Raw genomic sequence first — 57,671 nt, 5'->3', positions numbered from 1 at the left:
GTGCCCTGGTATGATTAGTACAACCTTTCACGATACTTTTACCAAAAATGAAGCACGCACAAATGTTGCCGGCGCGACACCTTTGCGTCGCGAAGGTGCCCCAGATGAAGTGGCAGACGTTGTTGCTTATTTGGCCTCGGATGAAGCTTCGTTCCTGACCGGGTTGAATATGGATGTTAATGGCGGCTTGTTGTTTTCTTAATCGTCCGCTTATTAGACCCGAGTAACGCTCGGGTCTTTTTTTTATTAAAGAGGTAGTTTGTGAACATTGCAGCTATTGGCGAATGCATGCTGGAGATTTCCAGTGGTAGCTTGTCCAGCGATATCGAAAAAATATCGGCGGTTATGGGCTATGGAGGGGATACTCTAAATACATCCATTTATTTGGCTAGGCTTGGCAGTAAAGCCAGCTTTGTGACTGCAATGGGTGACGATCAAGTAAGTCGTTGGATGATTGCTCAGTGGCAAAAAAATGGCGTAGATACTCGCTTAGTGCAAGTTGATACAAGCAAGCGACCAGGTATCTATCATATCAGTAACGATGGGTCTGGCGAGCGCCATTTTATTTACTGGCGCAACGATTCTGCAGCAAAATACATTTTAGACAGTGATGTTAAGCAGCAACAGCTTATGACGAAACTGTCTGACTTTGATTTTATTTATTTGTCGGGAATTAGCTTGGCTGTACTTGATGAGCCATCTCGCGAAAGACTTTTTGCACTGTTAGAAAGCTTGCAGTCGACGGGCAAGAAAATTGTCTTTGACGGGAACTATCGTCCGGTTTTATGGTGCAACACCGATGATGCGCAACAGGCGTTTAACAGAGCTTATGCCATTAGTGATATAGCTTTGCCGACCATCGATGATGAGTCGATGCTTTATGGCGACGCCGATAAAGATGCAGTGATTGACAGAATACGTCAATGCGGTGCCCGAGAAATCATCCTCAAAATGGGTGCGGACGGCTGCTGTGTTGACGATGGTGAAACCCGAGCAATGGTGACAGGGCGCCGAGTTGAAGTGGTTGATACCACTTCGGCAGGGGACTCGTTTAATGCAGCTTATCTGCACTTTCGCTCACGAGGCGAAAGTCAGCAAAGTGCTGCGATGAAAGGCCATATCCTGGCCTCAACGGTGATACAGCATAAGGGCGCAATTATAGCTGAAAGTGAAATGCCCAGCTTTTAGTGAATTTAGCTCTAGTATCCAACAATCCACAAGAGAGTTGTCCATGATTAATAAATTAACCCTACCTGAAAATGTTATTCTCGGCGACGCAGTCGCTGAGACTTTTTCTTACGCCAAAGCGCAACGGATGGCATTGCCCGCCGTAAATATTACCAGTTCAAGCACGGCTAATAGCGTTATGGCTGTTGCGGCGGAGCTGAGTGCTCCGATTATTATTCAGCTGTCTCATGGCGGTGCCGCTTTCTATGGTGGCAAGTCAGTTAGCAATTCGAATCACCAAGGTTCGATTAAAGGCGCTGTTTCGGCGGCACTACATGTTCACTCTATGGCGCCTAGTTATGGCGCTCATGTAATGCTTCACACTGATCATGCCGCACGTAAGCTTCTGCCGTGGATTGACGGGATGCTGGATGCGGGAGAGCAGTACTTTAAGCAATATGGAAAGCCATTATTTTCATCGCATATGATCGATTTGTCGGAAGAGTCATTAGAGGACAATATTGCAACATGCTGCGAGTACCTTAAGCGTATGAGTGCAATAGGAATGACTCTGGAGATTGAGCTCGGGGTAACCGGCGGCGAAGAAGATGGGGTTGATAATACAGATATAGATTCATCGCGTTTGTACACTCAACCTTCTGAGGTTGCTTATGCCCATGAAAAACTCAGTCAAATTAGTGACAAGTTCACTATTGCGGCTTCATTTGGTAACGTTCACGGAGTTTATTCTCCTGGCAATGTCATTCTTCGGCCTGAAATTTTAAGAGAATCTCAGGATTATGTAAGCAAAAAATTTGCTTTGGGCCACAACCCGATAGACTTTGTATTTCACGGCGGTTCCGGTTCATCTGCTGAAGATATCGCACTGGGGATTGAGTACGGTGTTATTAAGGTGAATGTCGATACTGATTTACAGTGGGCGTACTGGTCTGGTGTGCGTGAGTTTTATGAGGACCGCAAGGATTATCTCTGTGCTCAAATTGGCAATCCAGAGGGCTCCGATGTTCCGAATAAAAAGTTCTATGACCCTCGAGTTTGGCTGCGTAAAGCCGAGGAAGGGTTCTCGTCAAAATTGACTGATATCTGCCGTCAGCTTAATTGTGAAAGTGTTTTTTAATTTATTCAGTGAGTGGCGCATAGATGTCAACAACGCCCTATAAAGTTTTTATATCTGACTTGCATGGCCAGGGGGATATGTTTGAATCCTTGGTGCGGCAGCGTTTTGCTGTGGTCGAAACGCTGATTGATGAGTATGTTGCTCGCAACCCCAAGGCTCCGTTAGAGGCTTTGCGTCATTATTTGCTGGGTGAAAGCTTGCCTTCTGCGGATAATCTTGAACATTTTAATAACCTAACTGCCATGATGGAGATCCTGCTTAACTTTAAGCAGGATCGTCGTTTTTGGCCGGTCGGAGTTGAGACGTTTTCTAGTTGTAGCTGGTTTTTAAATATATTAGATGAATACGCTATAACGGGTGAACTTGATGAGCAGCGCCGGGAGGCGATTGCTTTGCTTGACGATCAAGATCGTGAGCAGCTGTGTCGTTATATCGCCAAAGCGATTACCGCTTTAATCCGCTATCGTTTGTATGTGGTTGGTGATATATACGATAGAGGACCAGATGCTGCGAAAATATTAGAACAGTTAGAGGCACTGCCGTCAGTGAGTATCCAGTGGGGTAATCATGATGTGTTGTGGATGGGGGCGGCATCTGGTTCATTAGAGTGCATTGCGACGGTAGTGCGCTTATGCCTTAAGTATGGCGATGTCAGCACTTTGACCGAAGACTATGGTATTTGTTTAAACCGCTTGGCCGATCTGGCTGAAGAATATTACTCTGATGATCCCTGTTTAAATTTTGTCTCTAGTTGTAATGCTGATGCATTCTCTAGCCGCTCTTACTCGATGATGCATAAAGCTATTGCGATTGTGCAATTTAAGCTGGAGCAGCAAATCATCGAACGCAACCCCCATTTTTCTCTTGCTGATCGGGCCATGCTTAGCAAAGTTGACTTCACCTCAGGGGCTATTAACCTTCAGGGTAATACAGTTGTCTTGTCTGATACGCGATTCCCTACGGTTAATCCAGAGTCTACCTCCTCATTGACCGAACAGGAATGGCAGCTAATAGAATATTTAAAACTGCAATTTATTGGCTCGGAGCGGTTGCAAAAACATATAAATTTCTTGTTTGCCAATGGCGGCTTGTTAGAGACGGACGATGGCTACACTATGTGCCACGGCTGCCTTCCTGTTGATGAAAACCTTGAGCCGATTCCGTTTTGTGTGAATGATCGAGAGCTTAAAGGACGTGCGTTATTTGATGCCTTAGAGTTACAGCTTAGAAAAGCTTACTCGCGGCGCAATACTAATAGCTGTAAGTACTTGTCGGATATTGCTTGGTATTTATGGTGCGGCCCTAGTTCGCCGTTGTTTGGTCGCGATAAAATGACAACGTTTGAACGCTATTTTATTGAGGATAAGCACTACCACCGGGAAGGAAAAAACCCATATTTTGATGCTCGAAACAACCAAGATTTTGTTGCAAAAGTAGCTAAAGAGCTTAGTGGCGATGAAAGAAGTGTGTTAATTAATGGTCATGTTCCAGTGAAACTGAAAGATGCTGAATCGCCAATATATGCACAGGGACAGTTAATCTGTATTGATGGTGGCTTTGCTAAAGCTTACCGGTCATTAACTGGTGCGGCCGGTATGGTGTTGGTTGTTGATAGTAGAAAACCTCATTTGTTTATTGTGGAAGATCTCGATTTGAGGTTGTGTTTTCATAAACTATAAAGTTTTTAAAATCTATAAGTAGTGTCGTTAACGGGAGTGAAAAATGATAATAAACTTTAAAAAGTCAGTGTCTACTATACCGATTGCCGCTTGTGCAATAGTGTCCTCTTTTATACTTCTGACTGCATGCCAAGGGCCGATGGAGAAAGAAGCCTTTAAGTCTGAGGATCTTATTGGAAAAAAAATACCTGGTTCAGTTATGGATTTGTCCCATTGGAAAATCACCCTGCCAATGGACAGCAATCGCGATGGTAAAATCGATGAGGTCGCGCCACCCCATATTGGCCGGTTACTCGAACCGCGGTTTTTTTATGCTAACGATGGGGGAGTGGTATTTACCGCGCCGAATAAGGCCATAACCACATCAGGCTCCACTAATACTCGCAGTGAACTGCGGCAAATGATTGACCCTGCAGGCTCTAAAACTAAAGCCCCAGGAAATAACTTTGCTTTAGCGGCGCATTCTAAGGCGTCTCGTTATGGATCAATTGGTGGACGCTTGTCGGCAACCTTAGCGGTTAATCATGTTGCCGTAGAAGCTAAAAACCCCAATAAAAAACCTGCTTACTCTGTGGTTGTGGGGCAAATACATGCGGGTAAAGATGACAAAATGGCTCGAGGTTTTGGCTACGGTAATGAGCCATTAAAGATATATTATAAAAAATTCCCCAATCATGATTATGGCTCTGTATTTTGGACTTATGAGCGTAATCTAGCGAAAGATGATCCCAATCGCACGGATATTGCGTACCCCGTGTGGGGTAACCTTTGGGATTCTGCGGACGACCCGAAAGAGCAGGGTGTTCAGCTTAATCAACCCTTTAGTTATACCGTTGATGTGGTGGGTAATGTGATGCATTTGACCTTCGAGGCGGAGGGCCGCCCTAAAGTTGAGTACTCGGTAGATCTGTCAAACAATGTAGATCCTAACGGTAACGTGGATGAGCTAGATAACCCGCGTGGTTACAGCGGTGATTGGTTTTACTTTAAGGCCGGTGCTTACAACCAATGCAGCAGTAAAGACCAGGACGGCATGTGGTACGCAGGCTGTGCAGGTTCGGGAGTTTGGGCAGAAGATTCGCAAGCGGGTCACTATGCGCAGGCGACCTTCTCGTCCATTACCTTAGACTGATAACACACAGACCTTAGTTTCCTGAATAAGCGCCGTTTACCTAGCAAGGTGGGCGGTGCTAGCGTCCCCTTTCTGAGGGATTCTTTCTTGCGAATCTCTGGTGAAGCTTCAGCTTGCTTTGCCTCATTAAGCTTTTTCGGCGGTTTATGTCTTGCCGTGCGATGCCGCAGAATTTTATCGTATCTAATCCCTCGTTGATAAGTCCTTGATACTTAAGGATATCTCCTAGTGTCATAAGTTTTCCCTATATTGGTTTATTTTGTGTATTCCAAATCGGTTGACAATGCTGTCGTCAATTCGGTAGTGTCGTTGTCTGGTGAGCGGGGCTGACCGCTGACAAATGGCTTTATAGCAACAGCAGGCTTTGGTTTAACGTCTAGTTGATACCCTGAGTGTGTTGCTCTATTCGTTAAGATGACGGAATGATTGGCTGGCTGGGTGCAGTTTTTTAGCTGATCAATAAGCAGTTGAGAACAAGGAAAGCATGAACGGTTTAGCTGTTTGTGCTTGTCGTTGTAATAACAATAATAGTTAAAATTGTGGGTTGTTTATGCGAGTTGTAAGAAGCTTTTTAATGCTATCAACCATGATGGTTGCCGCTTGCGGTGGCTCTGGTGGGGGAGATTCGTCTAATGGCGGCAATTCTAGTTCGTCATTACCATCGTCTTCTGCGGGTACCTCATCCAGTTCTTCTTCGCTAGCGTCGTCTGATGTTAGTTCCAGCAGCCAACAAAGTAGCAGCTCCTCAATGCAGTCGAGCGTCCCCTCTCACGCCGATGATGTGCCGGTTGCCGGTGAATTTACCGATGCTGACACTGTTCCGAGTATTGAGTGTTCACAAGTGGTTAATTCTGTCTCGGCGCTAAAAAGTGCGGCGAGCACAGCTATGACAGCGGGTACGACCCTGTGTCTGGCGGATGGTGAATACACCGACTTCGAGCTGTCGTTTGGTGGTAATGGCTCGGCAGATAATCCTATTACCATTGCCGCCGAGAACCCCGGTCAAGTAATCATCGGTGGTGAAGTGCAAGTGCAGATGGGCGGCTCTTATTTGGTGTTGCAAGGTTTTGTTTTTAAAGGCGGCGAAACCGCTAACAGTAATATGATTGCAACGCGCTTAGGTGGCGGTACGGTATGCAGCCATTGTCGTATAACGGAAATCGCGATTGTCGACATGGATTCCGGTAGTGGTAACAACACTAAGTGGATCTACGATTACGGTGAGTACACCCGTATAGATCATAACTGGTTTGCGGGGAAAACCTCGCGTGGTGCACTGTTGGTGGTGGATCGTTGGATTGATGACGATACCGATCCGGCAACCACTCAAATAGATTACGCAAAAATTGACCACAATTATTTTGGTGATAGAGCTCCGGCTGCGGGTAAAGCGTACGCATCTAGTGACGACAATGAATATGAAGCCGTACGGATAGGCTTAAGCACTAGCCATAGCGCAGACTCTTATTCTGTGGTGGCACATAATTATTTTGAAAGAATAGATGCCGAGGCTGAGGTGATTTCCAATAAAGCCGGCAATAACAGCATTGTTCACAATACCATTCGTGACAGCTATGGCTCTATTACTACTCGCCATGGTGCGGATGCCATCATCGCCAATAATTTTATTATTGGCGATGATCACCCTTATGCGGGGGGGATACGCCTTATCGACGACGGTCATTTAGTTGTTAACAATTATATCGAAGGCGTGCGCTATAAAAATACCACTCATCACGGCGGCATTGTTCTGATGGGGGCGGACTCCAGTCCCAGCGATAGTGGTTATCAGCAGCTAGAAAACGTATATGTTGGTTTTAATACGATTGTTGATAGTGTTAATAGTTTAAATGTTGATGGTGGTAAAAAATCTAAAAACCCTAAAGATGTATACCTAGTTAATAATCTCATTGCCAATGCGATTGGACCCGTTTTGACTCAGGCGAGTGACGGGATGCCAGGCGGTGATACAGAAATAGCTGGGAATATTGTTTACGGGCAGAGCTTTTCGGACAGTGACGACTTAAGTGCGGTGGAGGGTATTCACTTTATTGATGCCGTACTTGCTAAAGCCGAGGATGGTTTATGGCGGCCAAGTGTAAATAGCCCTAACTTGGGGGCGGTAGTGGCCAGCACAGGTGATTTTGATCATGTGGATAAAGACATGGATGGTCAGTCTCGTGAATCCAATACCTATGTTGGTGCCGATCACCCTGCATTAAGCCCAGTGAGTCGTTTTCCGCTCACTGCTACCCAGGTTGGCCCTAAAAGTTATACGCCCCCCTATAGTCAAGGCTATGTGATTCGTTATCCGATAAACAATCACGATTTTGATGACGGTGCCGATGGCTGGATATTTTCTGGCACGACAGAGGTTTCCAGCGACAGTGATCAGGTGTTTTCGCGAGGCTTTTCGGCAGTGGTTTCCGGCACTGGCAACTTAACTCAAAACATATCGTTACAGGAAAATACTATTTACACCCTGTCGGCTTTTGTCAAAGGTGCGGGCGAGTTTGGCGTAGTGTTGGACGATGGAAGTGAGCACATGGCAACGGATAGCTCGAATGATTTTGAGTTTCGTTCGGTTACCTTTAACTCCGGTGATAACACTGAGGCAAAGATTATCGCTCGTATGCCTATGGCGCTGCGTAAATCTGTGGCTATTGTAAATGCTAATTTTGATGAGGATCTGTCTACTGGTTGGACAACCCTGGAAAATTCGGGCGATGGGAAGGAAACCCAAGGGCTGGGTGACGTAGGCAACTCCAGCAATACAGCATTTGATGATTCATCAAGCGGCTCGGCTAAGTTAGGTTATCGTTACGCGGCCGATGAAAGCAGCACTCCGAGCCTGTACCAGGTGGTCGATGGAATTCTTCCCAATACCGAATATACGTTAAGTATGTATTTGCTCGTAAAGTCTGTTGCAAGCTCGACAGCCAGTATTGGCGTGAAAGATTCTGGTGGTACACAAGTGTTGCATGAAGTGTCGGTCAACTATGACGATTTAAAAAACAACGGCGCTGCTGAATCTTCAAGTGATAGTTATTATCAAGCTACAACCACTTTTAATAGTGGCAATCGTACCTCCATGATGGTGTTCGCGAAATTTAATCCAGAACTAATTGCTAATAATCCAGGTTCTCCTGCTGAGCTAGATAGCGATGCTCGGAAACAATACGAGTTACGCATAGACAATATCGAGTTGACCCATGAAACCGCTCCAACTTTAGAGGATGAGGCGATTTTTGATAGTTTTAGATTGGTGAGTCATGCGTCGGGCGACTGATCTTTTTAAAAGTAAGATTAAATTTTATATATTCAGACGTTTTTACATAAAATCTTTAACAAATAATAAGGGTGTAAACTTATGAAGATGAAGCTTTTAACTGTGTCTATATTGGCCGCAACATTGGCAGCTTGTGGGGGCGATGGCGATGATGTTTTTGATGTCCCAGATGTCTCCAACAGTAGCAGCAGCTCAAGTTCAACTCCGGCCGTTAATACTCCGGCCACTTTTGGAAACTTGACGGCGACTATTACCAATAGCACCGAAGATGATTTGGCCGGAACCGTGTCAGTGTCTGACTCTGACTCAGGTGAAGCTACGATTCAGCCGCTGACCGATGAAAGCACTATGTATGGCACCTTCTCGATCAGTGCTGACGGTTCTTGGCTCTACTCTCTTGACACGTCCGATACCACAGTTGCTTCCTTGTCCGGCGCGGAAGATTCGATCGTGGATACGGTAGAGCTTCAGTCTGCCGATGGTACGGCTGCGACTTTAGAGATCACCATTACTGGTGCTGATACGGTTGTGAGTACCACTCAAGCGGCAAGAATTACCGATAACATGATCGACGATGCCGGTGAGCTACGCTATAAGTTTGGTGAAGCAATATCTCAGGGTAAATTGACTTTATCTTTCTTGAAAGATGATAAAGCGGAAACCGAAGATGGCACAGCTAAAGACGCCTATATAGGTCTGTACGGCTCGTCAACTAGCACCAGTCAAGCGATGGTTGATTTGCGTATCCAGGCTGACAAATATGTCATTCGCGATCAAGACGGTATCGATGTGGATATTCCGTTTGTTCCCGGTGAGTGGACCGATGTGGAAATGACCTGGGATGCTTCTGGCGCCTCCGACTCAGTCACTCCGCTTGTCACCATTACGATTAATGGTGTCAGTGTAACTACCGAGCCGTTCTCGTCGGCGTCATCTATTCCGACCACCGTTCAAGGTGGTGTTGAGACGCTAGTGTTTAAATTGGGTGATAACGGCTCAACGATTCCTCATGCGGCTTTCTATGTTGATAACGTTAAAGTTTACTCTGATAAAGACGGGGCGACGTTGGCGTTTGAAGATGATTTTGAAAGCTACACGGTAGGCGCTTCACTTGATCCAGAAGAAGACGCGGCCTCGGTCTATCACAACAATACCGCTGAAGTGGTCGTGGCAAGTGTGTCGGTCACGGAAGAGCAAGGTTCAGGTGGTGGCACTGGTGGCGGGACAGGTCCGGGCAATGCCGGAAATAAAATAGCAAAAATCACCGACAACATGATCGATGATGCTGGTGAGTTGCGCTATAAATTCGACTCAGCTATTGAGAAAGGTAAGTTGTCAGTCGCTTTCTTAAAAGATGACAATGCTGAAACCGCCGATGGCAGCGCTAAAGATGCTTATATTGGCTTGTTTGGCTCATCTACCAGCACCAGTAAAGCTATTGTTGATTTGCGGATTCAAGCGGATAAATACGCTATTCGCGATCAAGACGGTATTGATGTGGCGGTTCCTTACGCCCCAGATGTGTGGAACAACGTGGAAGTAACTTGGGATGCATCCGCTGCCGATGCCAGCACCACGCCCATGCTTACCATTACCATTAATGGTGTAAGCGTGACCGTTGACCCATTTGCATCGGCATCATCTTCGCCATCTGAGGTTATGGAAGGTGTTGAATATATTATCTTTAAGTTTGGTGATAATGGTTCAACGATTCCTACGGCGGTTTATAGCGTTGATGATGTCAAAGTGTTCTCTGACCTTGCGGGTACAGCGGTAGTGTTTGAGGATGACTTTGAAGCTTACGGCGTTGGTGATTCATTGGACCCAGACGTGAACGCTGATTCGATCTACCACAGCAACAGCGCTGAAGTAGTCGTCGGACAAGAGTAAGTTCTTTAAAGTTTTATGGTGGTTATATCTGCCCTCGCTCTGCGGGGGCAGATTTTATTTTCCTCTCAAAATCCCCCTTGATACTCCCTCCGTGTTGACCAGCCTTCCTTGTCGGCGATACAAATTATTGGCGATACTGCGCGGTTTTACTCGAGTTTTACGGTTCCGGGCCATTTTCTCCTATTTTGTCAATCGTGGTTTTCAAATTGGTAAACCGTACATCCTTGTTATCCCCTGTCGTAATGGTGATTTCGACCATATTGATTGCTGGCTCTGACTTTTCGGGGTCTCTTTTAGCGTAATTATATAAGTTTTCCGCGACTCTTTGCGGCGCTTTAACCTATTGATATATATAGATTTTAAAATAATTCCGGAATGGTGCCATATTGGTTGTAACCATATGTATTCAAAATGGTTGACAATGTGGTGGTGTTTTGGGTAATGTTTCCATGGCGAAAGAAGTTGTCCTGCCTAAAAACATAATTATGGAGAATGAGAAGTGAGCGACTATAAAAAAACTAATTTATCTAAAGCTATTGCGGCTATCAGTGGCGCAATGATGACCGCGTCAGCACTGACGTTTGCCCAAGTTGCTGTTGCACAAGAATCAGCGGTAATAGAAGAGGTGGTGGTAACAGGTATTCGCGCCTCTCTTGAAAGCGCTATCCAAGAAAAACGTGCATCAGATAACCTTATCGAAGTTATTAAATCGGAAGATATTGGTAAATTGCCCGACCAAAACCTAGCCGAAGTACTCGAAAACGTTCCTGGTGTTCAGATCACTCGTACCGGTGGTGTAGGTACTGGCGTTCAGATTCGTGGTACTAACGCTAACCGCACTGAAATCAACGGCGTATCTACTGTGGGTTCTGGTGGTGGTCGTGGCGGTATCGACTTTGAAGATGTTTCTGCTGCAATTATTGCGGCTGTTGAAGTAACCAAAGCACCAGATGCCAAGACCATTGAAGGCTCGGTTGGCGGTACTATCAACCTAAGAACAATTCGACCACTTGAGCTTAAAGAGATGCTCGGTTCGGTCCGCGTCCAAGGTGAAAACAGCAGCCTGGCGACTGACAGTACGCTTACGCCACGAATTTCTGGCACCTTTGGTAACAACTGGGAAACCAGTGCCGGTGATATGGGCTTTGTGATTAGTGCGAGCTACGCCGAACAAGATGTTTCTAACTTCCGCCCACGCGTTGATTTGGATAACTTGGTTGCCTCCGATAGCGGCTACCCTAGCGCCCAATCGTTTGACTTTCTTCCGGTGCAGTTCTTAATTCAACAAGCTGAAAGCTTTGAATACGAAACCACTAACTTTTCTGGTGCGTTTGAGTGGGCACCTAATGACAGCGTAAAAATCTACGCCGATGCAATTTTAAACGATCAAGATGTTAAAGAAGAAAGCTACCGCGCCCAGGCTTCTGGTGTTAGTGCGATGTTGCAAACCTCTACGCCTACTCACTTCCAGGATATCGATTTTGGTGTGCTCCCTGGTGAAAACGGTTCTCAAGACTTAGGTTCCATTAAGGCGGCACAAGTAGGTGTTATTGGCGTTAATATTGCCCACGACGATGACGATCCAAACTTGCGTATCTCAACAGACACTGACTCTCGCAATACCGAAAGTGAAATTCTTCGCTTGGGAACCGACTGGGAAGCTGGTCGATTGTCCGGTACTGTAGAGGTTGCTCGCTCTAAGTCGACGACCGTTAACCCACGCATCAACACCACGCTTAACTTTATTAACCCTAACGCACCTTTGGATGCGGGTGGCGGTAATGATAACGCTGTACCTTTTGAGTACGATCTGCGTGATGGTTTGGCTTTCGGTATTGCTTATGGCACTGCTAATGCACCAACCCGTGAAGATATGTTGAATGCAGACAACTATGTGTTGGATGCATTTGAAGTTGCTAACGACTTTGCCGAAAACAAAGAAGACGCTTTCCGTGCGGACTTTACCTTCGACGTAAGTGCTGGCGGCATCACTACTGTTGATTTCGGCTACCGTTATAGCGAAGCATCTAGCTTGAACGAAGATGCCGGCGTGAACGTTGGTTACAGCAGCATGATTCACTCGGCACGCGCTAGCAGTTTTTCTGAGTTGATGACTGCAGGTCCTGATAACTTTGGTGATGGCGACGGTCGCGATCTTTATATTGCCGACTTCCTGATGGTTAACCCAGAGCTGATTGCTTCAGATTTTGAAGGCACTATGCAGACTCTTATCGACGCTACTGCCGCGCATCAGGCCGGTTTAGCGGAAGACGATAAGAAGCTTTTAAGCACGCCTTCTTCAGAAACTAATAGCTTCTTCGATATTTCAGAAGAAACTCACGCGCTTTATGCTCAAGCAAACTTTGAGTACGGTATCTTCCGTGGTAATGCTGGTTTCCGTTACGTCGAATCAGAAGTGGCTTCAACTGGTATTTCTTCTTTGGATGGTGAAGAGCAGTTGGTTACCTACAAAGGTGATTATGACTTCTTGTTGCCACGTATTAACGTGGTGGCCAACATTACCGATGACTTAGTTCTTCGTGCAGGCTATAGCCAAGATATTAACCGTGCGGGCTTCACCGCTCTGTCTACCTCTACTAGCTACAGCACCAGTCCAAACCCTGCGGTAACTATTGGTAACCCAGGCTTACAGCCAGAAGAGGTAGAGTCATTTGATATCTCGGCGGAATACTACTTTGCACCTTCTGCCGTAGCCAGCATTGGTTACTTTGAGAAGAAGCGTACTAACTTGCACCGTGCGCAAACCGAAGATGCTCCATTGGATGCCAACGGTTATCGTGAAATCAACGATCAGACTTGTGCCAGTGGCGGTATTTGGAACCCAATTGCTGACCGCAACGTATTGGCGTCAGATGCTAACCAAGGTTCTGGCATCTGTGTACCAAGATCAACCACCATCAATGATGATGCCGAAACTACTCAGAAAGGTATCGAGCTTGCCTTTCAGTACGATTTAGCTGACTTCGAAGATGTGTTGGGTTGGGGTTCTGGTTTTGGTTTTATGGCTAACTACACTTGGCAGGAGTTCTCTGGTGGCGATACTGTAAACGACGCTACTAGCCGAGCATCTGATGTGTTTGAGGCGACTTCTGGCCTTACTGATGTGACCTTTAAGCAGGCGCTATTGGACTTGTCTGAAAACGCTTACAACATTACCACTTACTACGAGAAGCACGGTATCTCTGCACGTCTTCGTTACACTTGGCGTGAAGCGTATCGCTCGGAAGACTTTGGTAGTACTTCAAGCTACCCATGGGGCTTCCCAGTGGTTCAGGGCGACCGTGGTCAGCTTAATGCAAGTATCTCTTACGATGTTACCGATCAGTTAAACATCGGCATCGAAGGTGTTAACTTGACCAAGTCTGAGGTTAACCAATACTGCGTGAATGATGGTGCTATGCTTTGTTATCAAGGCCTCACCGATCGTCGTATCACTGTTGGCGCCAGCTATAAGTTTTAATTAACATTTAAAACTTAATGTAACGCCAGAGAGTGTTTCTGGCTTAACGCAAAAAACCCCGGTTTATCCGGGGTTTTTTGCGTTTGGGTTTTAAATTGGCTTTTTGTCTACCTTGTTTAAAGCTTGCCGTTGTCAGTGGTGCATGTGTGTTGCGCTATTACGAGCCGTAATGTGTAAGCTAATGTTTCGCTCTCGGTTAACTGTTGAGCTTTTTGTTCTGGTTATGATTTAAGTCTGTGGGCGATAGAGTAACGCGGACAAGTTGATGCTTGGCCAGTTATCAGTGTGCGCCTTCAGGGCGTTTAAGCGGAAAGGTGGCTGATAGGTTGACTTGTCATTGATGCGGTTAAGTTGCATGTGCGTTATTTTGTTGTTACGCGATAAAAATTATTAAGAGTAACAGCGTTGATGTAGATACAAGATCTAAGCAGAAGTGTTTAAGTGCAAGAGTGATGATGGGGAGGGTAGTTTTTAGTGTGGTGGTGGTTAATTTAAGGGTAAAAAAAGGCCCGCTAATGCGGGCCAAAGTCGTTGCCGTCTGATTTAAGACGGCGAGGAACAGGGATTAAAGGAACTTAGCTTTTACGCCAAAGAAGACGCGAGGGCCGTAGCTGTTAACTTCACCCAAATTGTCGTTGGAGTAAAAGTATTGCTGTTTGGGTTCATCAAACAGGTTAATACCTTCTAAGCTCAAGCGAATATTATCGGTGATGTAGTAAGACATGCGCGCTTCCCACACACCGGTGTCACCTACGTAGCGTAAGCGGGTGCCATTGCTGGTGTAAGGCTGGAAGTATTCACTGCGATACTTGTAGATCAAGTTAGCATCAAAGTCGCCTACCGAGTAATACAGCTGGCTTGAGAATACGTGGTTAGAAAAGCCAGGAACGTTAGCGGGCGCGACGATTCCTTCGGATTGCGAGACAACATTTCCGTCTTCGTCGCGAACAGTGATGTCGCCGTAATTACTGTCTTCAAATTCAAAGTCAGAGTCAGCGTAGTTATAGCTCGCTTTAACACCAAAGCCGCTTAAAAAACCTGGTAGGTAAGAGAGGTTGTGAGTCGCGGTAACTTCAAAACCCGTCAGATTGCTGGTTTCGTCGTTAGTTTGAGTTAGGTCAAACTGGGCGGGTACGGTTACCCCATCAATATTGAACTGTTCGGTCACGCGAGTTGTATCAAATCCACCTTGGAACTTCTTGTGGTAAATGCCAAGTGCCAACAGGGTGTCTTGATTTGGGTACCACTCGATGGCGGTGTCAAAGCTCCAAGAGGTTAACGGTTGCAGGTTCGGGTTGCCGTCGCCACTCACGTTTTGAATCAGCTCATCCAGTTGGGTGATGTCTTCTTCACTGCTGACGGTAAAGCCGCGCTGATAGCTCATGTCGGCCGGCTCGGGGCGCGACAGGCCACGGTAAATCGCACCGCGTAACATAAGGTCATCGGTTAGGTCGACGATCAGGTTAAAACTTGGCAGAACTTCAGTGTAGTCACCGCCGGCTTCTACGCGTTCAAGGTCGGCGCCGTCAACGGGCACTAAAGAGAGGATGTCAGAATCAGAGGTGGCGATGGTGTAAGGCGTGCGGTAGCCAATGGACTCTACGTCGGTTTGTACCACGCGAAGACCAAAATTACCTCTAACCGTTTTGTTCATTAGCTGGCTGTCGAAGTCGGCCATAATGTAGGCCGCCTTGGTCGTCTCAGTGACGTCGGTAACACCGGCCAATGACTCCGGCATTTCTGGGAATTCCATTGATTCCCCAGTGAAGTCGGCTAACATCGACACAGCGCAGGCGGTGTCGAATGTGGCCCAGCTGTTCACCGCTTTGGTGACATTGCCTTGCTCATCAACGATGGTGAACAATGCGCCGTCGCGCTCAGAGGACATAAAGTTGCTTTCGGGAAAGTCGATAGCACAGGTTTGGTTTACTTCGGCTAAAAACTCGTGCTCGCCGATGGTAACTTCAAATTCATTACGAGCGGTTGGTCCCATGTCGAGATATTCAAGCTCGGAGACCCGAACACCACCTTTAATCCCTGTAATAGCGCCACCATCTAAACGTAAATCAAAGTCTGCACGGAAGGCTTCGATGGTGTTAGTACGATCGACATCGCTATCGATACGTGCACGGTAGCGATCCGAGAATAGAGTATGATCGGTAATGTCGAAATCGGTGATTTGGTACTGACGAATGCCTGAGTCGGTATCCCATTGCACCATGGGGCGATACTGCGAGTTAAGCTCGGCGAAAACATTGCGGTCATCAGACTGGGTGCGAAGCAACAGCTGGTGCTCGACGCGTTCGGTTTCAGAAAAAGAGTAATCGGCAGAAACGGTTAAATTATCGCTAACGTCATATGCGATGTTTAAACCGTAACCGGTATAGTCTTCGTTGCGACGGTATAGCTCGCTGTTCGACTCAATGGCTGTTTCGCCCATCCAGTTGGTAATGGCGCCGGTATCGGTTACGACTAAATTCTCCGCCGTAACGCCTGGAGTTACGCGCTTCATATTGGCGAAGTTTAAGTCGTGACGCTTTTCTGCCTGAATACGCTCGGATTGCTGGTAATCAAGGTTAATGTCTATTTTGTCATTGGGCTGGAACTGTACGGCGGCAAAAAATGCTTCACGCTCATCCGATGTGTCGTTTTGGCGGTAGCCGTTAGAGCTTGGGGCAAATGCGTAAGGACTGCCGTCACTGTAGGCTTTGCCGGTCTCGGGGTTAATTTCGGTGTTATAGCCACCAGAATTGGATGGGCCGCTAGTTGGATCTTCGCAATCGCCGGCGGAGCTGAGGTAGTAGCCTCGGTCGGTGACATTAGGATCGTTAATGCAAGCAAACAGTGAGGTACCGCTGGGGCTGGAGGCGCGCATCTCGGATTCTGGCTGAGCAATATCGCTTTGCTCATAGCCCAATGAAATGCCTAATGCCGAGCCGTTATCAAACTCAAACTGATCAACGTAGCTAACACTGCCGCGAAAGCCGATATCACCGGACATAGAATCGCTGATATTTTGTTGGTTAGGCTGAATGCCGGCTTTCGCCTCGATTTGCAGGCGGCGCTTATTAAAATCAAGCGGCTTAACGGTTTCTATCGCAATTAACCCTGCCACACCGCCTTCGATCAGGCTGGCATCTTGGGTCTTATAAATAGCAACTTTGTTAACCAGCTCGGACGGAAACTGCGAGAAGTTAACTGAGCGGTCACCGCTACCGTTAGTGGCGTTGCGCCCATTAAAGGTGGTTGCGCTTAGGTAGGGGCCAAGGCCACGAATAGAAATCTCGGTCGCGCCGCCGTTTTCACGATGCGATGATGCGCCGGTAATGGACTCAAGTGCTTCACCAATCGATAGCGCAGGCATGTCACCGATATCGTTAGCGGACATACCGTCGACGATGGTGGTGGAGCTGCGTTTAATGTCGATGGTGGTTTGGATCGTGGCACGAGTGCCTTGTACGATAACCTCTTCCACTATTGGCGTTTCATTGGCCGAGTTTTGTGTTTGCTCTTCCTGTGCTTGGGCTGCGCTTACGCATGAAGCGGCGGCAATAGCGCTGACCAAAACAGATCGTTTAAAGCTGTGCTTTTTAACTATTTCATTCGCGAGTTTATTGTTATTTCGCATGTCTTCCTCCAGGGGGAACCATTATTGTTGATATTAACGTAAGCGCTCTTTGGCGCCCAATTTGGCTATACGTGGTAATAGCCATTGTCAACCAAAATGACTTCAGGATGCAAGGGCGGTGCTGAACAATATCTAAAAACAGTTTGTTTCTAGGTTTTTATTCATATTCTTCGAGAAGTTCAGTTATTAGTCGTTTGTGAAATTAGTATAAAAGGTAATAACGGTAATATATTCTGCTCTTGGTGTTGATTATTTTCTGAGGCTCTTCGCCCGCCTGCGTGTCAAAATTGGTTGACCAAATGAGATTGTGAGTCATCTATGATACTAGTCTGTTTTGGGGTTTTATGATCGTCAGGCTCGATTGCTTGGTGCTTTTTTATTTCGACTGCGACAGGGTGGCCAAGTGATGACGGCTATTACTATAAAATGCTGAGGTTTATAGGTTGCACGTTCTTTGGTGTACAGTTTTATTGAACTCGGGCGGAGCAAAGACGCTCTGCCCGTGTTTAAATTTGGGTTAATTGTGCGAGTGCTCCAGAGCGTAGAAGGTTACCTGGGTATAGTCATCATCGCCGCCACTGTTGTTTTGGTTGTACGCGCCGGCTTTAAAGTACATGTACTGACCGCCCTCGTCATAACCGCTGCTGCTCATATCAACGGTTTTGCTGACGGTAGGTTTGCCCTCGCGATAAATAAACACGGTTAGGGTGTGACCTTGCACGTCTATCTCGTAGCTAAACTTCTCATTCAGCGCAATGCCGTCGGTTGGGTTTGATGCGCTGTCGCTGCGACTGCCGATCATTTCATGCCAGGTGTCATCGCCCCCTTTTATCTCGTGGGCAAAATAAATAGAACCTTTGCTGTTGCCTGGTAGTTTGCGGTAGTAAAGACGAATCGGCTCGTCATCGTTGGCGTGGATCTGCCCGACAATTACCCGGCCGATTTGGTAGGTTTCTCCGGTGGTGGATACTCGGTTCACCGCCAAGGTCGCTCGCATATTGCCGTCTACACCGCCGGCGGCCGCACGTTCAGCGGCTGGTGCGCTGCCAAATACCCAGTTGTTGGCATTAACCCCTTGGGTCTTAATATTGGTGTTGCCGGCGCGCAGCATCTCCCGTAGCTCAACGCGGGTGTAGCTGGTGTTGGTCGAGGTTTTGAATCCTGACGGGAAGACTCGGAACACCATGCCGCCGTCGGCAGCGGTAAAGAAATACTCTGGTAGTTGGTAGCCGTTATCCAAAGTGCTTTCTTTAATGCTGTCGGCTCGTCCGTCCTTGTCATCGTCGGTCGGTACGCTCACATACCAGCGTGATAAATCGAAGTTGCCAGAGGGGGGTAGGCTTGAGTCTAGCTCGGCTATAGGTGGTGCTCCACTTGGCTTGATGGTTGGGGTGTCCAGTCCGCCACAGCCGTGTACCTCTACTTCTATTAAGCTGTTCCAGAGATTTTCTGAGTTGCCGTGACCGATAATCCGCACATACCGCGCGGCTATCCGGGTAAAGGAATCTGTTACAAAGACATCAGAGCTCTGAGCTTGGCCATTGGCAACTAAGGTGCTCCAATTACTGTTGTCGGTAGAGGCTTCAATCTCATAAAGCGAGGTGCGTGTATCAGCATTGAGCCAGGCTGTTTTAATCTCGGCAATGCTCGCGGTGACCCCCAAATCTAACAGTAATATCTTGCCATCTCCCAGAGAAGACCAGCGTGATTCACTGTCAAGGCTGGCATCAATAGCGTTGCTGGGGCCGTGACCGTCATGGCTGCCGTCGTCACTGGCGGCGTCAATGATCAGGGCCGCAGTGTCGGTGCATGTATTGCTGCTTGCAACCGATGAGCTTGAAGATGAGCTGGCGACAGTAGGAGTGGGGGAGGAGCCCGATGACCCGCCGCAGCCGGTACATATTGCGACAGCCAAAGGCAGTATTAGGGTAAGAGGGGTGATGCGGGGCATAGGTTTGCTCCTAAAAGGGTAGGTCCAGGTCGTCAGTGCTCTGCTCTTTTATGGCTGCAGTACTGGTATGTGAGGTAACTGTTATTTTTGAGCCCTCGCTTGGCGAGAAGCTTTTATGGTCAGTTGAGTTTACGTTTGCCGGCCTAATTGTCAATCAATAGTTAGACCAATTGGCGGGGCTGTATTGTATGCCGACTTTAACGTGAGTGGTTTTCGTGCATGGCTACGCCAAGTTGAAGCTATTAGTCGATGAATTGAGTGTTTTCGATAGTGTCGTCGGATGGCTGAGATTGCTTCCCTGTTTGCCAAATTTTGAATGGTATGTAGATATAGCTGCCAAATGTTACATATTATTCTGTTTTGTGTGTGTGGTCGTAATAATTGGCAGAATAATAGGTATACATATTGGTTCTCAATGCGGTAATGTCTGTGCCTTGTTTGGCAAGCGGCGGTGCGCAGGCACTTAACGTTAGCTTGTTAAACAATGTGCCAGAGTGGCGGCCCCATGCTGAGTCAGCTTGGTGTTTCGTCTGAGGTCTTTGGTAACGCCATGCGAACAATAAGATGCTAAATACGCAGGTGCTCACAGTTAATCAAACTCGGTTGGCGGTGAGAGTTGATAGGTATTTCTTGTGTTCATACAGCTCTCTTATCGTTCGTTATCCACTGCGCTTAGACGCACCGTTCAGATTTAAGTGCACGTGGATGTGATTTGAAAAATGGATAAATCAAACTCATGCAACATTGATACGGACAGCTTCGATTCAGCTTACCGATTCACGATGATTAAGCGGCTCGCTTGATTAGTAGTACGTGCTTTAGCTGATGGAGCTTTCATCGGAGAACAACTATGAAATTTTTTTCTAAAAGCTCAATACTATTTTTAAGTATGACGGCGGCATCAGCCAGTGCCGTTAGCATTAATAATCCCGGTTTTGAAAACAGCTTTACGGGCTGGAATGATGACGACCCGTCAGCGATATCGAGCGATGCTTACTCCGGTAGCAAATCAGCCAAAATAACCGGTAGCAGTGGTCGGGTAGATCAGCAAATTTCTTTAAGTGCCAACACCAATTACCGGCTGACCGCCTATGTGTTAGATAAAGGCACGGTCGGTGTGAATATCAACGGCGCGGTTTTTGATGTCGACTCTAACAGTGGAAGCTGGAAAAAAGTGCAGGTGGATTTTAATTCTGGCTCTAATACCTCGGCCGAGTTGTTTGCAAAATACAACGGTGGCACGGGCCGCTTTGATGATTTCTCGATTGTCGCTTTGGGCGGCTCGTCTTCGTCATCATCAAGTAGTTCGCAAGGTTGTAACAACCCCGGCAACTTAAATATCTCCAGCGCTAGCGATGATGGCAGCCACGACGGTAACGGCCCCGGCAACGCCATTGATGGCAATTTATCGAGCCGTTGGTCTTCTAGCGGTAATGGCAAATCTATTACTCTAGATTTAGGCGGTACCAGCACCATCACTGAGCTAAAAACAGCTTGGTTTAAGGGTGATCAGCGCACTCAAACCTTTGATGTTGCCGTTTCAAGTAACGGTAGTCAGTGGAGTACTGTACTGTATAGCACCACATCTCAAGGAAGCTCAAATCTTGAGTCTTCGCCAATTGCCAGTGTCGCGGCTCGCTACGTAAAAATCACCGGTTACGGCAACACCTCAAACAGCTGGAACAGCTTACTTGAGGTCGATGTCTACGGTTGCGGTAATGGCGGTTCTGGTAGCTCCAGTAGCTCAAGCTCTAGTTCAAGCAGCTCAAGCTCAAGCAGTAACGGCTCTGGTTCCAATATCCCTAGTACCATCACCAATGGTAGTTTGTTTGATTTGGAGGGCAGCAGTCCGCATCCGTTGGTTAACAGCAGCACTCTTAGATTTGTACCACTGCAAGCTCGGGTAACAACTCCCAACGGTAATGGCTGGCGTCATGAGTACAAAATCAAATCGGGTCTTCGTATCGCCATGACTGACACCTACGAGCTGTTTCAGGCCGATATTAAAGTGGATATGTCCGATGGCGGAAAAACCATTGTCGCTCAGCACCATGCTAGTGATACCGGCACGATTATGAAGCTGTATGTGTCCGATTCGTCGGAGTCAGGCTTTAATGATAGCGTTGCCGGAAACGGTGTCTTTGATGTTTATGTGCGCCTGCGCAACACCAGTGGCAATGAAGAGAAATACGCGCTGGGCACCATTCAAAGCGGCGATACCTTTAACTTAAAAGTTATCAATGACTACGGCGATGTTCATGTTTACGCTATGGGCAACTCGTTTGGTATTCCGGTAGAGGATGATTCGGCGTCGTACTTTAAGTTTGGTAACTATCTGCAGTCGCAAGATACCAGTACCAACGATAATTGCGGACAACCGGGAGACTCAGATTCGTTTGAGCAGTGTTTTGAAGATCTCGGGATCGCTCAGTCCACCGTGACTATGACGAACGTTACCTACCAGCGAGTAGAGCGATAAGTTAGTCTAGCGCACTCAGCGATTGTCAAAAGGCCCATTCATATTTATGAGTGGGCCTTTTTTATTTAAAACGGTTTGGTCTAGCAGTGGCGCTGGCCCCAGTCTTGTCAATCACTTGTTGATTCTTACCCAAGTTGCTTTATAGCGGTATACTAAAGTTCATAGGTACGAGCATCGCCCGAGCCATCTAAAACATGCGGCCGCTCATTGCTGTTAGTCTATAAAGCTGCTGCCACGAGGTTGCCATGCGCATTATTGTTGGGGTTATTATCGCGGTGTTGTGTACTGCCTTAGTGGTAGGCATACAAAAGTGGCGCGGCCCGGTAGTGTCGGGCTTAGCGGTAGAGCTTATGCCGCTTGAGTTGCGAGTGGTCGCCAGTGGCGAGGTGCGCTATCAATCGCTTGCCCATATCGGCAGTGAAATCACCGGCACAGTAATCGCACGCCATGTTATCGAGGGTGACTGGGTTAACTCAGGCGATTTACTGATCGAGTTAAATCCAAGTGAGTTACAGTCGCGCCTAGATCAGGCCAAAACCCAATTACAGCAGTTGCACAAGGTTAGCCGCCCTCAAGCCCAAGCGGCACTGGCCGAGGCCCAAGATAATCTAAGTCAAGCCAATCGCGAGGCAAGCCGCCGTGAAGCGCTGGCCGCCGAGGGGTTGATCGCCGCCGAGCAAGTTGAGCAAGCTCAGCGGTTAAAACTAAATACACAAACTGCTTTAACACGGGCGCAACTATCGGCCGAGGCATTGGCCGCAGGCAGCACAGAAGAGCAGTTACTGCAGCAACGTGTCGCTAGCGCCGAGGCGGAGCTGGCCAAAACTCGCATCTATGCTCCCTTTACCGGGCGAGTACAAACTCGCAACGTTGAGCCGGGTGATCTGGTGCAGCCGGGCAAAGTGCTGTTAGAAATTGCCCGTAGTGATGGCCTTGATCGCTACGGTACCCCTGGCGATGGCCTAGAGGTAGTCGTGGCTCTGGATGAAAAAAACTTTGCGCCGTTACAGCTGCAGCAACAAGTACAACTCATTGCCGATGCTTGGCCCGAGCAAACCGTACCGGGTGTTGTCAGTTTTATCGCCCCGGTCGTCGATAGCGGGCGGGGCACTATTGATATTCATATCAGCGTATTGGGTGATGCCGCCGACCAGCGCAGCAAGTTACTTAATGGCATGACCGTATCCGCCAATATTATGGTCGCTGATCGGGAGCGCACTCTAGTGCTGCCCAATGATTACTTGCAGGTTAACGCCAGCGGTAAGCCGCAGGTGTTGCACTGGAGCAACGGTACGGTTAAACCGGTAGAGGTGCAGTTGGGGTTGCGCAATATGACCCACAGCGAGATAACAACGGGTTTGGCACAAGGAGATATCGTGCTGCAAACCGAGGGCCTTAATAAGGGGCAGCGTGTGCGTGTGCGACTGGAGCAACCGCCTTATGTTATTCGCTAAGCCCTTAGGTCAACTGGGTCGATCGCTCTGGATCGAGTGGCGAATTGCGCTGCGTTTTTTAGCCGATAATCCCCTGCAAACCTTTTTAATAAGCGTGGCAATTTCGGTAGGTGCTGCGGTTATTGTGTTTATTACCGCGCTTATTATGGGATTGCAAAATAACACCATCGACAAAACTTTAGGCACCCAAGCGCACATTCGGATCGAAGCGACTCGGCAGCATAATATTTTATCGGCAGCGCCCCACGGGCAATACCTTTGGGTGTTAGAAAGCCCGCGTGCCCAGCGCTTACAGACTATTAATAACTGGCAAGAAGTGCGCGATGCGCTAGATCAATACGGGGTCTTAACCACGGTTTCACCACTGATCACTGGACCAGCTTTTGCACAAAATGGCACAGCGCGGGCCTCCATTGCACTGATGGGAATCGACCCTAATCGCTACGACGGCATTATTAAGTTACAAGACTACTTGCGGGCTGGACGTTTTAGTGTTGGCGCTAGTGATGTCATGATCGGCAGTCAACTGGCCGAGGACTTAGGCTTACGCGTCGGCGATAAACTCCGCTTGGATGCCGGCGATGATCGGCAGGCGGTGAGTAAAGTTGTGGGGGTTTTTGAGTTGGGGGTGCGCGAGCTCGATAGTCGCTATGTATATACCGACTTAAAACAAGCGCAAACGCTCCTTAACTTACCCGGCGGTATCACTATGCTTGAGCTTAAAATCGCCGATATTTTTGATGCGGAACATTGGGCTCAGCGCTTTAAAAAATTAACGGGTTTACACGTACAAAGCTGGATGGAAACCAACAGTCAGTTGCTTAATGCCCTTAGCTCGCAAAGCATGACGACGCAAATGATTCGAGTGTTTGTGGCGTTATCGGTTATTTTTGGCATTGCCAGCGTACTGGCGGTGAGTGTTGTACAGCGCACCCGTGAGGTAGGAATATTACGGGCGATGGGTGGTTCACAGCAGCAAATTTTGCGAGTGTTTTTACTGCAAGGTGGGTTGTTGGGTTTGGCCGGATCTGCGCTTGGAGTATTGGTGGGTTACAGTTTGGTACAGCTATTTAACACGATGAGTGAGCTTTTATTTGTTATCCGGCTAGAGCCTTCAATGCTGTTGTCGGCCATTATGATTTCAACCGCAGCTGGTGTTATTGCCGCAGCGGTGCCGGCGCGCCGTGCCGCACAATACGATCCTGCAGTGGCAATCCGTTATGTCTAACTCGCAGTTAACCGTCAGCCAAATTACAGGGCAGGCTGTTTTGCAGCTGGATAAGCTCAACAAAATTTTTAATGCCGATACGCCACTGCAAAATCATGTTTTACACGATGTTAGCTTGCGGGTATGTCCCAGCGAGCTTGTGGCTTTAGTGGGCACCTCGGGCTCGGGTAAAAGTACTTTACTTAATATGATGGGGTTATTGGATGTGTCGACATCAGGTGAACTGCGTATACAAGGTCATTTAATTCAGGGTATGAGCGAACAACAGCGAACCCAGTTGCGTAGCGAATCTATTGGCTTTGTGTTTCAGTTTCATCATTTAATTAGCGCCTTTAGTGTGCTCGATAACGTGCTTATGCCGTTAATGTTGCGCTTTGGCAAGCCCTCTAAAGAGCAAATCGAATACGCCGAGCACTTATTAAATGAGGTGGGGTTATCTAACTACATCGCTCAGTCCACCAGCCGTTTATCGGGCGGGCAACAACAGCGGGTGGCTATTGCTCGGGCGTTAGTAACCCGTCCAGCTTTAGTCTTGGCCGATGAGCCAACCGGTAACTTAGACACACAAACAGCCGATGAAGTGTTTGCCTTGTTTGAACGCTTTAATGTTGAGCATCAGTGCGCCATTGTGATTGTGACGCACGATCCACGCCTTAGTGCGCGTTGCCCCAGAACCATTCGGTTGACCGATGGCCGCATTGTTTACGATGGCCCATCGGCAGACTTGCCTAGCGTATTTACTGTGACGCCGTAAGTTGCCGCATAAAAAGGTGCTAAAGATCGATAGGAGCTAGCACCATAAGTTTGTTTTTGTCGAGTATGTTTGTAGGAAGAGATTTGTTTTTTTTGGAGGGGGGGAGGAGATATTGTTGAATATTAGGTAGTATGCTAGCTAAATTGACCTGTTAGAGAAATTTTAAATATATAGACAAATTTACGCTAACACATTTCTCGATATTAAAGTTGTTTAAATTTTAATAGTGGCGCATTCAAAGGATGTAGTAATGAAGTATCTAAAGCAAGTCGGGTTTCTGAGTCTTTGGTTTATGCTAGTCGGCTGTGAAGATAACACCGAGCCTGCCCCTAAAGTTAGTGAACCTTATGTGGCGCCAGAGCCTGGTTATATCAAAAACCCAACGTTTGTCATTGATGGCAATGACAAGGTGATTGATTGGGGGCTGTTGCAGCACGCGAATAATACGTCTTACACGGTTAGTGTCGATGATGCTGTTTTAGCGTTAACTAGGGTTGGCGAAGAGCCTTGGGGAAAGGTAAATCAACAGTTTAAAAAAGCAGATATAGCGCCCTTGTTAGGTAAAACACTCGAGTTCTCAATTGATATAAAAGGCGAGTTTACCGATGACTCAGAACAAGCATTGGAGCCGCCAACTATATCAATCATGATTAAAGGCTTAAGGGCCGGCACCCCGGGGATGATGGGAAGCTCTACTTTATTCTCTAAAAGTGAACCCGTAGTAGAAGTTATGGGGGTCTCACCTTGGCGCCGTTATCGTATTCAGTTTGATATGCCGGATAAGCAAGAGGTGAGAGGCGCTACGCTGGAAATATCAATGGTTCTGACCCGCCACGGAACCTTATGGGCTAGAGCTCCAGCGTTAATAGAGGTTCCTTAGTCGAGCGGGTTACATCTTCAAGTGCATTTAACGCCATTTTTTATGCCGTGAGTGGATGTGTGTATCAATCACTAGGTTTGTTGGTGGTAGTTTGAGTGCTATCGGCTGACGGGTTTTTCTTTTTATGACCCGTCAGCGGATGCGGTTGTTTGTTGGGTAAAATCCTACTGTTGGCCTTGAGGCTTAATTCCACCTAAAGATACGTTTTATAAAACGTTATCAGTCCGTGATACTTCTGTGAGGACTCTCGGCCTCGCTCTCGTGACAATGGGTTATCGGCACACTTGTGTCGTAACCGTAACCATGTCGAATAGGGAGCACAGGATGAAAAAATTATCTGCACTGGCAAGCCTAATGATGCTAGCCACCGTTGGCGCAAATGCCGCTGACTACACAATTGAGGTTCAAAACCTTACTCGTAGTACCTTGTTTACCCCACTGTTGGTGGCCGCTCACTCTACTGATAGCGATTTATTTAGTGTTGGCGAGCCGGCTACCTTAGCACTGCAAACCATGGCCGAAGGAGGCAATATTACGCCTTTAGCGGCTGAGATTAGCGACGCCGGTGGCATGATCGTAGAAAATCCAGCCGGTGGATTATTGGTTGCAGGTGCTACCACCACGGCTATGTTTAACAACGACGCTGCCCCCACCAATGATCATTTATCTATTGTTGCCATGTTGTTGCCGACCAACGATGGTTTTGTCGGCTTAGATTCAATGTTACTGCCTACTGAGCCCGGTACTTACCGATATATGCTTAAAGGATACGATGCCGGTACTGAAGCCAACAATGAGTTGCGCGGCAGCGGCGCGCCAGGCGAGGCGGGTATGCCGGTACCACCACCGCTCGATCCACTACTAGGGACTAATGGTACAGGTATGCCTGGGGATGCTGAAGGCTTTGTACATATCCATCGTGGCGTACTGGGCGATACTGATAGCGTAGCGGGTGCAAGTGATATCGATGCGACTCGCCATCGGTGGTTAAACCCTGTTGCTCGCGTCACCATCACTGTTAAGTAAGGAGAGCGCTATGAACAAGCACTATATATTGGCGAGTTTATGCGTTCTGTCTTTGACGCTGACCGCTTGTGGTAGTGACGATGATCACAACGATACCATGGTTGTGACGCCTACCCCTGAGCCTGTACCTACCCCTACCCCTGAACCGGAGCCCGTGTTTGAGCCGTTTATCTACGCGGTAAAGGTGACCAATATTACCCGTGGCCAGCCACTGTCACCTTTGGCTGCAATGATTTTTAACGGCGAATATCAAATGCCGCAAATCGGTGAGCCAGCAAGCGTTGCCTTAGAGGTGTTGGCCGAAAGTGGTGATAACAGCCAATGGTTGCAAGCGGCAATGGTGGATGAGCATGTCTACATGAGTACGTCTGCCGAAGGTGGCCCACTGCTACCAGGTGCCAGCACGACTGTGATGTTGGAGGTTGACCCCGGCGCAGAAGTGCCAGCCGATATGTACTTAGGTTTAGTCTCTATGTTGGCCAATACTAACGATGGCATCACGATGTTGGATGCAACCGATTTAGCGCAACTACAAGTGGATGAAAGCGCAAGCTGGACCACTTTAAGCTACGATACAGGGACAGAGCTGAATAGCGAAAGCGCAGATACCATCATTGGGCCGGCCGCAGCTGGTGGTCTACAGGAAGGGTTTAATGCTGTGCGGGATGACATTGTCGATGAATTAAGACTCCACAGTGGTGTGATATCTTACGATGATGGCTTAATGGGCTCTGCCTTGAGTGAGGCGCAACGCTTTGACAATCCAGTCATGCGTGTCGATATCACTCGGATGCAGTAGTAAGTCGTACTTCCCGGCGATTGTTACAACTGTTGTCACTGTCGCGATAACAGTTGTAACAATTGCCGGCTTGGTGCATCTTAATTCTATCGCTCAAAAAATATTTTAATGATGCACTGAGAATTATCTATGGCAGACTCTATTCACCTAGCTTATGTTAATACTAAATCGCCGCAAAACCGTGAGAAGAAACGATTTTTGGTGGTGGAAGATGAGCAGGATTTGGCCGAGCTGGTTCGCATGCATCTATCCGAGCTAGATGCCGACGTGACGGTTTCTTACCGCGGCGATGAGGCATTACAATTGGCATTATCTCAAGTTTGGCACGCCATCGTACTAGACCTATCATTGCCGGGTATTGACGGTTTAGATATTTGCCGCGAATTGCGCAGCCAAGGTGTCGTTACTCCCGTTTTAATTTTAACCTCACGCTCAACCGAACTCGATCGTGTTTTGGGTTTAGAGTTAGGGGCCGATGATTACTTGACTAAACCCTTTAGTACACTGGAATTAAAAGCTCGAATAAAAGCATTGTTGCGCCGCGCCGAGCATAATGCGGTAATAGATGACTCCCCTGCGCAAACGGTAAGCGTGGGCGGTTTGCATATCGATCAAGCGCAGCGCAGCGTCAGTGTTAATGGTGAGTCGGTCGAGTTAACCGCGCGCGAGTTTGAACTTATTTGGTATTTTGTTTCGCATCCCGGCCGGGTGTTTCGCCGCTCCGAATTGCTGGATGCAGTGTGGGGCTATGGTCACGATGGTTACGAACATACAGTAAACAGTCATATTAATCGGTTGCGTGGCAAAATCGAGGATAACCCCGCTGAACCTAAATATTTAAAAACGGTGTGGGGCGTGGGGTATAAGTTTTGCGGCGAGCCGTGCATTGAGGTGACGTCATGAACCGTTGGTTTACTACGCTATATGCGCGCATGTCACTGGTGTTGATTGTACTCTTTGCAAGTATTGGGATTGCTTATTTAGCGCTAGTGTATTGGAGCAGTAATCGTTACTACCAAGAGATGACCCAAAATTTAAATCGTAGTTTGGGGATGTATATTGTCAATCGTGCGCCTTTAATTTCAGACGGTGTTGTTAACCACACAGCCATGCAAGAATTGGCAGCGCTGGTGATGGTGGTGAATCCAATTGTCGAAGTGTATTTAACGGACACCTCCGGAAACATTTTGGATCATGCGTTTTCTGAATCCGATTTGGCTTTGCGTCAGATCGATGTAGAGCCCATTAAAGCATGGCTTAGCGATCAGCGGCCATTGCCGATTGTTGGCACCGATCCGCGTACCGGTCGTGCCGACAAAGTTTTTTCGGCTTGGCCCGTCGAAGATGCCGGCCAACAAGTGGGTTATTTATATGTGGTGTTAGGGGGTAAGTTATATCAATCTCTGCGTGATTCATTAACCGAAAGTTATGTGTTGCGTTTAAGTTTAGGTGGGTTAGTCGCCATTGTCTTTTTTGCTTTATTGACGGCAGTATTAATTTTTGCGGCAATGACTCGCCCACTGCGGCGTCTTGCGCGAGATATGCAAAATTTTCAGGAGACTGATTTGAATGTGGCGCAAGCTGGTGTCAGTACGGGTGATGAGATCGCTTACTTACAGGATACCTTTCACCGTATGCGTGAAAAAATACACGATCAATTGCAGCGCTTGGAGCAAACAGATCGACTGCGCCGCGAATTGGTATCGAATGTGTCACACGATTTACGTACCCCGTTAGCTTCGATGCAAGGCTATTTAGAAACATTATCCATTAGTGGTGACAAACTTAACGATACTGAGCGATCTAGGTATTTGACGATTGCTTACACCCATTGTCGCCGCTTAACTAAATTAGTTCAGGAGTTGTTTGAGTTAAGTAAGTTAGACACCGGACGCACTGAACTTAGTTGTGAAACTTTCTTTTTGGCCGAGCTGTTGCAAGATGTGTTGCAAAAGTTTGAATTAAAAGCCAGTCAGCGCAATATATCCGTTAACACTGATCTGGCGCAGCGCGCCTATGCTGTAACGGCTGATATCGGTTTAATGGAGCGCGTGTTCGAAAACCTGATCGACAACGCTTTGTGCTACACGCCAGATGGCGGCAGTATTACCGTATCATTAGCAGCCGGTGATAATGGTGTTGCCGTCGATGTGGCGGATACCGGGGTAGGCGTTGCCAAAGAAAAGCTGCCACGTATTTTTGAACGTTATTATCAGGCTAAAGGGCCGCGGTTTGCACAGGGCGAAGGTACCGGTCTAGGGCTGGCTATTGTTAAGCGCATATTGGATTTACACCACTGCCAGATATCCGTGACCTCTGAAGAGGGGGCGGGTACGTGTTTTTCTTTCGAGCTGCCACAGGCTAAGGTGGGTTAATTTTGAGTTTATATGTAGCTTGCTGCTATGTATAAAATTTTTAAGGTTGTGATAGCACCATAAAAACCGGACGTCATCGTCCAGTTTTTATGGTGGCTATAATCACTAAGGGTTTGGCGCGACCAGAATGTCTTTCTCTGGCCCCCAGCTTTCTTGCTCCCGATCGTATACACCGAACGAACCGTTATCATCCCAAACTGTAGCGGCAATGCCATACTCTGTAGCTAAGTTTACGTGCTCGCGTAAATAAGCTAAACGGTCGGCTTCGGCACAGATGTTTTCTGGGTTTTGGTGGTCATAGTGTGCTGCGCCAAACTCGTTAACGGTAACTGGAACACCGTTAGTTTGGGCCCAATCTCGTGCAGTTTGATAAACTTTTTCCAGTTCGGCCTTGTCGGCGCTGGTGCTCCAGCCACGCACACACTGACCGGCAAAGGGCCAAGGATCGTAGGAGTGAAAATTGGCAATTAACTGACTGTCGTTAGGCAGTTCAATGTCAGCCAGAGTATTTATCGGTGTAAAGCCGCTGCCGGCAATTACAACCAATCGATTTGGATTGCTTACCCGAATAATATTCAATATTCGTGGATTTAAGTCGTTGCTTTGTGCCGCAGTCATACCGTTAGGTTCGTTTAGAATTTCAAACGACAAGCGCGCCGATTTGTTTTTAAAGCGCTCGGCAATTTGTTTCCAAATAGCATCAAAGCGCGCCCGCTTAGCGGCATTGGCGTAATCTTGTTTTAACCAAATTTCATGGTGAGCGTTTAAAACCACGTGGTAGCCTTGGGCCAACGCCCAATCTACTACCTGCTCGGTGCGATCCATGCGCGAGGCATTTACTGCGTAAGGCGCGCTAGTGGCTGTGTGATTATCCCAGGTGGCGGGAATGCGCACATGATTAAAGCCCGCGTCTGCAAAAGCGACTAAGTGTGCCTCTTGCGCCACTGGAGCCCAGTCGCCCTCATTGGGGTAGGCGTCCAAAGTGTTGCCAAGGTTGATACCGATACCCATTTGAGCCACCGCCTCGTGGGGTGTGTACTGAGTGGGTTCGGCGTAGCGCAGCTCTAAATAATCTAGCGCGGTATCCGCTTGAGCAAAATTTAGGGTTAACGTTTGTGGGCCGTCGCTCAAGTAAAGAGCGGTAGTGCTTATCTCTTGCCACATAGGGGCATCGCTTGCGGCTAGCTCAAGGGTGCTGTCGGTTAATGGCCGGTTGTCGGTTGTTAATGACCAAACACTGCCATTGGCACTCGCTCGTACCTGATAGCTAATGGTATATAACCCAGAGGTTTGTATGTCCACCAGATAACTTAAGCTGGCGCCGGTGTCGCTAATAGCGAGTCCCGCAGAAAGACTGTCACCGCTCTCGGTGGTTTTGGTTTGCTCGTCGCAAAGGCTGTAATCTTCAGCTTCAATACGGCTAGTATTTGTGCCTATCAGCGTCGCTACGTCTTGTGCGCATCCAGAGCTATTGCTGGAGCTGGACGATGATGCGCTTGAGCTAACACTGCTTGATACAACGCTAGATAGCACACTGCTCGAGCTGCTACTGCTGGCGCTGGATGAGGTCGAAGGAGGGGCAGTTTGGGTGCCACCGCTACTGCCGCAGGCGACTAAAGTGCTAATGCTGGCGATTAGGCCTGCGCGTAAAAAGAGATTGCTCCAAGAATTCATAATTTGGCCTGTTATTAGAATGTATCGAGGTAACGCACCACAGTACACTTAGTTCGCTGTGGTGGTTACGACGGTCAGTTTATCGTTATGTCTGGTTTTTTAAACCCATTCTATTGGGGAGTGTATTCAAAATAATCGTAATACGCCCAGGCATTGCCCCAGTAATACTCTTGAGGAAAGTACATGGCCGAGGCCGAGTTATCGCCATGCCAATGGTTGAGCATAAGGCGGGTTGGGTCTTTAGGCCAGGCGTACTGTGGGATCTCGTTGTTGGCCACATAGCCGTCGCCATTATCTTTATACAGGGTACGAATCACCTGGCGATTGCCCCAAGCGTCATCTAAATACCACTCAATTTTCCAACTCGACCAATCAAAGCCTATGGTGACTAAATCCTGTGTGATATTTAAACCGTATTGGCCGAGATCGATGTCTTGCTCCCAGCTCTGATAGGTACCGCCTTGGGGCTGATAGATAACGTTAGTGTGGACTACATTGCCAAGGCTCGGTAAAAATTCAATGTCTATCTCCTGCCAGGCGCGTCCCGGGACGTCATACCACGAGGTATAGGTGAAAATTGATGATACTGTGCCAGGGGTATTGCCGGTCTTTAGGCGGCTTTGGATATCGCCGTAACTGAGCAATTGTTGCGTACGCAGCTCGGCACATTGGCCCGGGGTAACGCCTAGAGTAATGCCATGAGAGCTGGGGTTGATCATGCTTGGCTCAAAAGTGCAGCCAAACGGGCTGCCGTTACTGCCACTGCGGGCCTGCCAAATACTGCTGTTAAACCCCCAGCTAAAATTGTGCCAGCAGGGCGATGCCGGCGATAGCGATATTGCGATAAATACTCTGTATCATCTTTTTGACCTCTCGTTATTATTTGTCTTAGTCTAACGGCACGTGTGGTGCAGGCTAGCTTGCGCGCACTACCGTCCGTGACCAACCGTAACGTTAGCGCTGGCTTAAAGCGTCCAAATTGCCGATAAAACGTATAATCGGTATGTCCGAGTTTGATGTGGTCATAAGTCGGACGCCTTAATGGGCGTGACCTAGGTATAATTTGACCGCAAACTGATAATAATGATTAAAAGAGAGCTCAGCTTGAATACGCTAACTCACGACTCCCTGTTATTTAACATCCATGATTTAGTGCTGGTGCTGGCGGCGGCACAGTTTCTGCTGCTGGCGGGGTTGTTAGTGGCAACCCGTCGCAAAGGCGATCTGAGCGCTTGTTTGTTGGCGGCAACATTGCTTGTGATTGCCGTACAAGAGTTGGATTCTCTATTTATTTGGAGCCATACCCTGCGCCATGTGGTGCTGGATTGGCACCCAGACTTACTGTTTTTAGGCAGCTTTAGTTATTGGTTGCAAGGGCCATTACTGTATGGGTTTGTTGCCAGCGTGTTGTATAAACAATTACCCCTGCGCAAGCGCTACGCTTGGCATCTATTGCCCGCGTTAGTGGCGGGAGCGCTGTTGTATGTTCATTACTACAGTCTGCCCTCGGCGGCTAAAGTGGCGGCGATGTCCGACTTGGGGTTTATGTGGACGCCGTTAATGACTCGGCTCGTGACCGTATGGCACTTAAGTGTGCTGGTTTACGGGGGCGCAAGCCTATGGCTTTTGTGGCGTTATCGACGTCAGCTGTTAGAGCGTTACGCTAATGTCGAGGTCAGTGAGCGGCGTTGGTTAATGTGGATGGTGTTAGGGTTTATGCTGATTGCCGCCTGGCAGCTGATGGTACACCTATTGGGGCAGCGTATCGGTGAGAGCTTGTCTAATATACTGGGTATTGCCAGTCACTATATCGCCTTTATTTTTGTCAACGCGCTGGTTTTTATTAGCATACGCTATACCCACTTATTTGGCGGTTTAGGCGCCGAGCCCGCCAGCGGTGAGCCCGAACCTTATAAACCTGAGCAGGTTGCCCGAGTTGACGAGTATATGCGCGTCCAGCAACCTTATTTATTGGCTGATATCTCACTGGACACATTAGCTAAGCGGTTATCGCTGCCAGAGCGCACGTTATCGCGTATTTTAAATCAACATTTTGGTAAAAACTTTTTTGAGTTTATTAATAGTTACCGGGTCGAGCAGGCAAAACAATTGTTATTGGATTCAGATAAGCAAAGCTGGACGATGTTACAAGTGTTAGCGGAGTCTGGGTTTACCAGTAAATCGACTTTTAACGCTATTTTTAAAAAGCAGGTGGGAAAAACGCCTTCGCAATATCGTAAAGAGCAGCGCCTGTAAAATACAGTGTGATTCACCCGATCAAGATGACGGAGTTACTGTGGCAAAAAGTAAAGTAGCATTTGTGTGCAACGAATGTGGCGCCGATTTTGGCAAATGGCAAGGTCAATGCAGCGAGTGTGGTACCTGGAACTCTGTGGTGGAAATGAAACTTGGCCCGGCACCCAAAGGTGGGGCCAGAGGTGCAGAGTTCTCGGGTTACTCGGGCAGCACTCAGGCGCAAGTACAAACTCTAGCGCAGATTAGTTTAGAAGATTTGCCGCGTTTACCCAGTGGTACCGGTGAGTTTGATCGAGTATTGGGTGGCGGCTTAGTGCCGGGCTCAGTGGTTTTAATTGGTGGGCACCCAGGAGCGGGCAAAAGCACGTTGTTATTGCAAACACTCTGCAAGTTGGCAGAGTCTGTGCCAGCACTTTATGTAACCGGCGAAGAGTCATTACAGCAAGTTGCTATGCGCGCGAAACGTTTGGGGCTGCCTACCGATAAACTGCAAATGCTCAGTGAGACCAGTGTCGAGCTTATTTGTATGAGCGCTGAAAAAGTTCGCCCCAAGGTGATGGTGGTGGATTCTATCCAGGTGGTGCACTTAAGTGATATTCAATCAGCCCCGGGCTCGGTCTCGCAAGTGCGTGAAGCGGCGGCTTTTTTGACTCGCTTTGCCAAACAAACCGGCACCGTGGTGATTTTGGTGGGCCATGTGACTAAAGACGGTTCGCTGGCCGGCCCTAAAGTGTTAGAGCACATGATCGATTGCTCGATTTTATTGGAGGGCTCTCACGACTCACGCTTTAGAACGTTACGCGGCAGTAAAAACCGTTTTGGTGCGGTTAACGAGCTAGGTGTTTTTGCCATGACGGAGCAAGGCATGAAAGAGGTCAGCAATCCATCGGCAATATTTTTACAGCGCGGCGAGGATGTTTCATCCGGCTCGGTGGTGATGGTTATGTGGGAAGGTACTCGGCCATTGCTGGTCGAGATACAAGCTTTAGTTGATGACAGCCATCTAGGTAATCCACGGCGCGTCGCGGTAGGTTTAGATCAAAACCGCTTGTCTATGTTGCTGGCGGTACTACACCGTCACGGCGGCATTATGGTGGGTGATCAAGATGTATTTGTAAACGTAGTGGGTGGCGTGCGTGTTGCCGAAACTAGCGCCGATCTAGCGTTATTGTTGGCGGTTGTGTCCAGCTTTCGTGATCGCCCGCTGCCGCGAGACTTAATGGTGTTTGGCGAGGTGGGGTTGGCCGGCGAAATTCGCCCCGTACCGAGTGGGCAAGAGCGCTTGCGCGAGGCATCAAAACACGGCTTTAAGCGGGCCATTGTTCCTGCAGGTAATGCACCGCAAAAAAGCATTCCGGGATTTGAGGTGGTGGCGGTGAATAATTTGACGGAAGCGTTGGAGGCGATTGATTAGTGTTGTCCTGCTCGATCTTTACTAATATTGACTGTATCTACATTTTCTCTCGCGTCATGCTAAGCGGTGCTTGAGCACCGACTCACGTTTAAATAATGATTAATAATAGAATGATACTTATGAAATATTTTTGTTTTTATCTAAATTCTCTGTGCAAATTTGCTAAACCTTTACTGCTTTTGAGCGCATCGCTCTTGTTGTCGGCAGGTGTGTTTGCCGCAGGCGAGCCGACTAACACCTGGAAGGTGTTGGACGCCCAAGGCACACCGACTGCCCGCCATGAAGCGGCGGCCGTGGCCTTTGAAGGTAAGCTTTATTTATTGGGTGGGCGACGTATTAATCCTACCGATGTTTATGATCCAGCCACTAACCGCTGGGAAGAAAAAGCCAAGCCCCCTATTGAGCTACACCATTTTCAAGCGGTGGTGCTGGGAGAAAAAATTTACTTGATTGGTGCCATGACCGGTGGTTGGCCCAATGAAACGCCGTTAACCAAGGTTATGGCCTACGTGCCGGCAGAAGACCGCTTTGAAACTTTGCATGATATTCCTGCCGCGAGACAGCGTGGTGGTGCAGGCGTCGTGGTTTATAAGCAAAAAATCTATATCGTTGGCGGTATTAAAAATGGTCATATGAATGGCACGGTTAACTGGCTGGATGAGTACGACCCCAGTACTGGCCAATGGCGAGTATTACCCGATGCGCCTCATAAACGCGATCATTTCTCGGCGGCTGTTATCGGCCACAAGCTTTACGCATTTGGCGGCCGTCAATCTAACCATGCGTTAGGTAATAACTTTGGCCCGTCACAATTATTTGGTGATATTTTTGATTTCGAGACTGGCCAGTGGCTGGCTACTGACGCCAGTATGGCATTGCCCACCGGGCGCTCAGGCTCTATGGCGATGGCCTGGGGGGATAAGCTAATAGTCGGTGGTGGCGAAAGCGATACTCAAGTGCCGGCGCACGCTAATGTCGAAGCGTTTAATACGAACGATAAAACTTGGAGCACTTGGCCGAGTTTAAATCAAGGTCGACATGGTTCCGCCTTGGTGATCATTGATGATTACGCTTACCTTGCCTCCGGTTGTGGTCAGCGCGGCGGTGAGCCAGAGCTGAACAGTATCGAGCGGTTAAAACTTCCAGCTTCAGACGCGGCGTTTGGTAAAAAAATAAACCCAGAGCCTAACTCTGCCAGTCAACCGATGCAGCACCATAGTTTAGCTTTGAGCTTTAACGGCCCAGAGACGGAAGAAGGTGCGGCGCTTAATCCCTTTACCGATTATCGTTTGTTGGTTGAGTTTCGCTCGGGCAATACACGCCATCTAGTGCGCGGTTTTTATGCCGCAGATGGCAATGCAGCTAACACGGGGGCCACTAAGGGCAATGTATGGCAGGTGCGGTTTAGCCCCGAGAGTGCCGGTGATTGGCATTACACGGCAAGTCTAAAGCAGGGTAAAAACATTGCGATTGAGCGAGACCCTGAGCTGGGTGATAGCGTTGCCATCAGCCCCAATAAAGGTACTTTTACGGTACTTGCCTCCAACAAAAAGGCACCTGACTTTCGCGCCGCCAATGCCGGGTTACTGCAAACCCAGGGTGGTTACTTTACCTTTAAGCAATCGGGCCAGCGCTGGTTAAAAGGCGGCACTAACAGTCCAGAAAACCTGTTGGCGTACACTGATTTTGATAATACTTACCGCTTAAATAATAAAGCGCGAAGTGGTGAGGCTGCCCCCGATAAGGCAATTCACAGTTACCGTTCGCACCAGGCTGATTGGCGCCCAGGTGACCCGACGTGGGGCGAGGGCAAAGGTAAAGCAATTATTGGAGCAATGAATTATTTAGCGTCTGAGGGCGTCAACGCTGCTTACTTTTTAACGTTAAATCTTATCGGTGATGGCAAAGATGTCTGGCCATATATCCAGCCAGATGAGTTTACCCGTTTTGATGTCAGTAAATTAGAGCAGTGGAATATACTGTTTGAACACATGCAGGCTAAAGGCTTGTTGCTGCACATAGTTACACAAGAAACCGAAAACGAATTATTGCTCGACGGTGGAGATACGGGCTTGCATCGCTCGCTGTACTACAGTGAGCTTATTGCCCGCTTTGGGCATCACCCAGGCTTAGTGTGGAATTTAGGTGAAGAGAACGGCCCTATTCACTGGAGCCCTAAAGGGCAAACGGATGCCCAGCGTCGCGCGATGGCACAATTTTTTAATACGCACGACCCTTATCAGCATCCGGTATTTTTACACACACACTCAGGAGCCAAAGACAAAGACGATATTGTTGGGCCTCTGTTAGGCTTGACCGAACTGCAAGGTTTGTCGTTTCAAGTGGCTGATCGCACCACTGTGAATAGTGAGACACGTAAGTGGCGGGCGCTGTCTGAAACTGCTCAAGCACCTTGGGCGATTACGATGGATGAGATTGGTGAGTGGCACACCGGTGCTATGCCTGACTCGCACGCGGGCAATCATAATAGCCTAAGACGACATGCGCTATGGGGACATTTGTTGGGTGGCGGAGCCGGCGTCGAGTGGTATTTTGGTGCACACTTCCCGTCTAATGATCTTGGTGTAGAGGACTTTCGTTCGCGTCACAACTTATGGATGCAAACACGCTATGCGCGGGAGTTTTTTCAGGCTTATTTACCCTATTGGGAAATGGCCCCCTGTAATGACAGTGTTATCGACCGCCAAGACACTTATTGTTTTGCCCAAGCTGATAAGCTTTACAGCCTTTATTTACCCGAGGGTAGAACCGGTATTTTAAAATTGCCCAATGAGCATCGTTATGAGTTGCATTGGTTTGATCCACAGCATGGCGGTGGACTGCAAGGTGGCTCCGTTAAGCTTGTGCAAGGCTCAGACTGGGTTGAGTTAGGCCTGCCGCCGGTGAGTGATGGCCGTGATTGGGTTCTTATGATTAAACAAGTACCAGATATGCCATAAACAGAAAATACGAGTTTTAAGCCCCTAAAAAACCCAGTTGCGTTATCGCAACTGGGTTTTTTTGAATTCAAGCTGGAACGCCGTCAACCGCGATAGGCACAAATATAACTATTTTGGGGCTCCCAAGTGTTATGAGCTTGGAGTACCTTAAGCTCACGAATAAATCTTATCGGGATATGTCCAGCCATATATTCATAGTGTTTTTGTTAATTGCCACGCAAAGTCGCTCATCTTTTCTATGCACCAGCCGCTATAATCTTTATTAAAATGAGGTCTGCGGGGCTTTCTCGTTATGGTCATATAGACTTAATGGTTGGTGGCGAGAGTTCAACGTTCTTTTCTCAAATAGATCCATAATAGGTATATAGCCGTATTGATGGGCATTTGGGTGTTTGTGTGGGTGGCATGGTAAACAACATAAAGTTGCGTCATTTGTTGGTGTTAACGCTGGCAGTTTCAGCATTGCCCTTTGGCTTGTGGGCAAGTCATATTTTTTCGCCCGGGGTTCATAGCACAAATTCACTTACCGTGAGTCCGTTTTCATGGACTAATACCGATGGCGAGTTGGTCGAATTATCCTCTGTAAAATCACCTTTGGTGATGCTGTTTGTCGGTTATTTGTCTTGCGATTCTGTGTGTCCCGCTCGATTAGGTGAGTTGGTGACAATCTCCAGAAGCATCCCCAGCCAAGAATTAACACTATTGTTTATTACTCTTGACCCTAATCGAGACACTCTAGAGCGGCGCAAAGAATTGGTGGCTTCACTGGGCATATCTGCAGGGGCTATGGATGATAAAGCACTGTCGCGCTTAAGGTTTGAGTTAAATGATCGACAAGGCGATATATCCCTTCATTCGGCAAACGTTTATGTCTTGAGTCCCGCGGGTAAGTTGATCACAGTGTTTGGTAATCAGTCCTTAAGTGTCGATACCGTTAAAAGTAGGTTGAGTAAGTTGAATGTCTAATATATCAAAGAGGTTGTCATGAACAGCGAGAATAGTCCTCAGGCAAAAAATGATCAGTCAGTTCTAATTATACTGCTGATTCAAGTGCCGATTCTCTTGCTTTCGGGAATGCTGGGTGCCGGCTTGTTTTGGTTCAGTGTGATTGGAGCTGTGGTGCTTGGCGGCGCAAGTATTGGATGTTATGTCTTATTGCGAGGTCACTGGATATTATCGATCGCTTTTGCCATTTTGATGATGAGTTTCTCTGGACTGCTGATTCAATCACAGATGGGCATGATTGAGATGCACTTCCATATTTTTGCCATGATGGCGGTGTTTCTAATTTATGAAGACTGGCGCCCGATAATAGCGGCACTCTTGACGGTAGCTGTACACCATATCAGTTTTACCGCATTGCAAATGACAGGTGCAGACTTCGCAGGCGTACCCTTGATCGCTTTTGCGGTGGAGTGTTCTTGGGGGATTACAATATTACACGCGGCATTTGCCGCATCGGAAGCTATCATTTTATCGATCTTGGCCCGCTTGTTACACAATCGCACGCAAACGGATTTAGCCGTTGTCAGTATTGTGCAAGAGGTCGCCAACGATCGTAATTTGCGTGTGGCGACCCCTACAGACGATACCGAGGCCGAAAAAGCTGTAAACCAATTAGTTAAAACCTTAAATGAAATATTTGTAGGGTTTCGCGAGCGGGCGACATCGTTAGATAACGTCAGCGGAATACTGGATGGCATCAGTGAAAATATCGGGCGCATTACCACGTTGCAATATGATCAAACAACACGTATTGCAGAGTCTACTGAGCAGATGCTGGGTAGTATTGCAGAAGTAGAAGATAACAGCACACAGTCGGCTCGGCTTACGGAGCAGTTAGAGACTGAGGTTGCCGGTGCCAGCACGAGTATGTGCGATATAGTTTCGTCTATACGTGGGCTCGAATCAGAAATGAGTGAAGTGTCTGACTCTCTCAATCAAGTGAATGATGATACCAAAGCGGTGAGTACTATTGTTGATAGTATTACGGCGATTTCTGAGCAAACAAATTTACTGGCACTGAATGCGGCGATTGAAGCAGCTCGAGCTGGAGAATCGGGGCGTGGTTTTGCGGTTGTTGCCGATGAGGTGAGAACTTTGGCCGCCCGCTCAAAAAGCTCTGCCAGTGAAATTAGTGCACTGATTGAGCGGCTGAATTACAGTGTTTTAACAACGGTTGAGTCTATGGCGCAACGGCAAGAAGAATTGACTCGCAGTAGCGCGCAAGTGCTAGCTGTCGGCGATAAGCTGGATGTTATTGCCGAAGAGTCACAAAGAGTCAGTCAAATGTCAAAATCCATCGCGCAAGCCATTGAGAATCAACGCTGCATGATGGAGCAGATCGGCGTCAACAGTGGCTCAATTAATAAAGAGGGACGACAATTATCCTTGCTGTCACAAGAGTTGGTTCGTGGTGCTGCTGATTTACGTGAGATGACATCGCAAAATCGTCTTGCGATTGCCGAGTTTCAAACGTAGGCTCACGCTGGGCTCGTGTTTCTTAGGGTGGTCAATATTATTGATCGCCCAATATTGCTGATGATCTTCATCACGGTTTCTAATTCTTAGAATAAGCTGGGGTATAAATGACTCTGCGGTAATGTAAGTAAAGTCCAATAGACTTGCCCTTGATGCAGTATTTTCGCTTAAATGATGTAATGCTTTAAAAGAAGGTAATAACTGCGGCTCGCCGGTTGTGATGGGATACCCTTATTGTTTTGTCAGTACCGCAAAAATTGATAAGCCGGTTACTTTTAGCAGCGAAACTAAAACGTTTGGCTGCGGCTAAGGTACTTTAAATAAAGCCATCGTTGGTATTTTAGATGGTACACACAACAGCTCGCAGTGAGATGTATGGCTAGTAGCTAATACCGTATTGGTTAAGACTGCACGGGGTTAGACTTTAGTAGCTTGAAGTTGTTACAGCAGCTCATGCAGTTCCCGCTCGGCAGCCTCAGCGCCGATGTTTAGTTCGACCAAGCGCCGCAGGTGACGGATACTAACCACATCAATCGAGATACTGTTAAGCCCAATGCAGTTGTTATCGTGGTGGGCTACTTCAACTTGCATGCAAATATCTTGCAGTTCTGATAATGAGATTTCGGCGCGTATCATGGCGCTGGTGTCCACCTCTGGCGGTAGGGGGCCTTGTATCAGTAATCCTTTAAGAGAGATGTCCAACAGTTGAGCGTGCCAGTGAAAACCGGCCTGAGACAAGCTGACATCGGTATGAAACGGAATACGCTGAAAGTGGCGACGGTCTGAATCGGTCATAAGGTATGCCCGCTGTGGTTGTATCTGGGATTGCGTCGCTCCAGTGTAGTAGATTTAAGCGGTACTTGCCGACTGTTATAATGGCATTTTATTAAGTGCGGGCAATACAGCTCAATTTTTTAAGTGGGACGACTATGACGCAATACAGAGTGGGTATTGACCTCGGCGGTACTAAAACCGAAGTGATTGTGCTAAACAGCATTAGCGAGGAGCTTTATCGTAAGCGTATTCCGACTTATCGCGATGATTACCCGCGCACCTTGGACGATATTGCCCAGTTGGTTGAGGATGCTGAAACGGCGGTAGGTGCCAGCGACTTACCGGTAGGTTTAGGGATTCCTGGTACGGTGTCACGTAAGACCGGACGAGTTAAGAATGCTAACTCGACGTGGTTGAATGGTCAGCAGCTGCAAGAGGATATCTCATTGCGGCTTAAGCGCCAGGTGATGGTGACTAACGATGCCAACTGTTTTGCGGTGTCTGAGGCCACGGATGGTGCCGGTGCCGAATACGATCTGGTGTTTGCCGCTATTTTAGGTACCGGTTGTGGCGGTGGTGTTTGCTATCGAACAGCGCCTTTGACCGGACCAAATGGTGTCGGGGGGGAGTGGGGACATAATTCATTGCCTTGGACCGAGCAGGCTCAGTTAAGTGAACGCTCTTGCTACTGCGGTCGCTTTGGTTGCCAAGAACGGTTTGTGTCTGGCACAGGTCTGACCGAAACATATCGCTTGCTTACGGGGGCGAGTTTAACGGGGGTAGAGATTCTTGCTGCATGTGAAGGCGGTGACGGTAACGCTCTGCAGGTAATGGATATTTATATGGAGCATTTGGCCCGTGCCTTTGCTGGGGTGATTAACGTGCTGGACCCAGATGCGATTGTGATTGGTGGAGGCGCATCAAACATTGTGGCTATTTACGATGAGCTGCCCGATAGATTGCCGCGTTATGTGTTTGGCGGTGAGTGTGACACCCCGATTCTACAGGCCAAACATGGCGACTCTAGTGGTGTGCGTGGTGCAGCCTGGTTAAATCCACTGTAGCCTACACGAGAGCATTACATATCGCCCAATAAAAAGCCCCGCATAAATGCGGGGCTTTTTATTGGATGGGCGGTACAGTTTAATTAATGATCAAACATTGCCGCATTTAGCCAAAGGTGTAGCGCGACGCTGGCAGCATAACCAAGGGCGATCACGGGAGTCCATTTTAAGTGACCAAAAAATGTGTACATCCCCCGCGCCTGACCCATTAGTGCGACACCCGCGGCCGAGCCGATAGACAGCAAGCTACCGCCGGTGCCAGCGGTTAGGGTGATCAGCAGCCAGTGGCCGTGCGACATTTCGGGCTCCATTGTGAGTACCGCAAACATCACCGGAATGTTATCAATAACCGCCGATGCAAGGCCTAGAATAATGTTGGTTTGGGTCGCGCCAACACCGCTGTAAAGTAGGTCGGACATATAGGCCAAATAGCCCATATAACCTAATCCGCCTACGCACATGACCACCCCGTAGAAGAACAGCAAGGTGTCCCACTCAGCACGAGCAACTCGATTAAATACATCAAATGGAACCACTCCCCCCAACCGCTCTAGCGCTTGTTGGTCGCCTGCACGCTCGGCTACTGCACGCTTGCGCGCCAATGAGCCAGGTAAGGTGCGACGTAAAAAGTAGCCAAAAAATTGTAAATAACCCAAGCCTGTCATCATGCCTAGTACCGGCGGCAGATGGAGTAATAGGTGACACAGTACTGCGGTGGCAACGGTAAGTAGAAACAGCGTTAAAATACGCAACGCGCCGCGTTTAAGGACAACATCTTCACCGATTGCATGGGGCTTACGATTGGCAACAAAAAAGCTCATGATGATGGCGGGGATTAGGAAGTTCACCAGTGATGGTAAAAACAGCGCTAAAAACTCCTCAAACTGCACAATACCCGCCTGCCATACCATTAGCGTGGTGATATCGCCAAAGGGGCTAAAGGCGCCGCCAGCATTGGCCGCTACCACAACGTTAATGCAGCATAAGTTAATAAACTTCTTGTCGTCGCCTGCGACTTTAATGATTACCGCGCACATTAATAGTGCAGTGGTTAGGTTGTCGGCGATGGGCGAGATAAAAAATGCTAAAAACCCAGTTAACCAAAATAAGGTTTTGTAGTTAAAGCCTTTGCGCACCATCCAGGCGCGTAGCACGTCAAATAGACGACGCTCCTCTAGCGCGTTGATGTAGGTCATGGCAACTAACAAAAATAGTAACAGCTCGGCAAATTCCAACAACGTCTCACGGAAGGCGTGCTCGGCTTCGTGAGATAGCCCCGCTTGAGTGTATACCCAGCCGATTAGCATCCAAATAATACCCGCGGCAATTAGCACAGGTTTGGATTTTCGCAGGTGAAGTTTCTCCTCCAGCATTACAACAACATAAGCAATGCAGAAAAGTATTAAGGCAATATAACCAACCCCAGAGCGGGTTAGGTTGATCTCGCCAGTATTGGCGAATGCTGCGGGCGATATGACACACAAACATATCCCCAGTATCGCAAGCACGCGGGAGTGTAGGTTAGACATCGTGGCTACCAGGTTTTAGTTTTTGACGGGATGCGCGGGCAGGGGCTTAAAGCCCAAGTACACCATTTACGCGCGCGTATACTACCATAGTGAGCCTTCAAGAGTAGCGGGTAGTGTCTTGGCAGCGTAAATTTAAGGCGGTATATAACAATGTAAGCGCTACCATCCACAGATTGGGTGCATTGTGTGCTGTTAGTAAGGCGGCAGGTTGCACAATGCAGGCTGAATCACATTTTAGGCTAAGCGCTAGTGCTAAGGTGGCCTCAGTCAAAACATAACACCTGTGCTGGAGTTCGCCATGTTGTTTAATCGTAAAAATCCACAAGCTGCTACCGAAACACTGCGCCATGCTGGCGCGATGGCTGTTCCCCCCGCAAGGCCTTCAATTGGCAAGCGCGATAAACGAATTGCCGATGTTCCTGTATCCAGTCTTAGTACTCACGCCAGCTGGCAGCCTGCGGGTAATTGGAGCGGCGTTTTTGAGTTGGCTGTGTGGTTGCGATTACCTCAAGGTAGCCAGCATCCGCTGCAACTGGCTTTACGTTACACCGATCAAAAAGGTGAGAAAACCGTTTTGGTCGATCTCTGTAAGCCAGGCGTTTATAAAAGTGCATTGCTTAACGGCAGCGTCACAATTGAAGCGCGGGGGCGAATCAGCGAAGTGGGCATATTCTTGTTGGGGCTGCCAACGGACGTGCCTGTTGGTCTAGAAGAGTGGCACTTTTCTCCACAAATTAAGCGAATCACTTAATTCTTAAGTGGTTAAATACCTAAGCCTCTATTTAACTCTTAATTTAAGCTTCTACCTCCTAAAAGCGCGGCTCTAATTTGTGTCGCGCTGCTTTGTTTTATCATTTCTCTCAAGCTTTTAATTGCCAATCGACCCAACGTCTGTGCATGTGTGTTTTGTATTTTGGCTGCTATACTCTGGTACAGGTCGTGCCGCTAAACCTAAATGACTCACAGCTTAAGCTTTTATTGTCAATATCCTATAGAGCTTAGCGTTGTATCATTAGCTGTTAACAATAGGCACGCCGGTATTAAGGGTAAAAGCCGGATGATTATAAAACTGCCTCAAATGTTATGGTTAATCCCTCTATTTTTTTGTTGTTATGGTACTGCCGCCGTCCAAAGTGACTCGCCGATAGTGCGGGTAGTGTTGGGTACCAATATCCCCGCAGCCAATAGTGCCGTTAAAACACCGAGTAGTCTGGGGCAATCGGCCGATTTAGTCCGCTGTGTGTTTGCTCGACTACCTTACGAAGTAAGTATGCATGTCCAGCCTTGGCGGCGAGTACAGCAAGAGGTGTTAACTGGCGTATCCGATGGTTTTTTTACCGCCATGTCAGATCCACAAGTTGATAAATACGCGAGCCTGACCGACCCGCTGATACTGGAAAAATGGTATTGGTTTAGTCGTGCTGGCACGTCGGTCGATGTCGATCCAAGTAGCTTGCGTATAGGCGCCATACTGGGTAGCCCACAGCAATTATGGTACGAGCTGAATGGCCATAACACGGCATTAGGGGCCCAAGACTTACCGCAGCTAATTAAACTTTTGTTTGCCGGCCGAGTAGATGTGATTTTGGCTGATCACAAGCACTTTATCGAGGCTGCTAATGTTCTGAGTATAGCGCCAAGCCGGTATCAAGCAACGTTCTTTCGCTATGTGCCGTTGGGTGTTTATATGGGCCAAGATTTTTTGGCGAGCAATAGTGATTTCTTATCCAGCTTTAATAAACAAATACCCTTTTGCGCACCGGATGGTTTTACTTTAAGTTCCCAAGAGAAGACGATTATTCGGCAGCGTATTGAACCTGTGGTCAATCGCTGGCTGGTCTCGCCTACGTTGGCGCAAGTGTTGGCTAAGTACAATTTAAAACGTGCTGGCTTGACTGAACCGGACATTCAGCAGCTCGATCATCACTGGCGTACCGCTTACCAAAAAACAGATATAGAATCTCTCGATCAAATGTTGTCATCCGACTTAATGCGTGAATTGACGCAGTGGTATGACGGCGATACTTCGAGCTATATCAGCGAAATTATTATTACTGGCGGGCGCGGAATGAACGTTGCGGCAGTGCCTTACAGCTCGGATTACTGGCAAGGTGACGAGCTTAAGTTTCGTCATGGAATCGCTCAGCCGGCCGGGCAGTGGTTTTTTGATGAGGTGGTGTTCGACAGTTCCAGTCACCGTTTTCAGGTGCAGATAAGTCTACCGTTACTGCTCGATGCTACAGCCGCAGGCGTGATTACGTTAGGTGTTGATGTTGAGCGTGTACTGCATGCATCAGAGGGTGACGGTAAGAACTTTCTTTAACCTCTGATAACGACCTGCTTTTGATGGTAGGTAGAAGCTCTCCGGTTTTTTTTTCGTATTGTTTTATTTTAACTTGGTTTGTTTAGGCCTGCGCCATACATAACATTAATGGGTAAGCACAATGTGCTTACCCGTTAATGGTTAGAGCTTTGAGTTCAATTGATACCTCAATCCGATTTAGTCAGCCAGCCGGCGTCTGGGGTGTAACGTTCGCCATGTTGCTCGGTTAACTTTTCCAGTTCAGCTTTAATTGCATCATAATCGCGAGCTTGGCTGTAATGCATTGGACCGCCCCGGAAAGGCGCAAAGCCGGTGCCAAAAATCATGGCGCCATCAAGCAAATCGGCGTCGTCAATGACTCCTTCACGTAAACAGGCCATACAGGTGTTTAGCATCGGCAATAATAACCGGTCGGTAAGGTTATCTGGGCCGGTGGCGGGGTTGTCCGCTTTTTTGGCTTTGCCTTTCTCCCACGTGTATAAGCCTTTACCGGTTTTCTTACCTAAATCACCTTTGGCGACTTTATCGGCTAGCCATTTTGGTACGGCAGGCATTGGCTGTTTGAGGCCGGCATTAAGCATTTCGGCGACACCCATACAAATGTCCAGCCCAACCACATCGGCCAGCTCGATTGGCCCCATAGGCATGCCAAATTTCTCTGCGGCGCGGTCGATGGTTTCTGGGGCGATGCCCTCGTCCATCAGTACCATAGCCTCTAATAAATAAGGCGTTAATGCGCGGTTGACCAAAAATCCCGGTGTGCCGGTAACGGGGGTTGGCAGGCGTTTAATTTGCCCCGCAAACGCCAGTGCTTTTTGGTAGGTGGCATCGCTCAATTTACTGTGGCGTACAATCTCTAATAATTGCATCTGAGATACGGGATTAAAAAAGTGTAGGCCTACTAAGCGACTTGGGTCTTGAAGCTCTTGCTGCAAGTCATCCAGCGGAATGCTAGAGGTGTTGGTGGCCAGAATAGCCCCTTCTTTTAGCAGTGGCTCGACCTGGTTGTACACCTGCCGTTTGATTTCGATTTTTTCTGGCACAGCCTCAATCACGATATCTGCATGGCGTGCACCTTCGTGAGTTAAGTCTGGAGTCAAACGGTCGAGTACGGCGCGTTTGGCTGCAGGGCTCAGACGTTTACGGTCGCACAATTTGGCGGTGCGAGCTACAGCTTTGCCGATAATCTCGGCCTTCATATCAAACAAAGTGACGGTTAATCCTTGCAGTGCACACCAGCCGGCGATGTCTCCGCCCATGGCACCCGCGCCAATAACGTGGATGTGTTTTGCTTTCTCTACCCCTTCAATACTGCTGGCGAGCTTTTTCATTTTTTCTTGCAAAAAGAAAACCCGAACCAAGTTGCGTGAGGTGTCGGTCAGTAACAGCTCAGAAAACGAGTCTACCTCGGCAGCCAGCATTTTTTGCGGATCACCGCCCGCGTCTTCCCACAAAGCAATTAACTTTTCTGGGGCGGGGTAGTGAGCAGGTGATGCCTTAGCGGCGGCTTGCTCGCGCATTTTTTTGGCAATAAATTTGCGCGCCGGGCCGGAGTTCATTAGTTTGGTTTTAAGATTGGGCTGTTTGTGCTTAAGCTTGCCGTTAATGGCGGCCTCTATGGCACCGTAGACATGACGCTCGGGCACTAGGGCATCAATAAGCCCTAAGCTTTTAGCGCGCTTGTCATGCACAGTTTTACCAGTAAGCATCATCGTCATAGCTTCAACCGGATCGATCAGCTCGACACTGCGGCCGGTGCCGCCAAGCCCCGGATGTAAACCTAATAATATTTCAGGAAAGCCAAAACTTGCGCCCGATACTCCAACGCGGTAGTCGCATACTAGCGCTAGCTCAAGCCCGCCACCAAAACAGTGGCCGTGTATCACCGCGACTTTGGTAAAAGGCAACGCGGCAAAACGATTGGCTACCGCGTGAGCGGCGTTTAATTTGTCGCGTGCGGCTTCTAAGGTATCGATTTGGCCAAACTCTTTAATGTCTGCACCGACACAAAAACTGCTAATTTTTGCCGAGCGCAACACTAAAGCTTTGGGCTTGTCTGCCTCAAGAGCCATCACCACTTCATCAAGTTCTTTAAGGGCGGTTTGCGACAGGACGTTTACTTCGGCCTCTGCGCAATCAAACATCAACCAGGCAACGCCGTCGTTGTCGACACGTAACTGCCAGTGTTGCCATGCGGTGGCCACATGGCTACTGGTATCGCTAAAAGGGCCGATGGCTTTTGCCCGGTCGCTCAGGGTCTTTAGTACTAATCCGTTCATAAGTTTCTCCTGGCTTAGAGCATTTCTATTAGCATGGCGCCGGCTTGGCCACCGCCGATACATTGTGTGGCAATGCCGCGCTTAAGGCCTTTTCGCTCTAGCGCGTGCATAAGATGCAACAGAATCCGGTTGCCACTGGTGCCGACAGGGTGGCCAAGGCTAATGGCGCCGCCATCAATATTGAGTCGCTCGTGATCAAACTCACCCAATACGGTGTCGATGCCGAATACGCCGTGACAAAAGTCTTTATCGTTCCAAGCGGCTAAGCAGCCCAATACTTGCGCCGAGAACGCTTCATTAAGCTCTAGCAGCTCAATGTCATCGAGGCTCATCTGATTGCGCAGCGCGAGCCGGCCAACACTTACTGCGGGCCCCAGCCCCATGATCTCGGGCTCAAGCCCCGACCACTCACTGTCGACAATAACAGCCTTGGGTTTAAGGTTGTATTTTTTAACGGCCTCTTCCGAGGCAAGAATTAACCAGGAGGCGCCGTCGGTAATTTGCGAGCTATTACCGGCTGTCACTTTACCGTAGGGCCGCTCGAATACTGGTTTAAGCTTTGCCAAGTGCTCGACTGAGCTGTCTGGGCGCACGCCATCATCACTGCTATACACGCTGCCGTCGTTGGCAACTAAGGGAACCACTTCGTTGTCGAGCCAGCCCTCTTTTTGGGCCTGGGCTAACCGCAAATGGCTACGTACGGCGTAGGCATCGGCGTCGGTTCGGCTAATGTTAAATAGGTTGGCGACCACCTCGGCAGTTTGGCCCATGTTTAGCTCCACCACCGGGTCGGTCAGGCCTTTTTTAAGGCTGATCTCGGGCTTAAAGTAGCCGGGTTTGAGCTTGAGTAAATGCTTCAGCTTGGCGGGCAGCGAGCGCGCTTGCCCCAGCCCTGCAAGCCATTGGGTGGCTTCATCTTGCAAAATCAGAGGGGCGTGGCTGAGCGCTTCGGCGCCGCCGGCTAGAATGAGATCGTCATTGCCTTCGCTAATGTAGCGAAACGCGGTTTCAACAGATTGCATCCCCGAGCCGCAGTTTATTTGCATGGTAAAGGCGGGCATGGTTTCGCCCAAACCTAAACGCAATGCGGCAATCCGTGCGGGGTTCATCTCGGCAGCAATGACGTTAACACAGCCTAAAATCACTCGATCAAAATGCTCAGCCGCTACCGGCTGGCGCAGTAGTAAAGGGCGGCCTGCTTGTACGGCTAAATCGACAGGGGTGAAGGGGCCGGGTTTACCACGCGCTTTAATAAACGGAGTACGGGCCCCATCTACGATATAGACCGGGCGTCCGCCATTAGTGCTGGCTTGGGTGTGCAAGCTCATAGAGGTTCCTTTTTGGTTGTCCACTGACAGAGTTTCAGTATGGCAGCAAAACCCTGATTATGCATCGGTCGGCCGCCCCATAGGGGCTGCTCGCGGCCTTAACATATAGCCTATATATACTATGGCGTGTGGTAAAGGTAGCAGGATTGGTGCCAGCGACATTTTACTGGCAATCGTGTGTGTCATGAGGGTTTTGGCTGTTTGGCCAGCTGTTTGGGCGCCAAAGCGATCTGTAGGGGCATTTGGGGTAAAATTTTTTGTAATATTTACCTGTAAGTGTGCTGTGCCCGCTTTAAATGGCGGGATTCATTTTACCTATTGGGTACCGCTGCGAGGTTTATAAGTCGACTTTGCCACGCAACTGTTTAGTGCGACCGTGTTTGGTTTTTTTGTCCATCCGCTTTAATTGCGAACCGCGCGAGGGTTTGGTGGGGCGGCGTACTTTGCGCTGCTTACCCGCTTGCTGCACCATTGCCTGCAAGCGCGCTAAGGCATCGGCACGGTTTTGCTCTTGGGTGCGATGCTGCTGCGCTTTAATCACAATTACGCCATCTTTGGTGATGCGCTGATCGGTCATGTTAAGCAGCTGTTCTTTATAAGCATCAGGCAAGGTAGATCGCCGGATATCAAATCGTAGGTGCATCGCACTGGAGACTTTATTAACGTTTTGGCCGCCGGCACCTTGGGCGCGAATCGCGGTTAATTCGATTTCCCAGTCGGCGATTTGTATATTGTTGGTGATAAATAGCATGGGGCTAAAGTATCGTAATGGGCGTTTAAAAGAAAGTGACTTTAATTGGCTAAAATCAAAAGGCAAAGCTGATGTGTTTTTGTGATGGGGCTTATAGTGCTTGGGGTAAAGGCAAGCCGCGAGCACCGTTGCAGTGCTCGTGGCTTTGTGGGATTAGCCTTTTAACGGCTTATATTTAACCCGCTTAGGCTGCGCATCGTTACCTTTGCGCTTAACAAAGTCTTCGTGGTAATCGGTGTAGTTACCCTCAAAGAATACCGCTTCAGAATCGCCCTCGTAAGCCAAAATATGGGTGGCGATACGGTCGAGGAACCAGCGGTCGTGCGAGATAACCATTACGCAACCGGGGAAGGCGAGAATCGCATCTTCCAGCGCGCGCAGGGTTTCAATGTCCAAATCGTTTGACGGTTCATCCAGCAGCAAAACGTTGGCGCCTTGCTTTAGCGTGTTGGCCAAATGTAAGCGGCCGCGCTCACCACCGGATAACTCTCCCACACGTTTTTGTTGGTCCGAGCCTTTAAAGTTAAAGCGGCCCACGTACGAGCGGCTAGGAACTTCGTAGTTGCCGATGCGCAGAATATCCTGCCCTTCAGAGATCGCCTCCCAGACGGTCTTTTTGTCTTCTAGGTTTTCGCGGCTCTGCTCTACATAGGCGACGTTAACGGTTTCACCTAAGGTAATCGTGCCGCTGTCGGGTTGCTCGGTGCCGGCAAGCATACGGAACAAGGTTGATTTACCCGCACCGTTACCGCCGACAATACCCACCACCGCACCTTTGGGAATGTTTAGCGTAAGGTTGTCGATCAGCAGGCGTTCGCCGTAGCCTTTACTGACATTTTCAAGCTCGATGACTTTATCGCCCAAGCGTTCGCCCGGCGGAATGTAGATCTCGTTAGTTTCATTACGGGTTTGAAACTCTTGCGATTGCAGCTCATCAAAGCGGGCCAAACGTGCTTTGCTTTTGGCTTGGCGGCCTTTGGGGTTGGTGCGTACCCACTCCAGCTCGGCTTTAATCGCTTTTTGATGCGAGGCTTCACTTTTGGCTTCTTGCTCTAAACGTTTCTCTTTGGTCTCAAGCCAGTTCGAGTAGTTGCCCTCGTACGGAATACCGTAACCGCGATCCAGCTCCAAAATCCAGCCTGCGGCGTTATCGAGGAAGTAGCGATCGTGGGTAATAGCCACCACGGTGCCGCTAAAGTTTTGCAAAAACTGCTCTAGCCAATGGACGCTCTCGGCATCCAAGTGGTTGGTGGGTTCGTCCAGCAGCAGCATATCGGGGCGCGACAGCAACAGGCGGCACAGGGCCACACGGCGGCGCTCACCACCAGAGAGTTTAGTGACGTCGGCGTCCCACGGCGGTAGGCGCAACGCATCGGCGGCGATTTCTAAAGTGTGATCTAGGTTGTGCGCATCCCACGCCTGAATAATGTCTTCACAGCGCGCCTGTTTTTTAGCCAGCTCGTCAAAGTCGGCATCGGGCTCAGCGTAAGCGGCATAAATACCTTCGAGCTCGGCCAGCGCATCCACGGCCTCGCGCATGCCGTCTTCCACATTGCCGCGCACGTCTTTGGCGGGGTCTAGCACGGGCTCTTGCGGTAAATAGCCGATTTTAATATCGGGCATGGGGCGCGCTTCACCGTTAAAATCGGTATCTACGCCAGCCATAATACGCAGCAGGGTGGATTTACCCGAGCCGTTTAAGCCCAATACGCCGATCTTGGCGCCGGGGAAAAACGACAAAGAAATGTCTTTTAGTATTTCACGCTTAGGCGGGACAACTTTTCCCACCCGATTCATTGTATAAACGTACTGTGCCATTTAGCTTGCCTCTTGCTGGTCGCCAGCGGGCGGATGGGCCGAATACGGCCGATTTGAGATAAGCGGGCAAGGTACCTAAAGGCGCGGTTTAATTCAATCTTTTATGGTCGATAAGCGAACAACTCACCCGTCTTGGTGGCACTAGAATTAATACTCGCCACAAACTTGTAACAATCGCTCAGTAGTCTCATGCGCACAATGACCCCTTGGAGTTTGCCATGAGAAAGCGTTTCCCTTACATCTTAGCCGCCTGCAGTACCCTCGCAATGGTAGGTTGTGGCAGTGACGACGATAACAACATCGATACCCCGGTGGTAGAAACCCCTGTATCTGTATCGCTTGAGTTTGCTGGCCGCTACAGCGCCGGCCAGTTTGACGAAAGCGCCGCCGAGATTCCCGCTTACGACGCCGCAAGTCAGCGTTTGTTTGTCGTGAATGCCGAAAAAGGTATGTTGGATGTGTTGGACATGTCTAGCCCTGCCAACCCGAGCTTAATTGACACGATCGAAGCCGGTAGTGTTTTGGCCGGCGGTGAAGTGAACTCGGTAGCCGTGAAAGACGGCGTTGTAGCGGTTGCCATTGAGGCAGATATAAAAACCGACAGCGGCGCCGTTGCCCTGTACCACGCCGATGACCTATCGATGATCTCAAGTGTGATGGTAGGTGCTCAGCCCGATATGCTGATCTTTACTCCAGACGGTAACTACGTGCTGGCCGCCAACGAAGGCGAGCCAAACGATGATTACAGCATCGACCCCGAGGGCTCGGTAGCCATTATCGACATTTCAGATATGGCCAACCCTAGCGCTAGCCTTGCAGATTTTGTGGCGTTTAATGCGCAGGCGGATGTATTGCGCGCCGATGGCGTACGCATTTATGGCCCTAACGCCAGCGTTGCTCAGGACCTAGAGCCTGAATACATTGCCGTATCATCAGACAGCGAAACCGCTTGGGTTGTACTGCAAGAGAACAACGCCATTGCCCGAATTGATATTACCTCGGCCAGCGTGCAGCAAATTATTTCACTCGGTTACAAAGATCACAGCGTTACCGGCAACGGCTTTGATGCCAGCGACGAAGGCCCGGTAGAGATTAACGCCTGGCCCGGCGTGCGTGGCCTTTACTTGCCCGATGCGATGGCGGCCTATGAGGTTAACGGTATGACCTACTTGGTTACCGCTAACGAAGGCGATGCCCGCGCTTGGGGTGAAGACAATGACGACTACTGGGCAGGCGACGCCAGCAAAGGTTTTGTCGAAGAGTTTCGCGTTAAGCATTTAGTGCATAAAGACGGTTTTGATCGCCGGGCTGGTGACGATTTACCACCGCAATTGCGCACGCTTGCAGCCGGCGCCTTACTTAACCCAACCACCTTTAGCTACTGTGGTGCCACCGCCGGTGATCCGGGTGATTGTCGCGACGATGAAATGCTGGGCCGTTTAAACATTACCTGGACCGAGGGCTACCGCAAAAACGCCGACGGCTCCCCGGTCATGTTTGATGCTGCGGGTAACGAGTCGACCGATGGCGACCGTCTAATGTATGACAACCTTTACAGCTACGGCGCACGCTCATTTACCATTTGGGATGATGAGGGGCAGCAAGTGTGGGATTCGGGCGATGCCATCGAGCAATTCTTGGCAAGTGACGCCTGTATGTTAAGCGCAACGCGCGACATTCCTTGTAAAGACTTTTTTAACAGCGCCCACGATGAGGGCAGTAGCCTTGATAGCCGCAGCGATGCCAAAGGCCCCGAACCAGAAGGCTTGGCCATTGGTGGTATCGGTGAGAAAACCTTTGTTTTTGTTGGGCTTGAGCGCATGGGCGGCGTGTTGGTGTACGACATTAGCAACCCCGATGCCCCAGTGTTCCAAGATTACTTAAACACTCGCGAAGACTGGGTCACCGAGGACGCCGAAACTGTTTTGGCCAGCGTTGGTGATCTTGGTCCAGAGGGCTTGGTGTTTATCTCGCCCGAAGATTCACCGACCAACGATGCCTTAGTGGTGGTGGGCAATGAAGTGAGTGGCAGCACGGCAGTGTATACCGTTGTGCAAGCGTTCGATTAAGTCGCTTGGTTTTAAATGTTAAATAAAAATAGGGCGCCGGCTTGAGTCGGCGCTCTATTTTTTTGTCTTTAGTTGATTTTTATTGGGCGAGGTTTGTTATTTAAAGGCGTCTTTTAATGTGCGGTAGATACCTTTGTGCCGGTGTCGTTTCTCGTTTAAACATTGTTAATGCAAAACCTTTTTGCAGCCAATGCATCTTACCGCCGGTAACTGTATAAAAATAAAGCAGTAAAGCGCTATCAGCTGCGATGATTAAAGCGTAGAGTGGCGCGGTTGGTCTTTTTTGGTATTGAGCCTGCGGGCATACGCCTCTACTCTCCTTATTATAATTTTAGATAATTTGGGTGCTTAATGAGTACCTTATTTGGCTTTTATCGCCAATGTCTAAAATTGCCCATAGTATCTGCTGTTTATTGCTTACACTTTATTTGCTTTTCACCTATATGATAGATGTTATTAACCAACACATAGCTGGCTGAAATTATAGCCGATGTGGGAACGGTGATGACTGCCAATACCTCATCGTTCCACTCGTAAAACGTAGTATCTCCATCGGTTAAATTCACTAATTTTAGTACGTTTCTATCGGTTGATAATGCGCATCGATAGTCTTGTGTTTGGTCTTTTTCAGGTAAAACCAAACAGCTTGTGCAGCTCAGTATTAAAAGTAACGTGGCTATTTTAGTCATCGCTAAAAGTCCTTTTAGATTCTTTTGTTGGTTGTTAGTTGTTAGTTGTTAGTTGTTAAGTGTACCTTGGTTGTAAGCTTTTTGTATCTTCCATATGTGCTCCCAATCTTCGCGGGTCATGGTAGATACGGCTAACCCCTTGTCGCATCGCTCTGCAATCACGATCTCGTTTTGAGAGGGATACTTGGATTGATACTCTTGAATCTGCTCAGCAGGGGGCATACTCATAATTTTAATAGGGTAATCTATATACGTTAATTCACCGCTCTCAATTTTAAAAAATACCCAAAAGCAATACATCACTAAAAGAAACCCGCTGGCGACGATAAAAAGCAACGGGGAAACAACACGAACAAAAAGACTCTTTGAAACAAAGAATCCGATATACGCTTCAATTAAAGCATACGTCGCATACAAAGAAAAAATGGTTACATACAGCCAGTATGGAGAAAATATTTTAGGCGGCTGTAGCCAAATGTCTGCGGCTGACCAGCATTCAAATGGAATTATGGTCATAAAAACGTTAAATCTAAAAACTAGTGCAGTAATCAAGAATGTTGACGCTATGATGATGAGCCTATAATCAGTAGTCGACTTCAATTTTATCCCTAAGTTTAATGTTTGTTAGGTTTTTTCAAACAGCACAGCTGAATATGCCTAAGGAATACAGCTTGCAATTATCCTTTTTGTTGCCCTGTGAAGTACTTTTATACCCGTTAATATAACGATGTAGGGGGTCTACTAATTGTGAATACACTTGTTATAGCAACTACCAGTAAGTTTCATCGTAGGGATGATCACCCGGAGCCCCTTGAAAGGTAGATAGCTCATTAACATTTATTCCTTTTGCTACAAAAGTCATATTCATTTGTTTTTCTTCGCAGTGACTACTGCTTATTTGATTTGGAACCGGGATGAAGTACCCTAATACTGTAACTTCAATTTCCCCGCCAATCTCTCGTATGGCAACATCTCCGCTTGTTACCTCACCAATACAAGCAGAAGTAGGCCACGCGGCACCTCCACGTATAGAAATAACTCTGACATTGTGGCTTATTTTGAATTTTCCTTGGCTGATCTGAGATTGCTCGCCAAGAGAAATAGTCATTTTCTCATACGTCCCATCATCTATCGTATTTACATCGCCATTACTATACCAGCGGTAGCCAATGACTATTCCAGACCCGGCCATTACTCTATGGGCATAGACCGGCGGATTATTTTCTGAGAAGCGAAAATCATTAGGGTTATCTTTGTACTGTTTTTCAATGTCACTGTAATACTCTGGCAAAGACAGTTCTGCGCCACGGGTATAGAAGTGACTCTCTTTATCGATTGATGCGTAAACTTGCAGGCCGACAAACGACACAATAAGCAATAAAAATGCCGCACCAATGATTTTCAGAACTAGTTTAAAATACTTCACTTAATTCTCTTGAGGCTATAACGCCCGCAGCACGCGCGGCTTTGTAGTGAAGGCGAGGCCGCAACGAAAAAGCCGTCGCTGTGCCTGCGATTGTTAGGTGCCACCTTTACCATAGCCTCCATTTTGATTTTGGTTTACGCCAAGAGCCCGACCAAAGCTCATAGTGATCCAGAGTAGCGAGCTTTCCGAAAACAGCTCTCTCACCAAGAGTATCAACGACTTTTGTTGGGATGGAGAGTCCGAAGAAACCATTTTCAAGGGGAAAACTCAATTTCCCCAAAAAACTCGTCAAAAACTGACTCAACTCTCTTGGGATTTTCCGTTTTTACTACTGCTTGAATCCCCATCAGCTTTTAAACTCCAAAATACAGTCTTGACCAAGAGCTTGACGAATTTGGTCGATCACATTGTCGGATACCACTTGCCCACGTATGTCATAGATGAGGCGACAGCTTTGTAAATGCGAAGGTAATTGTGAAGCCCCAA

At 48.3% G+C, this 57,671-nt stretch carries 39 protein-coding genes (1 of these 39 cut by a window edge); 27 read left to right on the top strand and 12 right to left on the bottom strand.

Annotation, left to right across the window (positions count from 1 at the left end; genetic code table 11):
- The 8 genes from GILYN3_RS08990 to GILYN3_RS08955 all read left to right on the top strand — a co-directional run.
- A protein-coding gene (locus GILYN3_RS08990) for an SDR family NAD(P)-dependent oxidoreductase (protein WP_049722675.1) crosses the window boundary here: on the top strand, nucleotides 1–202 show its final stretch. The gene continues 551 nt to the left of window position 1, outside the view; 202 of the gene's 753 nt are visible here — the last part of the coding sequence; its start codon lies off the left edge, out of view; it ends in the stop codon at nucleotides 200–202.
- A 59-nt stretch (nucleotides 203–261) separates the two neighbouring features.
- Nucleotides 262–1,188 (top strand): sugar kinase, encoded by a 927-nt coding sequence (locus tag GILYN3_RS08985; protein WP_084005314.1) that lies wholly within the window; start codon nucleotides 262–264, stop codon nucleotides 1,186–1,188.
- Between the two features lie 43 nt (nucleotides 1,189–1,231).
- The gene (gene fbaA, locus GILYN3_RS08980; protein ID WP_049722673.1) at nucleotides 1,232–2,305 is read left to right on the top strand and encodes a class II fructose-bisphosphate aldolase; all 1,074 of its coding nucleotides are present in this window, start codon (nucleotides 1,232–1,234) and stop codon (nucleotides 2,303–2,305) included.
- Between the two features lie 23 nt (nucleotides 2,306–2,328).
- Nucleotides 2,329–3,984: a fructose-bisphosphatase class III gene (locus GILYN3_RS08975; protein ID WP_049722672.1), complete on the top strand. Its 1,656-nt coding sequence runs from the start codon at nucleotides 2,329–2,331 to the stop codon at nucleotides 3,982–3,984.
- A 199-nt stretch (nucleotides 3,985–4,183) separates the two neighbouring features.
- Nucleotides 4,184–5,116, top strand: a complete 933-nt coding sequence (locus tag GILYN3_RS08970) for a polysaccharide lyase family 7 protein (RefSeq protein WP_232305553.1) — start codon at nucleotides 4,184–4,186, stop codon at nucleotides 5,114–5,116.
- Between the two features lie 550 nt (nucleotides 5,117–5,666).
- Nucleotides 5,667–8,405, top strand: a complete 2,739-nt coding sequence (locus GILYN3_RS08965) for a chondroitinase-B domain-containing protein (RefSeq protein ID WP_084005312.1) — start codon at nucleotides 5,667–5,669, stop codon at nucleotides 8,403–8,405.
- A gap of 81 nt (nucleotides 8,406–8,486) precedes the next feature.
- Nucleotides 8,487–10,295: a VCBS domain-containing protein gene (locus GILYN3_RS08960; protein ID WP_084005310.1), complete on the top strand. Its 1,809-nt coding sequence runs from the start codon at nucleotides 8,487–8,489 to the stop codon at nucleotides 10,293–10,295.
- 499 nt (nucleotides 10,296–10,794) lie between these two features.
- Nucleotides 10,795–13,776: a TonB-dependent receptor gene (locus GILYN3_RS08955; protein WP_198147337.1), complete on the top strand. Its 2,982-nt coding sequence runs from the start codon at nucleotides 10,795–10,797 to the stop codon at nucleotides 13,774–13,776.
- A 565-nt stretch (nucleotides 13,777–14,341) separates the two neighbouring features.
- Here GILYN3_RS08955 and GILYN3_RS08950 read toward each other — a convergent pair.
- Nucleotides 14,342–17,404: a TonB-dependent receptor gene (locus GILYN3_RS08950; RefSeq protein ID WP_049722668.1), complete on the bottom strand. Its 3,063-nt coding sequence runs from the start codon at nucleotides 17,402–17,404 to the stop codon at nucleotides 14,342–14,344.
- A gap of 517 nt (nucleotides 17,405–17,921) precedes the next feature.
- A complete protein-coding gene (locus GILYN3_RS08945; RefSeq protein WP_049722667.1) occupies nucleotides 17,922–19,355 on the bottom strand; it encodes a polysaccharide lyase family 7 protein in 1,434 nt (477 codons plus the stop codon).
- Between the two features lie 850 nt (nucleotides 19,356–20,205).
- On the opposite strand from GILYN3_RS08945, the gene GILYN3_RS16725 reads away from it, so the two are divergent.
- From GILYN3_RS16725 to GILYN3_RS08900, 9 genes are all read left to right on the top strand, one after another.
- Nucleotides 20,206–21,834: a polysaccharide lyase family 7 protein gene (locus tag GILYN3_RS16725; protein WP_198147336.1), complete on the top strand. Its 1,629-nt coding sequence runs from the start codon at nucleotides 20,206–20,208 to the stop codon at nucleotides 21,832–21,834.
- Between the two features lie 245 nt (nucleotides 21,835–22,079).
- Nucleotides 22,080–23,288: an efflux RND transporter periplasmic adaptor subunit gene (locus GILYN3_RS08935; protein ID WP_049722666.1), complete on the top strand. Its 1,209-nt coding sequence runs from the start codon at nucleotides 22,080–22,082 to the stop codon at nucleotides 23,286–23,288.
- Nucleotides 23,275–24,516 carry an ABC transporter permease gene (locus GILYN3_RS08930; RefSeq protein ID WP_049722665.1) on the top strand — a complete coding sequence of 414 codons (1,242 nt, stop codon included), beginning with the start codon at nucleotides 23,275–23,277 and terminating at the stop codon, nucleotides 24,514–24,516. Before GILYN3_RS08935 ends, GILYN3_RS08930 begins: the two co-directional genes overlap by 14 nt.
- Complete coding sequence (locus tag GILYN3_RS08925) at nucleotides 24,509–25,270, top strand: ABC transporter ATP-binding protein (RefSeq protein ID WP_049722664.1); 762 nt, start codon at nucleotides 24,509–24,511, stop codon at nucleotides 25,268–25,270. The genes GILYN3_RS08930 and GILYN3_RS08925 overlap by 8 nt, the downstream gene beginning before the upstream one ends.
- A 250-nt stretch (nucleotides 25,271–25,520) precedes the next feature.
- The gene (locus tag GILYN3_RS08920; RefSeq protein ID WP_049722663.1) at nucleotides 25,521–26,150 is read left to right on the top strand and encodes a hypothetical protein; all 630 of its coding nucleotides are present in this window, start codon (nucleotides 25,521–25,523) and stop codon (nucleotides 26,148–26,150) included.
- 324 nt (nucleotides 26,151–26,474) lie between these two features.
- Complete coding sequence (locus GILYN3_RS08915) at nucleotides 26,475–27,176, top strand: spondin domain-containing protein (protein WP_049722662.1); 702 nt, start codon at nucleotides 26,475–26,477, stop codon at nucleotides 27,174–27,176.
- A gap of 10 nt (nucleotides 27,177–27,186) precedes the next feature.
- On the top strand, nucleotides 27,187–27,975 hold the full coding sequence (locus GILYN3_RS08910; protein ID WP_049722661.1) for a spondin domain-containing protein: 789 nt from the start codon (nucleotides 27,187–27,189) through the stop codon (nucleotides 27,973–27,975).
- A gap of 129 nt (nucleotides 27,976–28,104) precedes the next feature.
- Nucleotides 28,105–28,878: a response regulator transcription factor gene (locus GILYN3_RS08905; protein ID WP_084005308.1), complete on the top strand. Its 774-nt coding sequence runs from the start codon at nucleotides 28,105–28,107 to the stop codon at nucleotides 28,876–28,878.
- Nucleotides 28,875–30,350: a sensor histidine kinase gene (locus tag GILYN3_RS08900; RefSeq protein ID WP_049722660.1), complete on the top strand. Its 1,476-nt coding sequence runs from the start codon at nucleotides 28,875–28,877 to the stop codon at nucleotides 30,348–30,350. The genes GILYN3_RS08905 and GILYN3_RS08900 overlap by 4 nt, the downstream gene beginning before the upstream one ends.
- A 105-nt stretch (nucleotides 30,351–30,455) precedes the next feature.
- On the opposite strand, the gene GILYN3_RS08895 is transcribed toward GILYN3_RS08900, so the two are convergent.
- Nucleotides 30,456–32,024, bottom strand: coding sequence for a cellulase family glycosylhydrolase (locus GILYN3_RS08895; protein WP_049722659.1), 1,569 nt, complete (start codon nucleotides 32,022–32,024; stop codon nucleotides 30,456–30,458).
- Nucleotides 32,025–32,134: 110 nt separating this feature from the next.
- Entirely contained in the window at nucleotides 32,135–32,743 is a 609-nt protein-coding gene (locus GILYN3_RS08890; protein ID WP_198147335.1) for a family 16 glycosylhydrolase, read from the bottom strand.
- Here GILYN3_RS08890 and GILYN3_RS16720 point away from each other — a divergent pair.
- The 6 genes from GILYN3_RS16720 (at nucleotide 32,742) to GILYN3_RS08865 (ending at nucleotide 41,135) form a co-directional block, all read left to right on the top strand.
- Nucleotides 32,742–32,921, top strand: a complete 180-nt coding sequence (locus tag GILYN3_RS16720) for a hypothetical protein (protein WP_198147334.1) — start codon at nucleotides 32,742–32,744, stop codon at nucleotides 32,919–32,921. The two genes, GILYN3_RS08890 and GILYN3_RS16720, sit on opposite strands and share 2 nt — an antisense overlap.
- 207 nt (nucleotides 32,922–33,128) lie before the next feature.
- The gene (locus GILYN3_RS08885; protein WP_232305552.1) at nucleotides 33,129–34,280 is read left to right on the top strand and encodes a helix-turn-helix domain-containing protein; all 1,152 of its coding nucleotides are present in this window, start codon (nucleotides 33,129–33,131) and stop codon (nucleotides 34,278–34,280) included.
- 40 nt (nucleotides 34,281–34,320) lie between these two features.
- Nucleotides 34,321–35,694 carry a DNA repair protein RadA gene (gene radA / locus GILYN3_RS08880; RefSeq protein ID WP_049722656.1) on the top strand — a complete coding sequence of 458 codons (1,374 nt, stop codon included), beginning with the start codon at nucleotides 34,321–34,323 and terminating at the stop codon, nucleotides 35,692–35,694.
- A 119-nt stretch (nucleotides 35,695–35,813) separates the two neighbouring features.
- Nucleotides 35,814–38,654 carry a Kelch repeat-containing protein gene (locus GILYN3_RS16505; RefSeq protein ID WP_084005306.1) on the top strand — a complete coding sequence of 947 codons (2,841 nt, stop codon included), beginning with the start codon at nucleotides 35,814–35,816 and terminating at the stop codon, nucleotides 38,652–38,654.
- Between the two features lie 405 nt (nucleotides 38,655–39,059).
- Entirely contained in the window at nucleotides 39,060–39,620 is a 561-nt protein-coding gene (locus GILYN3_RS08870) for an SCO family protein (protein WP_049722655.1), read from the top strand.
- Nucleotides 39,621–39,638: 18 nt separating this feature from the next.
- Entirely contained in the window at nucleotides 39,639–41,135 is a 1,497-nt protein-coding gene (locus GILYN3_RS08865) for a methyl-accepting chemotaxis protein (protein WP_049722654.1), read from the top strand.
- A gap of 441 nt (nucleotides 41,136–41,576) precedes the next feature.
- Here the strand turns inward: GILYN3_RS08865 and GILYN3_RS08860 are convergent, their stop codons facing one another.
- Nucleotides 41,577–41,930, bottom strand: coding sequence for a PilZ domain-containing protein (locus GILYN3_RS08860; RefSeq protein WP_049722653.1), 354 nt, complete (start codon nucleotides 41,928–41,930; stop codon nucleotides 41,577–41,579).
- 134 nt (nucleotides 41,931–42,064) lie between these two features.
- Between GILYN3_RS08860 and GILYN3_RS08855 the strand changes: the two genes are divergently transcribed.
- Nucleotides 42,065–42,973 (top strand): ROK family protein, encoded by a 909-nt coding sequence (locus GILYN3_RS08855; protein ID WP_049722652.1) that lies wholly within the window; start codon nucleotides 42,065–42,067, stop codon nucleotides 42,971–42,973.
- A gap of 83 nt (nucleotides 42,974–43,056) precedes the next feature.
- Here the strand turns inward: GILYN3_RS08855 and nhaD are convergent, their stop codons facing one another.
- Nucleotides 43,057–44,502 carry a sodium:proton antiporter NhaD gene (nhaD, locus tag GILYN3_RS08850; RefSeq protein WP_049722651.1) on the bottom strand — a complete coding sequence of 482 codons (1,446 nt, stop codon included), beginning with the start codon at nucleotides 44,500–44,502 and terminating at the stop codon, nucleotides 43,057–43,059.
- Between the two features lie 298 nt (nucleotides 44,503–44,800).
- Here nhaD and GILYN3_RS08845 point away from each other — a divergent pair, with 298 nt between their 5' ends.
- Together GILYN3_RS08845 and GILYN3_RS16715 are read left to right on the top strand one after the other, a co-directional pair.
- Nucleotides 44,801–45,253, top strand: coding sequence for a hypothetical protein (locus GILYN3_RS08845; protein WP_049722650.1), 453 nt, complete (start codon nucleotides 44,801–44,803; stop codon nucleotides 45,251–45,253).
- A 306-nt stretch (nucleotides 45,254–45,559) separates the two neighbouring features.
- Nucleotides 45,560–46,825: a substrate-binding periplasmic protein gene (locus tag GILYN3_RS16715; protein WP_198147333.1), complete on the top strand. Its 1,266-nt coding sequence runs from the start codon at nucleotides 45,560–45,562 to the stop codon at nucleotides 46,823–46,825.
- A gap of 167 nt (nucleotides 46,826–46,992) precedes the next feature.
- On the opposite strand, the gene GILYN3_RS08835 is transcribed toward GILYN3_RS16715, so the two are convergent.
- The 4 genes from GILYN3_RS08835 to ettA form a co-directional block, all read right to left on the bottom strand.
- On the bottom strand, nucleotides 46,993–49,104 hold the full coding sequence (locus GILYN3_RS08835; protein WP_049722648.1) for a 3-hydroxyacyl-CoA dehydrogenase NAD-binding domain-containing protein: 2,112 nt from the start codon (nucleotides 49,102–49,104) through the stop codon (nucleotides 46,993–46,995).
- A 14-nt stretch (nucleotides 49,105–49,118) separates the two neighbouring features.
- Nucleotides 49,119–50,432, bottom strand: a complete 1,314-nt coding sequence (locus GILYN3_RS08830; RefSeq protein WP_049722647.1) for an acetyl-CoA C-acetyltransferase — start codon at nucleotides 50,430–50,432, stop codon at nucleotides 49,119–49,121.
- A gap of 337 nt (nucleotides 50,433–50,769) precedes the next feature.
- Nucleotides 50,770–51,183: an alternative ribosome rescue aminoacyl-tRNA hydrolase ArfB gene (arfB, locus tag GILYN3_RS08820; protein WP_049722645.1), complete on the bottom strand. Its 414-nt coding sequence runs from the start codon at nucleotides 51,181–51,183 to the stop codon at nucleotides 50,770–50,772.
- 153 nt (nucleotides 51,184–51,336) lie between these two features.
- Nucleotides 51,337–53,001, bottom strand: a complete 1,665-nt coding sequence (ettA, locus tag GILYN3_RS08815; protein ID WP_049722644.1) for an energy-dependent translational throttle protein EttA — start codon at nucleotides 52,999–53,001, stop codon at nucleotides 51,337–51,339.
- 218 nt (nucleotides 53,002–53,219) lie between these two features.
- Here ettA and GILYN3_RS08810 point away from each other — a divergent pair, with 218 nt between their 5' ends.
- The gene (locus GILYN3_RS08810; protein ID WP_049722643.1) at nucleotides 53,220–55,070 is read left to right on the top strand and encodes a choice-of-anchor I family protein; all 1,851 of its coding nucleotides are present in this window, start codon (nucleotides 53,220–53,222) and stop codon (nucleotides 55,068–55,070) included.
- 737 nt (nucleotides 55,071–55,807) lie between these two features.
- On the opposite strand, the gene GILYN3_RS08800 is transcribed toward GILYN3_RS08810, so the two are convergent.
- Both GILYN3_RS08800 and GILYN3_RS08795 read right to left on the bottom strand, forming a co-directional pair.
- The gene (locus GILYN3_RS08800; protein ID WP_157484906.1) at nucleotides 55,808–56,275 is read right to left on the bottom strand and encodes a hypothetical protein; all 468 of its coding nucleotides are present in this window, start codon (nucleotides 56,273–56,275) and stop codon (nucleotides 55,808–55,810) included.
- A gap of 253 nt (nucleotides 56,276–56,528) precedes the next feature.
- Nucleotides 56,529–57,185, bottom strand: coding sequence for a hypothetical protein (locus tag GILYN3_RS08795; protein ID WP_049722640.1), 657 nt, complete (start codon nucleotides 57,183–57,185; stop codon nucleotides 56,529–56,531).
- Between the last annotated feature and the right edge of the window lie 486 nt (nucleotides 57,186–57,671).

Source organism: Gilvimarinus polysaccharolyticus, from assembly GCF_001187555.1.
Taxonomy (GTDB): domain Bacteria; phylum Pseudomonadota; class Gammaproteobacteria; order Pseudomonadales; family Cellvibrionaceae; genus Gilvimarinus; species Gilvimarinus polysaccharolyticus.
Note: the sequence above shows the minus strand (reverse complement) of the source record. Positions and strands in the feature narration are given on the sequence as shown.

Bases quoted from the DNA above. Each gene is read 5' to 3' on its own strand.
- GILYN3_RS08845 (WP_049722650.1), top strand. From the start codon at position 44,801: ATGTTGTTTAATCGTAAAAATCCACAAGCTGCTACCGAAACACTGCGC.
- GILYN3_RS08830 (WP_049722647.1), bottom strand. From the start codon at position 50,432: ATGAGCTTGCACACCCAAGCCAGCACTAATGGCGGACGCCCGGTCTAT.
- GILYN3_RS08855 (WP_049722652.1), top strand. From the start codon at position 42,065: ATGACGCAATACAGAGTGGGTATTGACCTCGGCGGTACTAAAACCGAA.
- GILYN3_RS08970 (WP_232305553.1), top strand. From the start codon at position 4,184: ATGGATTTGTCCCATTGGAAAATCACCCTGCCAATGGACAGCAATCGC.
- GILYN3_RS16715 (WP_198147333.1), top strand. From the start codon at position 45,560: ATGATTATAAAACTGCCTCAAATGTTATGGTTAATCCCTCTATTTTTT.
- GILYN3_RS16725 (WP_198147336.1), top strand. From the start codon at position 20,206: ATGAAATTTTTTTCTAAAAGCTCAATACTATTTTTAAGTATGACGGCG.
- GILYN3_RS08945 (WP_049722667.1), bottom strand. From the start codon at position 19,355: ATGCCCCGCATCACCCCTCTTACCCTAATACTGCCTTTGGCTGTCGCA.
- GILYN3_RS08890 (WP_198147335.1), bottom strand. From the start codon at position 32,743: ATGATCAACCCCAGCTCTCATGGCATTACTCTAGGCGTTACCCCGGGC.
- GILYN3_RS08800 (WP_157484906.1), bottom strand. From the start codon at position 56,275: ATGACCATAATTCCATTTGAATGCTGGTCAGCCGCAGACATTTGGCTA.
- GILYN3_RS08865 (WP_049722654.1), top strand. From the start codon at position 39,639: ATGAACAGCGAGAATAGTCCTCAGGCAAAAAATGATCAGTCAGTTCTA.
- GILYN3_RS08925 (WP_049722664.1), top strand. From the start codon at position 24,509: ATGTCTAACTCGCAGTTAACCGTCAGCCAAATTACAGGGCAGGCTGTT.
- GILYN3_RS08930 (WP_049722665.1), top strand. From the start codon at position 23,275: ATGTTATTCGCTAAGCCCTTAGGTCAACTGGGTCGATCGCTCTGGATC.
- GILYN3_RS08870 (WP_049722655.1), top strand. From the start codon at position 39,060: ATGGTAAACAACATAAAGTTGCGTCATTTGTTGGTGTTAACGCTGGCA.
- GILYN3_RS08835 (WP_049722648.1), bottom strand. From the start codon at position 49,104: ATGAACGGATTAGTACTAAAGACCCTGAGCGACCGGGCAAAAGCCATC.
- GILYN3_RS08910 (WP_049722661.1), top strand. From the start codon at position 27,187: ATGAACAAGCACTATATATTGGCGAGTTTATGCGTTCTGTCTTTGACG.
- arfB (WP_049722645.1), bottom strand. From the start codon at position 51,183: ATGCTATTTATCACCAACAATATACAAATCGCCGACTGGGAAATCGAA.
- GILYN3_RS16505 (WP_084005306.1), top strand. From the start codon at position 35,814: ATGAAATATTTTTGTTTTTATCTAAATTCTCTGTGCAAATTTGCTAAA.
- nhaD (WP_049722651.1), bottom strand. From the start codon at position 44,502: ATGTCTAACCTACACTCCCGCGTGCTTGCGATACTGGGGATATGTTTG.
- GILYN3_RS08860 (WP_049722653.1), bottom strand. From the start codon at position 41,930: ATGACCGATTCAGACCGTCGCCACTTTCAGCGTATTCCGTTTCATACC.
- fbaA (WP_049722673.1), top strand. From the start codon at position 1,232: ATGATTAATAAATTAACCCTACCTGAAAATGTTATTCTCGGCGACGCA.
- GILYN3_RS08935 (WP_049722666.1), top strand. From the start codon at position 22,080: ATGCGCATTATTGTTGGGGTTATTATCGCGGTGTTGTGTACTGCCTTA.
- ettA (WP_049722644.1), bottom strand. From the start codon at position 53,001: ATGGCACAGTACGTTTATACAATGAATCGGGTGGGAAAAGTTGTCCCG.
- GILYN3_RS08810 (WP_049722643.1), top strand. From the start codon at position 53,220: ATGAGAAAGCGTTTCCCTTACATCTTAGCCGCCTGCAGTACCCTCGCA.
- GILYN3_RS08960 (WP_084005310.1), top strand. From the start codon at position 8,487: ATGAAGATGAAGCTTTTAACTGTGTCTATATTGGCCGCAACATTGGCA.
- GILYN3_RS16720 (WP_198147334.1), top strand. From the start codon at position 32,742: ATGCTTGGCTCAAAAGTGCAGCCAAACGGGCTGCCGTTACTGCCACTG.
- GILYN3_RS08915 (WP_049722662.1), top strand. From the start codon at position 26,475: ATGAAAAAATTATCTGCACTGGCAAGCCTAATGATGCTAGCCACCGTT.
- GILYN3_RS08905 (WP_084005308.1), top strand. From the start codon at position 28,105: ATGGCAGACTCTATTCACCTAGCTTATGTTAATACTAAATCGCCGCAA.
- GILYN3_RS08975 (WP_049722672.1), top strand. From the start codon at position 2,329: ATGTCAACAACGCCCTATAAAGTTTTTATATCTGACTTGCATGGCCAG.
- GILYN3_RS08900 (WP_049722660.1), top strand. From the start codon at position 28,875: ATGAACCGTTGGTTTACTACGCTATATGCGCGCATGTCACTGGTGTTG.
- GILYN3_RS08895 (WP_049722659.1), bottom strand. From the start codon at position 32,024: ATGAATTCTTGGAGCAATCTCTTTTTACGCGCAGGCCTAATCGCCAGC.
- GILYN3_RS08950 (WP_049722668.1), bottom strand. From the start codon at position 17,404: ATGCGAAATAACAATAAACTCGCGAATGAAATAGTTAAAAAGCACAGC.
- GILYN3_RS08965 (WP_084005312.1), top strand. From the start codon at position 5,667: ATGCGAGTTGTAAGAAGCTTTTTAATGCTATCAACCATGATGGTTGCC.
- GILYN3_RS08920 (WP_049722663.1), top strand. From the start codon at position 25,521: ATGAAGTATCTAAAGCAAGTCGGGTTTCTGAGTCTTTGGTTTATGCTA.